Below are 42362 nucleotides of genomic sequence, written 5' to 3' on the forward strand. Positions count from 1 at the left end.
TCGACGCCTCGAAGATCATCTACGAAGCGCCGGACACCAACCGCGACGTGATCGTGCGCTACGTCGTCAGCGAGGGCACGATCAACCCTTCGGCGGACGACAACTGGTCGTTCGCGCCGCTGCCCGGCGCCAGCGTCGTCTTCGAGACCGGACCGGGCGCCAAGGATTTCATCGCCGACGTGAAATCCTTGAAGATAGAGCCTGCCGGCGATGGCGAGGCGGGCTTTGCCAGATATCGCATCACGCTTTGACGTCGTGCCGCGTCGACGCGGCTGCCTAGGCGGCCGCCCGCGCCGCCGCTGACGGGAAAGCTCAGGCAAAAAGCAGTGAACTGCCAAAATCGCTGCCCCGGCCGCTCTGGTTCCGGCTGTCCGCATGGGATAGTTTTAGCCATGCGTTATGTGATCGTCATCGCCGCCGTCACCTTCTTCCTGTTCTGGGACGGCCTCTACAATCGCGGCCACTACCTCGACGCGACCGTACGGGAAGTGTCACGCATCGTGCGCTACGTCACCGGGTAAGGTCTCGCCGCTTTCGCATCGCGGCGCGACATCGTTGCCGGTTGACGCCCGGGCGTTGCTCCCACAGAAACACCGCTGAACCGAAGACCAGGGAGGCTGGCTTGATCCGGCACATCGTTTTCTTCAGCGTGCGGCGCAGGGAAGATGTCGAGGCTGTGCGCTCGGGCCTGCTGGCGCTCGGCAAGATTCCGCACTCGAAGCATTTCGAGGTGACGCTCAACACCAAGGTCGATCTGTTTTCCAACGCGATCGATGTCGTCGTCTATGCCGAATTCGAGGACGAGGCGGCCCTTGCCGCCTACAAGGCGGATCCGATCTATGCGGACACGACCAGCAAGGTGAAGCCGCTGCGAGAACTGCGCTATTCGGCGGATGTCGTGGCCGCAGCCTGAAGCGGCAGAGCACGGTCCGTCGGGGCCGCCGCTCTTGAACAGCCGGCCGGAATGGGGCACACCGCGCCGGCATGATCAAAAGTTCCGCCCATCCGCTCGACCACCTCGTGCTGCCTACCGGAAGCCTCGATGCCGCGCGGTCGCGTCTGGCCTCACTCGGCTTTGTCGTCGCGCCCACGGGCATCCACCCATTCGGCACGCAGAATGCCTGCGTCTTTTTCGCCGACGGCACCTATCTCGAGCCGCTGGCGGTGGGAAATGAACAGGCAGCAGGACAAGCGATCGCGGCCGGCAATGTCTTCATAGCGCGCGACCGCCTTTATCGCGAGCGGCTGGGCGAGGAGGGTTTTTCGGCCGTCGTGCTTGGAGCCGGCAATGCCGACGCCGACCATACGCGCTTTGTCGAAGCCGGCCTGTCGGCCGGCGACATGCTTAGTTTCTCACGCGTGTTCACCGACGCGAACGGAAAGAGCGATACGGCGTCTTTCAAGCTGGCCTTCGCGGCCGCCAAGGAGGCGCCGGAAGCCTTTCTCTTCGCCTGCGAGCGCGTCAACGCGCCAAAGATCGATCGCACGGCGCTTCAGGCGCATGCCAATGGCGTGACCGGCATCGTCGAAGTGGTTGCGGTCAGCGACGCGCCTTCCGCGCAGATCGGGCTGATCTCTATCGCCGTCGGCGCGAGTGCCGACGACCTTGGGGCGGGCGACGCGGTGCGGCTGCCGAACGCAATCCTGAGCGTCGTCACGCCTGAAACCTACGCGCGGCGCTTCGGCCTGGCGGCCAAGCCGTCGTCGCATTTCCGGTTTGAGGCGATTGTTTTCTCGATCCGCGACAAAGCTTCAGTTGCGCACGTGCTTGCGGCCGGCGCCGTCGATCACAACATGAGCGGCAATGATGTCGTCGTTCCACCGGCGCCCGGGCAGGGCGCCGCCTTCATCTTCCGGGAGATCCCATGAGCAAGCCCCTGGCGCCCAATTCATCGGTAACCGTCGGCAAGGTCGTCTTCGCCAACAATGCGCCGCTGTCGCTGATCGCCGGCCCGTGCCAGCTTGAATCGCGCCAGCATGCTTTCGACATGGCGGGCGCGCTCAAGGAACTGACGGAACGTCTGGGCATCGGCCTCGTCTACAAGACCAGCTACGACAAGGCCAACCGCACCTCGCTGTCGGCGACGCGCGGCGCCGGGCTCGATGCGGCGATGCCGATCTTCGACGATCTGCGCAAGGAGTTTGGCCTTCCTGTGCTGACTGACGTCCACAACGAGGAGCAATGCGCGATCGTAGCGCCGCATGTCGATGTCCTGCAGATCCCGGCCTTTCTCTCGCGCCAGACCGACATGCTGGTCGCCGCCGCCAGGACCGGCAAAGTCATCAATGTGAAGAAGGGCCAGTTCCTCGCGCCCTGGGACATGAAGAACGTCGTCGCCAAGATCACCGGTTCCGGCAATCCGAACGTGCTGACCACCGAGCGCGGTGTCTCGTTCGGCTACAACACGCTGGTCTCGGACATGCGTGCGCTGCCGGTCATGGCCGAGATTGGCGCCCCGGTTATCTTCGACGCCACCCATTCCGTGCAGCAGCCGGGCGGGCAAGGCGGCTCCTCCGGCGGCGAACGGCGCTTTGTCGCGACGCTCGCGCGCGCGGCCGTTGCCGTCGGCGTCGCCGGCGTCTTCATCGAAACCCATCAGGACCCGGACAATTCGACGTCTTCGGATGGCCCCAACATGGTGCCTCTCAAGGACATGCCGGCGCTGCTGGAAAAGCTGATGGCCTTCGACCGGATCGCCAAGGGCCATTGATCCGACCCGATCCTGCGCCGGCTTGTGGTTGCATTGGGCCGGCGCTACGCTCGTTTTCGTAACTGAGCGTTTTGGCAGGAGGAAGCCATGTCCGTTGCCCGCGTCACCGAAATCACGTCGTCGTCCACGAAGAGCTTTCAGGATGCCATCGAGCAGGGCATCGCGCGCGCCGCAAAAACCTTGAAGAACGTCGAGGGCGCCTGGATCCAGGACCAGAAGATCGTCGTCGAAGACGGCAAGATCGCTGCTTACCGCGTCAATATGAAGGTCACCTTCATCCTCACCGACAGCTGAGCAGGTCGTCGGGAACCTTAGTGCGCTCCTCTCATTGTCAATGCATGCATTCAACGAGAGGAGAACCATCATGACCACCCCGTCCGGGCATACCGAAGCCATCGCCGCCTCACGCGTCATCGGCACGTCTGTCTACAACACCGAAGGCAAGAGCATCGGCAGCATCGAGGACGTGATGCTCGACAAGATGTCGAATGGCATCATGTTCGCTGTCATCGGTTTCGGCGGCTTCCTTGGCATGGGCGAGAAGTACCACGCCGTTCCGTGGGCGACGCTCGATTATGACGAGGATCAAGGCGGCTATGTCGTGCCGTTCACCAAGGAGCAGCTCCAGGCGGCGCCTGCATATTCGATCGACGAGCTGACCGGCGCCGACGGCGAAGCCGCCCGCGATGCTTCATTCCAGTATTACCATGTGAAGCCCTATTGGCATTGATCGCTTGATCGGCGCCCCGAAAGCCAAAGGCCCCCGGGCAAAACCCGAGGGCCTTTGGCGTTTTGAACTACTGCGCCGCTTGGAGGGTCGATAGCTCTACCGAGCTCTGCTGGGATTTCCGGTCGTCGCATGACGTCAGGAACGCCGCCGCGATCAGGAACAAACTCACGATACCGCTCAACTGGGACATGGCGAAACTCCTCCTGTTTCGCCCCGCGCGAATGCGACCATAGATGAGAAGGCCGTGCAACGCGCATGACTTATGATGACAGAAATTTGCGCTTCGTGAATCACACCCGCGGCAATAATTGCGGCCCCGCCGATTGCCTTTTGCGCCGCTTTGGCTAAGAGGGGCGCGACGCTTCAATCGATCAATCGGGGACATCGCAAATGACCGCCATCATCGACATTGTCGGGCGTGAAATCCTGGACAGCCGTGGCAATCCGACCGTCGAGGTCGACGTGGTGCTGGAAGACGGCTCGATGGGCCGCGCCGCTGTGCCGTCGGGCGCATCGACCGGCGCGCATGAGGCGGTTGAGGTGCGGGACGGCGGGCCGCGCTATCTCGGCAAGGGCGTTCAGCGCGCCGTCGAAGCGGTGAACGGCGAGCTGTTCGAGGCGATCGGCGGCATGGAAGCCGAGAACCAGATCCATATCGACCAGACGATGATCGAGCTCGACGGGACGCCGAACAAGAGCCGCCTCGGCGCCAATGCCATCCTCGGCGTGTCGCTGGCGGTCGCCAAGGCCGCAGCGGAAGCCGCGGGCCTGCCGCTCTACCGTTATGTGGGCGGCACCAAGGCGCACATCCTGCCGGTGCCGATGATGAACATCATCAATGGCGGCGCGCATGCCGACAATCCGATCGATTTCCAGGAATTCATGATCCTGCCGATTGGCGCGCCGACGCTGCGCGACGGCGTGCGCTGGGGCTCGGAGATTTTCCACACGCTGCGCAAGAAGCTCAAGGATGCCGGCCACAACACCAATGTCGGCGACGAGGGCGGCTTCGCTCCCAACCTGAAGAGCGCGCCTTCGGCGCTCGATTTCATCATGGAATCGATCGAGAAGGCCGGCTTCAAGCCTGGTGAGGACGTGGCCCTCGGTCTCGATTGCGCGGCGACCGAGTTCTTCAAGGACGGCAACTACGTCTATGAGGGCGAGAAGAAGACCCGCGATCCGAAGGCGCAGGCCAAGTACCTTGCCAAGCTCGCGGCCGACTATCCGATCATCACCATCGAGGACGGCCTTGCCGAGGACGATTGGGAAGGCTGGAAGATCCTGACCGACCTGATCGGCAAGAAGACCCAGCTCGTCGGCGACGATCTCTTTGTCACCAACACCGCGCGGCTTCGCGACGGCATCCGCATGGGCGTCGCCAATTCGATCCTGGTCAAGGTCAACCAGATCGGCTCGCTGACAGAGACGCTCGATGCCGTCGAGACCGCGCACAAGGCCGGCTACACCGCCGTCATGTCGCATCGCTCGGGCGAGACCGAGGATTCGACCATCGCCGACCTCGCGGTCGCCACCAATTGCGGGCAGATCAAGACCGGCTCCTTGTCGCGTTCGGACCGCACCGCCAAATACAACCAGCTCATCCGCATCGAGGAAGAGCTCGGCAAGCAGGCGCGCTATGCCGGCAAGTCGGTGGTCAAGGGCTGATCCAACCCGTTCGAATAGTCTGAAAAGGGCGGGTCATTCCCGCCCTTTTTCGTTCCGGCGATCCTCGATAAGGCCGCCCGTAACCGTCCATTAAGCACAATCGGGCGAAATACGATTCATGGCCGCTTGCGTTCGCGGCCGCGAGGGTTCGGGTCATGTGGACACGTCAGCACAAGCAGAGAAACACCGGCAGGCTGATCATCCCCTCGCTTTGCGTGCTCTTCCTGGCCTATTTCGGCTTCCATGCCTATCACGGCGAATTCGGCATCTATTCCAAATATCGGCTGCAGGCCCGGGCGGTTGAATTGCGGGCCCAGCTCGATGCCGTGAAGGCGCGCCGGATTGATTTCGAGCGTCGTGTCCAGTTGATGCATGAAGGCACGCTGGAGAAGGATATGCTTGACGAGCAGGCCCGAAAGGCGCTCAATCTGTCCCATCCCGACGAAATCACCATCATGCTGCCCGTCCCGATGAAATAACCGAATTTCGGTTAATCGTCTTTATTTTCAATGATTCTAATCGCTTAGATGCATGCCAGCCATGCATTTTTCAGCATGGCGCAATGCATTCTTGCGTGTTAGCTTCTCGCAAATCGGTGGGGAGACGATCGATCTCCCTGAATGTCCGCGAAGAGACGCCAACAGGGAGTGACGCATGGCCACCGCCGCCAAAAAAGCGCCCGCCAAATCCAGATCCGACAAACAGCCCAATCTGTCAGCGCCCAAGCCGGCCGATTTCACCAAGGAAGAAGAGCTTTCCGCCTACCGGCACATGCTTTTGATCCGCCGCTTCGAGGAGAAGGCCGGCCAGCTTTACGGCATGGGCTTCATCGGCGGCTTCTGCCACCTCTATATCGGCCAGGAGGCCGTCGTCACCGGCATGAAGATGGCGCTCGTCGAAGGCGATCAGATGATCACCGCCTATCGCGATCATGGCCACATGCTGGCGATGGAGCTGTCGCCGCGCGGCGTCATGGCCGAGCTCACCGGGCGCCGCGGCGGCCTGTCGAAGGGCAAGGGCGGCTCCATGCATATGTTCTCCAAGGAGAAGCATTTCTATGGCGGCCATGGCATCGTCGGCGCGCAGGTGTCGCTCGGCACCGGTCTCGCCTTCGCCAACCGCTACCGCGAAAACAAGAACGTTTCGCTGACCTATTTCGGCGACGGCGCCGCCAACCAGGGCCAGGTCTATGAAAGCTTCAACATGGCCTCGCTGTGGAAGCTGCCGGTGATCTACATCATCGAGAACAACCGCTACGCCATGGGCACGTCCGTGTCGCGCTCGTCGGCCGAGACCGACTTCTCGCATCGCGGCGCTTCCTTCAAGATCCCGGGCATCCAGGTCGACGGCATGGACGTCCGCGCCGTGAAATCGGCGGCCGATCTGGCTACCGAATGGTGCCGGTCCGGCAACGGTCCGCTTATTCTCGAGATGCAGACCTACCGCTATCGCGGCCATTCGATGTCCGACCCGGCAAAATACCGCTCCAAGGAGGAAGTGCAGAAGATGCGCTCCGAGCATGACCCGATCGAGCAGGTCCGGGTGCGGCTGCTCGACAAGAAGTGGGCAAGCGAGGACGAGCTCAAGACCATCGACAAGGAAGTCCGCGACATCGTCGCCGACGCCGCCGAATTCGCCCAGAACGACGCCGAGCCGGATCCGTCCGAGCTCTGGACCGACATCGTACTCTAAGGAGAGGGCAAGGACATGCCGATCGAAATTCTCATGCCCGCGCTGTCGCCGACGATGGAAGAGGGCAATCTTTCCAAATGGCTGAAGAACGAAGGCGACAAGATCGTCGCCGGTGACGTCATCGCCGAGATCGAGACCGACAAGGCGACGATGGAAGTCGAAGCCGTCGACGAAGGCACGCTCGCCAAGATCGTGGTTCCCGCCGGTAGCGAAGGCGTCAAGGTCAACGCGGTCATCGCCGTGCTTGCCGTCGACGGCGAGGATGTCGACAAGGCCGGTGAAGGCATCGGTGAAGAAGAGCCCGCCAAGGCCGAAAAAGCCGCATCGGCGCCGACGCCCGCCGCGGCCAAGAGCGAGGCTCCAGCGCCTGTCGCCGCCGCGCCGAAGGCGGAGATCGCCGCCGATCCGGATATTCCCGCCGGCACCGAGATGGTTTCCACCACGGTGCGCGAAGCGCTCCGTGACGCGATGGCCGAGGAAATGCGCCGCGACGGCGATGTCTTCGTCATGGGCGAGGAGGTCGCCGAATACCAAGGCGCCTACAAGATCACGCAAGGCTTGCTGCAGGAGTTCGGGCCGCGGCGCGTCGTCGACACGCCCATCACCGAGCATGGCTTTGCCGGCGTCGGCGTCGGCGCCGCGATGGCCGGGTTGAAGCCGATCGTCGAATTCATGACCTTCAACTTCGCCATGCAGGCGATCGACCAGATCATCAACTCGGCCGCCAAGACGCTCTATATGTCCGGCGGCCAGATGGGCGCGCCGATCGTGTTCCGTGGTCCTAACGGCGCGGCCGCCCGCGTCGCCGCGCAGCATTCGCAGTGCTATGCCGCCTGGTACAGCCATATCCCCGGCCTGAAAGTGGTGATGCCCTACACGGCCGCCGACGCCAAGGGCCTGCTCAAGGCGGCGATCCGTGATCCGAACCCGGTCATCTTTCTGGAGAACGAGATCCTCTACGGCCATTCCTTCGATGTGCCGAAGCTTGATGACTTCGTGCTGCCGATCGGCAAGGCGCGTGTCCACAAGCAAGGCAAGGACGTCACGCTCGTCTCCTTCGGCATCGGCATGACCTATGCGGTCAAGGCGGAGGCCGAGTTGCGCGGCATGGGCATCGATGCCGAGATCATCGATCTCAGGACCATTCGGCCGCTCGACTTCGACACGATCATCGCTTCGGTGAAGAAGACCAACCGTCTCGTGGTGGTGGAAGAAGGTTATCCGCAGAACTCGGTCGGCGACCACATCGCCAGCCAGGTCTCGCAGCGCGCCTTCGACTTCCTCGATGCGCCGGTGATCACCATTGCCGGCAAGGACGTGCCGATGCCTTATGCGGCGAACCTCGAGAAGCTGGCATTGCCAAACGTCGGCGAAGTCGTCGAGGCTGTCAAAGCCGTCACTTATCGCTGAGCCGGTCGGGAGGACATCATGCCAATCAACATCACCATGCCGGCGCTCTCGCCCACGATGGAAGAGGGCAATCTTTCCAAGTGGCTGGTCAAGGAAGGCGATAAGGTTTCGCCGGGCGACGTGATCGCCGAGATCGAAACCGACAAGGCGACGATGGAAGTCGAGGCCGTCGACGAAGGCACCGTCGCCAAGCTGGTGGTTCCGGCCGGTACCGAAGGCGTCAAGGTCAACGCATTGATCGCCATCTTGGCTGGTGAAGGCGAGGATGCCGCGGCCGCTGCCAAGAGCGGCGGCAGCGCCGCGCCAAAGGCCGAAGCGCCGAAGGCGGACGCCCCGAAAGCCGAAACGCCCAAGGAAGCACCCAAGCCAGCAGCGGCGGCGGCGGCGCCCGCGCCGGCGAAGGCCGAGCCGGCTCCCGTCGCCAACAGCCACGCCGCCGGTGATCGCGTCTTCGCATCGCCGCTGGCTCGCCGCATCGCCAAGGATGCCGGCGTCGATGTGTCCGCTGTGACAGGCACCGGCCCGCATGGCCGCGTGGTGAAGGTCGACGTCGAGGCGGCGATCACCTCCGGCGGCGCCAAGGCCGCTCCGGCGGCGAAGGCGCCCGCCGGCACCCCGTCCGCTCCAGCTCCTGCACCCAAGCCGATGTCGGATGACCAGGTGCTGAAGCTGTTCGCCGAAGGCTCCTACGAGCTTGTGCCGCACGACAACATGCGCAAGACCATTGCGCGCCGCCTGGTCGAGGCGAAGTCCACCATCCCGCATTTCTACCTGACGCTCGACTGCGAGCTCGATGCGCTCTTGGCGCTGCGCACGCAGTTGAATGCCGCGGCGCCAATGAGGAAGACCGACAAGGGCGAAGCCCCGGCCTACAAGCTCTCCGTCAACGACATGGTCATCAAGGCGATGGCGATGGCGCTGATGGCGGTGCCGGACGCCAATGCCTCCTGGACCGACAGCGCCATGGTCAAGCACAAGCACGCCGATGTCGGCGTCGCCGTGTCGATCCCCGGCGGCCTGATCACGCCGATCATCCGGCATGCGGATGAAAAGACGCTGTCGGTGATCTCCAACGAGATGAAGGACCTGGCGAGCCGCGCCAGGAGCCGCAAGTTGAAGCCGGAAGAGTATCAGGGCGGCACCACCGCTGTGTCCAATCTGGGCATGTTCGGCATCAAGGACTTTGCCGCGGTCATCAACCCGCCGCATGCGACGATTTTGGCGGTCGGCGCCGGCGAGGAGCGTGCGGTGGTGAAGAAGGGCGAGATCAGAATAGCCACCGTGATGTCGGTGACGCTGTCGACCGATCACCGCGCGGTCGACGGCGCGCTCGGCGCGGAACTGCTCGGCGCCTTCAAGCGCTTGATCGAAAACCCGATGGGCATGCTGGTGTAAGAAGGGAAAAGGCGGTGCGGAAATTCTTCACCAGCCTTTTCGCCTTCGTCCTTTCCGGCTTCGCCGGCGGGCTGGTGGCTCAGGAACTCGCCGTCGCCACCGGTGCCGAGGAAGAATACATCGTCGTTTTCATGGTCTCGGTGTTGGTGACCGCTGTCGCCACTGTCGTCTTCTTCATGGCGCAGTTCATGGTCGATCCGGTCATGGCCGTCGCCAAGGCGGGAAAGTGGTCGCTGATCGTGTTCGCCGTGTTGCTCATCCTGCTGGTCGGCCTGGTGCTTCATACGGATGCCAGCAAGGACGTGATGAAGCGCGACGGGCCGATGGTGGCCGGGCTGATATTGCCAGGCATCGTCACGATCATCGTGCAGTGGCTCTTCGTGCGCTGGCGGGTGGGGCATGTCCAGACAGGTTTTGGTAGAGGCGGGGCGAAGGCGTGAAGACAATTCTGTGCTACGGCGACTCCCTGACCTGGGGCTATGATGCCGCCAGCCTCGGCCGCCATGCGCTGGCAGACCGCTGGCCGAGCGTGCTTGGCGCTGAGCTCGGCGACGACGTCGAGGTCATCGCCGAAGGCCTCAACGGCCGCACCACGGCCTTCGACGACCATCTGGCCGGCGCCGACCGCAATGGCGCCCGCGTCCTCCCGACGGTCCTGACCAGCCATGCGCCGCTCGATCTCGTCATCATCATGCTCGGCTCCAACGACATGAAGCCGTGGATCCACGGCAATCCGGTCGCCGCCAAGCAGGGCATGCAGCGCCTGATCGATATCGTGCGCGGCCACGACTATCCGTTCGACTGGGATACGCCGCAGATCCTGATCGTCGCTCCGCCAGCGGTAACGCGCACCGACAATGCGGAATTCAAGGAAATGTTCGCCGGCGGCGACGACGCCTCCAAGCGGCTGGCGCCGCAATATTCCGCGCTGGCCGACGAGGCCGGCTGCGGCTTCTTCGACGCCGGCACCGTCGCTGCCACCACGCCGCTCGACGGCGTCCATCTCGATGCGGAAAACACGCGGCGGATCGGCCGGGCTCTGGCGCCGCTCGTGCGCATTATGCTCTCACTCTAACCCTTAGAAAGAAAACCCGTGGCTGAATCCTACGACGTCATCATCATCGGCTCAGGTCCCGGCGGCTATGTCACGGCGGTGCGTTCCGCCCAGCTCGGCTTCAAGACGGCGATCGTCGAGCGTGAGCATCTTGGCGGCATCTGCCTGAACTGGGGCTGCATCCCGACCAAGGCGCTGCTGCGCTCGGCCGAGATCATGCATTATTCCGACCACCTCAAGGACTACGGCCTGAAGCTCGAAGGCGGCAAGGTCAGCCCTGACACATCAGCCGTGGTCGACCGTTCGCGAAAAGTGTCGCTCAGGCTGAACACCGGCGTCGGCTTCCTGATGAAGAAGAACAAGGTCGACGTGATCTGGGGCGAGGCGAAGCTTTCGAAGGCTCCTGCCGGTGACAAACCGGGCGAGGTCGTCGTTTCGAAGACCGCGAAGAAGGCGATGGAGCCGCAGCCGCCGGTGCCAAAAGGCGTCAAGGGCGAGGGCACCTACACTGCCAAGCACATTATTCTCGCGACCGGCGCAAGGCCGCGCGCGCTGCCCGGCATCGAGCCGGACGGCAAGCTGATCTGGACCTATTTCGAGGCGATGGTGCCGAAGGAAATGCCGAAATCGCTACTGGTGATGGGTTCGGGCGCCATCGGCATCGAATTCGCTTCCTTCTACCGCACCATGGGCGCCGATGTGACGGTGGTCGAGCTGCTGCCCGCGGTGATGCCGGTCGAGGACGCCGAGGTCTCGAAATTCGCGCAGAAGCAGTTCGAGAAGCAGGGGATGAAGATACTGCTCGAGGCCAAGGTAACCAAGGTCGAAAAGGGCGCCAATTCGGTCACCGCGCATGTCGAGATGAAGGACGGCAAGGTCGAGAAGATCACCGCCGACCGGATGATCTCTGCCGTTGGCGTGCAGGGCAACATCGAAAATCTTGGCCTGGAAGCGCTCGGCGTGAAGACGGACCGCGGCTGCGTCGCCGTCGATGGCTACGGCAAGACCAATGTGCCCGGCGTCTACGCCATCGGCGACGTCGCCGGACCGCCGATGCTTGCCCACAAGGCCGAGCATGAAGGCGTCGTCTGCATCGAGAAAATAGCCAATTTCCCGGGCGTACACGCCATTGACAAGCTGAAGATCCCCGGCTGCACCTATTGCAGCCCGCAGGTTGCGTCCGTTGGCTTGACGGAAGCCAGGGCCAAGGCTGAAGGCAAGGATATCCGCGTCGGCCGCTTCCCCTTCAGCGCCAACGGCAAGGCCATCGCGCTCGGCGAGGACCAGGGCTTCGTCAAGACCATCTTCGACAAGAAGACGGGCCAGCTTCTCGGCGCGCATATGGTCGGCGCCGAGGTGACCGAGCTCATCCAGGGTTTTGTCGTGGCGATGAACCTGGAGACCACCGAGGAAGAGCTGATGCACACGATCTTCCCGCATCCGACGTTGTCGGAAATGATGAAGGAGAGCGTGCTCGACGCCTATGGCCGCGCTTTGAACGCATGACAAGTCACCAACCGGTGACAGATCACCAATCGGTGATAGACGGTCAATCCATGCTAAATTGGTTGGGCGAGACTCACTCGCGGCAGCCGGAGAAAGCTGACGGCAAGGCAGTTCGTATCCGGATGCATTTTCACCTGATCGAGGAGGAATTGGCATATGCATATGAATGGCGTCGGCTGGATCACAGCCATCATCGTCGGCGGTCTGGCGGGCTGGTTCGCCGAGATGGTCATGAAGAGCAACACCGGCATCGTCATGAACATCATCATGGGCATTGTCGGCGCCGTGGTGCTGAACGCGATCCTGCAGGCCCTCAATATCGGGGCCTTCGGTGCCGGCTGGGTGGCCTATCTGATCACCGGCTTCATAGGTGCCTGCCTGCTGATCTTCGTCGGACGGCTCGTTCGCCGCTGAACCGCTATGCGAAAAGGCTGTGGCGGCATGCGCTGCCACGGCCTTTTTCTTTGCCTCGAAAAGTCCTAGATGACGAAAGACAGGTGGCTGGCGAAATCGCGGCCGCGAAGGGTTTGAGATGGTCACAGTCGTAGACACGATCGCCAACCGGCCGCGCCCGCGGCATCCCGAGAAGGCGCACCGGCCCGACCAGGAGGTGCTGCGCAAGCCCGACTGGATCCGCGTCAAGGCGCCGGTTTCCAAGGGCTATGCCGAAACGCGCGAGATCGTGAAGTCGCACAAGCTGGTGACGGTGTGCGAGGAGGCCGGCTGCCCGAATATCGGCGAGTGCTGGGACAAGAAGCACGCCACCTTCATGATCATGGGCGAGATCTGCACGCGCGCCTGCGCTTTCTGCAATGTCGCGACCGGTATCCCGACCGAGCTCGATGCGGATGAGCCGGCGCGCGTCGCGCACGCCGTCAAGCAGATGGGGCTGAGCCACGTCGTCATCACGTCCGTCGATCGCGATGACCTGGCCGATGGCGGCGCGCAGCATTTCGCCGACGTCATCCGCGCCATCCGCGCGGCGACGCCCTCGACGACGGTCGAGATCCTGACGCCCGACTTCCTGCGCAAGGACGGCGCGCTGGAGATCGTCGTCGCGGCCAAGCCCGACGTCTTCAACCATAATCTCGAAACCGTGCCGTCGAATTACCTGACGGTCCGTCCCGGCGCGCGTTATTTCCATTCGATCCGGCTTTTGCAGCGGGTCAAGGAACTCGACCCGTCGATCTTCACCAAATCCGGCATCATGGTCGGCCTCGGCGAGGAGCGGAACGAGGTGCTGCAATTGATGGACGATCTGCGTTCGGCCAATGTCGACTTCATGACCATCGGCCAGTACCTGCAGCCCTCGAAGAAGCATCATCCGGTGATCCGCTTCATCCCGCCGGACGAGTTCAAGTCCTATGAGACGATAGGCAAGACCAAGGGCTTCCTTCTGATGGCTTCGAGCCCGCTTACCCGCTCCTCGCATCACGCCGGCGAGGATTTCGCCAGGTTGCGCGCGGCGCGCGAGGCGCAGCTCGCGAAGGCCAGCTGACCTTCAATGCCGAAATTCGAGGCGACACGCCGCGTCGCGCATACACCGCAAGAGATGTTCGCGCTGGTTGCGGACATCGAAGCCTATCCGCAATTCCTGCCGCTCTGTGAGTCGCTCACCGTGCGCTCTCGCAAGGAGCGCGACGGCCGCACCATCCTGGTTGCCGACATGAGCATCGGCTACAAGGCGATCCGCGAGACCTTTACCACGCAGGTGCTGCTCAATCCGGCCGAGCATGCCATCGATGTCAAATACATCGACGGTCCGTTCAAATATCTCAGCAATATTTGGCGCTTCGATCCCGCTGGCGGCGGCTGCGAGGTGCATTTCTTCATCGACTACGAATTCAAGAGCCGCATCCTGGGCGCGGTGATGGGCACGATGTTCGATCGCGCCTTCCGCATGTTCTCGGAAGCCTTCGAGAAACGGGCAGACGTCATCTATGGGGTGAAGCAAGCCTAACGCTCACCGAGCGCGCGCAGCCCAAGCTGCAGCGCGTGCCGCACCGTCTCGTGCCGGATGAATTCGCGGCCCTTGTGACCGAACAGCTGCCGCTCGGCGATAACCGGCTGTCCGGCAAGCGCTATCCCGAACCAGACAAGACCGACCGGCTTGTCGGCCGAGCCGCCGCTGGGGCCGGCAATGCCGGTGACGGCGAGCGACAGGCTTGCCTGCGAATGCGCCAGCGCGCCCGCCGCCATTTCCAGAACCGTCTCGCGCGAGACCGCGCCATGCGCATCGAGCGTGGCGGCGGAGACGCCGAGCATCTCCATCTTGGCTTCGTTGGAATAGGTGATGAAGCCGCGATCGACCACTGCGGAGGACCCGGCGATGTCGGTCAGCGCCGCGATGATCAGGCCGCCGGTGCAGCTTTCGGCCGTCGCCAGCATGATGCCGCGCTGCTGACAGGCCTGGAGCAAAGCGATAGCGAGTTCGGCGTTGCTCATGCCGGCACCTCTCCCGGGTAGACGACGCTGGCGGTGGCGATCGCGGCGATGCCTTCGCCACGCCCGACAAAGCCCAGCTTCTCGTTGGTTGTCGCCTTGATCGAAATGCGCTCGCGCGCGATACCAAGCATGGCCGAAAGCGCCTCCGTCATCGCCGCGCGATGCGGCCCGACGCGCGGCGCCTCGCAGATCAACGTGATGTCGGCATTGGCGATGCGGCCGCCACGCTCGCGCACCAGCTTTGCCGCATGCTCGACGAAGATCTTCGAGGCCGCTCCCTTCCATTGCGGGTCGGACGGCGGGAAATGCGTGCCTATGTCGCCGGCGCCGCAGGTGGCAAGCAACGCGTCGGTCAGCGCATGCAGCCCGACATCGGCGTCCGAATGGCCGGACAGTTTTCGCTCGTAGGGAATGGCGACGCCACAGAGCGTTACATGGTCGCCGGGCTCGAAGGCATGCACGTCGTAGCCATTGCCGGTGCGAATATCAGGGAAGCGATGCTGCGCGCTCAAGAGCCGCTGGTCGGCCAATGCAATATCCCTTGCCCAGGTGAGTTTGACGTTGTCCGGCGATCCCGGAACGATCTTGACCGGTATCTGCGCCCATTCGGCGATCGCCGCGTCGTCGGTGAATTCCGTTTTCCCCAGATGATGCGCCTTTTCGTGCGCGGCGAGCAACGGCCAGAACGGAAAGCCCTGCGGCGTCTGCGCCGCATGAAGGCCGGCTCTCGACACCGTCTCGTCGATCATGCCGGCAGCCGATTCCCGCTTCAGCGTATCGGCGACGGGCAGTGCCGGCAGCGCGCCCTGGCGCTCGCCGATCGCCTCGATGGTGCGGTCGATCAGCCCGGCGTCGACGAACGGGCGTACGGCATCGTGCACCAGCACTTTTGCGGGTGCCTGGTCCCTCAGCGCCATGAGGCCGAGCCGGACGGAAGCCTGGCGCGAAGGGCCGCCGATCACGGCGACAAGACGATCGCCATGCGCCTCGGCCGCGCGTTGGAAGAGTTCGGCATCGTCGGCATGGATCGCCACGACCACCGGGCCGATCATTGGATGCGAGAGGAAGATATCCAATGTATGCGCGATGACGGCACGGCCGCCGATGCGCTGATATTGCTTCGGACCGTCGGCCTGTCCGGCGCGCGCGCCGCGTCCGGCGGCGACAATCACCACCCCGATCCCACCGCTTGGGCCGGCCGCTTGTTTTTCGCTTGCCTCGCTCATTCCGATCGGTCCTAGTCGGCGTGATGGCCGAAGGCCAGCATTTTCCAAAATGCGCCTTAATGTGACATCATTGCGCGTTGCACAATGCCACACTTCTGGCTAGAGAATGTGCAACGATTGAACATGCTTGGTTTTTGTGCATGGTTGAACTGACCACTTTGGCATCGCCACTTGATGTCGGCGGCGTGAGAATCCGCAATCGCGTTTTCCTGGCGCCGATGTCGGGCATCACCGACGAGCCGTTCCGGCAGCGCGCCCACGCGCATGGCGCGGGGCTGGTCGTGTCGGAAATGGTGGCAAGCGGCGAACTGGCCAAGGGCAGGGCCGGCTGCGACCTGCGCATCCGCCATTCCGGCCTGCCGGTGCATATGGTTCAGTTGGCCGGCCGCGAGGTTATCCATATGGGCGAGGGCGCGCGCATAGCGGCGGGCGAGGGCGCCGATATCATCGACATCAACATGGGCTGCCCTGCGAAGAAGGTGACCGGCGGCTATGCCGGTTCGGCGCTGATGCGCGACCTCGACCATGCGCTGTCGCTGATCGAGGCAGTGGTCGGCGCCGTTTCGGTGCCGGTGACGGTCAAGATGCGGCTCGGCTGGGACGAAAGCGCGCTCAACGCGCCGATGCTGGCCCGCCGCGCCGAACAGGCCGGCGTCAAGATGGTGACAGTGCATGGCCGCACGCGCTGCCAGTTCTACCAGGGCAAGGCCGATTGGCGCGCCATCGCGCGTGTCAAGGAAGCTGTATCGATACCCGTGGTGGCCAATGGCGATGTCGGCTCGCCGGAAGAGGCGGCGACAATCCTCGAACAGTCCGGAGCAGACGCGGTGATGATCGGCCGCGCGCACTATGGCGCACCATGGATCGCCGGCGACATTGCCACAACCGCCGCCGGTGCAAGCGCGCAAGCAATTCCGCGCATGCCGCGGGCGCTCGCCGACTACGTCGTGTCCCACTACGAGGACATGCTCTCGCTCTACGGTATCGAAAGCGGCCTGCGCCAGGCGCGCAAGCATCTCGGCTGGTATCTTGACCGCCATACGGCCGATGTTTCAGCCGAGCAGCGCAAACGCATTCTGACTTCCTTCGACCCGCGGGAAATCGTCGCCGAGCTGCGCCGCGCGTTCACTGACAGCTTGTCCTCGATCAGCCTGCGGAGCGCGGCATGAAGGCCAACGTTCCCCAGCCGGCCGATATGGCGGATGCCGCGAATATCGTGCTCAACACCATCCGCCGCCCGGTCATCATGGTCGACCCCGACGGCTTTATCACTTTTGCCAATGCCGATGCCGAAGACTTCTTCCGCTCCAGCGCGACCATGCTTGCCCGCAACACGCTGTCCAAGCTGGTGCCGTTCGGCAGCCCCCTGCTGACGCTGGTCGACCAGGTGCGCGAACGCCGCGCGCCGGTCAACGAATACCGCGTCGACGTCTCGTCGCCGCGCCTCGGCATCGAGAAGATGGTCGACCTCTATGTCGCGCCGGTGACGGAGTTTCCCGGCTCGATCGTGGTCATGTTCCAGGAACGGTCGATGGCCGACAAGATCGATCGCCAGATGACGCATCGCGGTGCCGCGCGCTCCGTCACCGGCCTGGCCGCCATGCTGGCGCATGAGATCAAGAACCCGCTCTCCGGCATCCGCGGCGCCGCCCAGCTACTCGAGCTTTCCGCTTCCGACGAGGACCGCGCGCTGACCCGCCTGATCACCGACGAGACTGACCGCATCGTCTCGTTGGTCGACCGCATGGAGGTGTTTTCCGACGAGCGGCCGATCGAGCGCTATCCGGTCAACATCCACGTCGTGCTCGATCATGTGAAGGCGATTGCCAAGAATGGTTTTGCAAGGCGGATCAAGATCTTGGAGGAATATGATCCATCATTGCCTCCGGTCTTCGCCAATCGCGACCAACTGATCCAGGTCTTCCTCAATCTGGTGAAGAACGCCGCCGAGGCGATCGGCGCCGACCCGCAGGGCGAGATCATGCTCTCGACGGCTTTCCGCCCTGGCATCCGCGTTTCCGTGCCCGGCACGCAGGACCGCGTTTCGTTGCCGCTGGAGTTCTGCGTGCATGACAACGGGCCCGGCGTCTCCGAGGACATCCTGCCGATCCTGTTCGATCCGTTCATCACCACCAAGCCCAATGGCTCAGGACTTGGGCTGGCGCTGGTAGCCAAGATCGTCGGCGAGCATGGCGGCATCATCGAATGCGATTCGACGCCGCGCGGGACGACATTCCGCATCCTGCTTCCGGCCTGGAAGGAGACCGCGCCCGGCGCAGGCGAGGAAGCTGAAGGAGACCGCACATGACCGCTCGCGGCAATATTCTCGTCGCCGACGACGATGCGGCCATCCGCACCGTGCTCAACCAGGCGCTGTCGCGGGTCGGCCACGAGGTGCGCGTCACCTCCAACGCCTCGACGCTGTGGCGCTGGGTCGCGGCGGGCGAGGGCGATCTCGTCATCACCGATGTGGTGATGCCGGACGAAAACGCCTTCGACATGCTGCCGCGTATCAAGAAGGCGCGGCCCGAGCTGCCGGTCATCGTCATGAGCGCGCAAAACACGTTCATGACCGCCATCCGCGCCTCCGAGACCGGCGCCTACGAATATCTGCCGAAGCCGTTCGACCTGACGGAGCTGCTCAACATCGTCAACCGGGCGCTGGCCGAGCCGAAGCGGCCGAAGCTCGATGCCCGCGCGGAAGACCAGCCGGAGACGATGCCGCTGGTCGGTCGATCCGCCGCCATGCAGGATATCTACCGCATGCTGGCGCGCATGATGCAGACCGACCTCACGGTCATGATCAGCGGCGAGTCAGGCACCGGCAAGGAGCTGGTGGCGCGCGCGCTGCATGAATATGGCCGCCGCCGCGGCGGCCCGTTCGTGGCCATCAACATGGCGGCGATTCCGCGCGACCTGATCGAATCGGAACTGTTCGGCCACGAGAAGGGCGCCTTCACCGGGGCGCAGAACCGCTCCAGCGGCCGTTTTGAACAGGCCGAGGGCGGCACGCTGTTCCTCGATGAGATTGGCGACATGCCGATGGAAGCGCAGACCCGGCTGCTGCGCGTGCTGCAGCAGGGCGAATACACTACGGTCGGCGGCCGCACGCCGATCAAGACCGACGTGCGTATCGTCGCGGCTACAAACAAGGATCTGCGCACGCTCATCAACCAGGGCCTCTTCCGCGAGGACCTGTTCTATCGCCTCAATGTCGTACCGCTGAGGCTGCCGGCGCTGCGCGAGCGTTCCGAGGACATCCCCGATCTGGTGCGGCACTTCTTCAAGCAGGGCGCCAGCGAGGGCTTGCAGACCAAACGCATTTCGTCCGGCGGCATCGAGCTCATGAAGCGCTACCCCTGGCCGGGCAACGTGCGCGAGCTGGAAAACCTGGTGCGCCGGCTGGCCGCCCTCTACTCGCAGGACGAAATTTCGTCGGAAATCATTGAATCCGAGCTGAAAACGGGCGAAAGGCCGGTCGTGCCCGACGGCGGCGCGCTCATCCCCGACGATCTGTCGATCGGCCAGGCAGTCGAGCACTTCCTGCAGCGATATTTCGCCTCTTTCGCCGGCGAATTGCCGCCGGCCGGGCTCTACCAGCGCATCCTTGCCGAGGTCGAGTATCCGCTGGTGCTGGCTTCGATGACGGCGACGCGCGGCAACCAGATCAAGGCGGCGGAACTTTTGGGGCTCAACCGCAACACGCTGCGCAAGAAGATCCGCGAACTCGGCGTCAACGTCTACAAATCGGCCAGGCAGCCGTAGCGTCACCTCGTCACCTCGGTGAATTTTGTCTGGGAAAGATTATCTTCCCGGCCACACTTGTTGCATAATCGCCACAATGCGTTGCATACATCCGACGCGATGATCGACTCTGTACCGCGACATGGCAGCTGAGGCTCCGACTCTGAACCAACCGCTTTTCAACCAGACCGGCGCGCGCGACGGGCGACGGTTGCTGGCGTTGCCCGGCGTCGTCGCGATTGCCGGCGCGATGATCACGGCGGCGATCTCGTTCGCGATCCTGGTCGGCGCAACGCCGATCGCGCCGACGGCCCACGCGACCTGGGCCTTGATCGCGGCCAATGCCGTCTTTGTCCTGTTCCTCATCGCCTTGATCGCCCGCGAGGTGCGCCGCATCGTCCTCGCGCGGCGCCATGGCAGGGCCGCCTCGCGGCTGCATGTGCGCATCGTCGCCATGTTCGCGCTGGTTGCCGCCATTCCGGCCATCATGGTGGCGATCATCGCCTCGATCACGCTCGACATCGGCCTCGACCGCTGGTTCGAAATCCGCACCAAGACGATCGTCAACTCGTCGCTGTCGATTGCCGACGCCTATGTGCAGGAGAACGCGCGCAACCTGCAGGGCACGACATTGTCCATGGCGTACGATCTCGATGCCTCGCGCACGCTCTACGGCCTCGACCGGGGCGGTTTCCTCGACCTGTTGAACAAGGAAGCCGTCGGGCGCGGACTGGCGCATGCGGCCCTGATCAAGCCGGATGGCTCGTTCGTCATGAACGCCAAGACCGATGCCGATTTCCCCATGCCAGAGCCGCCCTCGGGCGCTGTCGACACCGCGTCCGACGGCAAGCCGGTGCTGATCGAGCCGCGCACCCGCAACATCATGGGCGCCATCATCAAGCTGCGGGAGATCGAAGGGCTTTACCTGTATACGATCCGGCTCGTCGATCCCGACGTGATCAAGGCGCGCCAGATCGTCAGGTCCAACACCGACGAATACCGCAATCTCGAGGACAACCGCCGGACCTCGCAGGTCGCCTTCGCGCTGCCCTATCTGTCGCTCACGCTGATCATCACGCTCTCGGCTATCTGGACCGGCATCGCGGTCGCCGACCGGATCGTGCGGCCGATCCGCCAGCTGATCGGCGCCGCCGATGAGGTGGCGACCGGCAATCTCGACGCTGCCGTTCCGGTGCGCCAGTCCGATGGCGACGTCGCCTCGCTCGGCGAGACCTTCAACAACATGATCCTGGAGCTCAAATCGCAGCGCAACGAACTGCTCTCGGCCAAGGATCTGATCGACGAGCGGCGGCGCTTCTCCGAGGCCGTGCTGGCCGGTGTCACCGCCGGCGTCATCGGCGTCGACCCTTACGGCATCATCACCATCGTCAATCGCTCGGCCGAAACCATGCTGGCGATTTCGGCAAATGCGACGCTCGGCCAGAACCTTTCAGCGGTCCTGCCGCTTGTCGGCCGCGTCTTCGAGATCGGGCGGCAGTCCGGCAAGCCGGTCTATCGCGAGCAGGTAACCTTCTTCCGCAGCGGTCTGGAGCGCACCTTCAATGTCCAGGTCACCGTCGAAGCCGCTGACGACGGCGAGGAAGAGAAATCCTACGTGGTCACGGTCGACGACATCACCGATCTCGTCCAGGCGCAGCGCTCGTCGGCCTGGGCCGACGTCGCGCGGCGCATCGCGCATGAGATCAAGAACCCGCTGACGCCGATCCAGCTTTCGGCCGAGCGCATCAAGCGCCGCTACGGCAAGGTCATTACCGAGGACCGGGAGGTCTTCGACCAGTGCACCGATACCATCATCCGCCAGGTCGAGGACATCGGCCGCATGGTCGACGAGTTCTCGGCCTTTGCCCGCATGCCGAAGCCCGAGATGAAGGCTATCGACCTGCGTGAATCGCTGCGCGAGGCGTCCTTCCTGGTCGAGGTCAGCCGCTCCGACATCGCCTTCGAACGTGATTTCGGCAGCGAGCCGTTGAAAGGCACTTTCGACAGCCGCCTGATGGCGCAGGCCTTCGGCAACGTCATCAAGAACGCGGCCGAGGCGATCGACGGACTTGATGCGCAAGACCGTTCGGACGGCACAATCCGGATTCAGGCCGGGCGCCAAGATGGCGCCATACGAATCGACGTTATCGATAACGGCAAGGGGCTGCCGCGCGAGAATCGCCAAAGGCTTCTCGAGCCCTATATGACGACACGCGAGAAGGGCACCGGGCTTGGTCTCGCTATCGTCAAGAAGATCGTGGAAGACCATGGCGGCCGTCTCGAATTGCACGACGCGCCAGCGGATTTCCATGGCGGCCGGGGCGCGATGATCTCGATCATCCTGCCCCCGGCGATGATCGTAGCCGCGCCGCCACGCGGTGAAGGTCGAAGCGAACACGAAAGAGAAACTGAAAAGGTCGGTAATGGCGTCTGACATTCTCATCGTCGATGACGAGGAAGACATCCGCGAACTTGTCGCCGGTATCCTGAGCGACGAGGGTCATGAAACACGCACGGCGCATGATGCCGACAGCGCGCTCGCGGCAATCGCCGATCGCGCGCCGCGGCTGATTTTCCTCGACATCTGGCTGCAGGGCTCGCGCCTCGACGGCCTGGCGTTGCTCGACGAGATCAAGACCATGCACCCGAACATGCCGGTGGTGATGATTTCCGGCCACGGCAACATCGAGACGGCGGTGTCGGCCATCCGGCGCGGCGCGTACGACTTCATCGAGAAGCCGTTCAAGGCCGATCGCCTCATCCTGGTCGCAGAGCGCGCGCTGGAGACGTCCAAGCTGCGGCGTGAGGTTTCCGACCTCAAGCAGCGCAGCGGCGAGACCTTCGACCTGATCGGCATGTCGTCGGCGATGAGCCAGCTGCGGCAGACCATCGAGCGCGTCGCGCCCACCAACAGCCGCGTCATGATCGTCGGTCCCTCAGGCTCCGGCAAGGAACTGACGGCGCGCGCCATCCACACGCTTTCGTCGCGCAAGACCGGTCCGTTCGTGACGCTGAGCGCGGCCACCATCACGCCCGAACGCATGGAGATCGAGCTGTTCGGTACAGAATCGAACGGCACCGAGCGCAAGGTCGGCGCGCTGGAAGAGGCGCATCGCGGCATTCTCTACATCGACGAAGTCGCCGATATGCCGCGCGAAACGCAAAACAAGATCCTGCGCGTGCTGGTCGAGCAGCAATTCGAACGGGTAGGCGGCACCAAGCGCGTCAAGGTCGATGTCCGCATCATCTCTTCGACCTCGCAGAATCTCGAAGCGATGATCGCCGACGGCCGCTTCCGCGAGGACCTTTACCATCGCCTGGCGGTGGTTCCGGTCATCGTGCCGGGGCTCGCCGAGCGGCGCGAGGACATTCCCTATCTCGTCGATAATTTCATGAAGCAGATCGCGCGCCAGGCAGGCATCAAGCCGCGCCGCATCGGCGACGATGCGCTGGCCGTGCTGCAGGCGCATAACTGGCCGGGCAACGTTCGCCAACTGCGCAACAATGTCGAGCGATTGATGATTCTGGCGCGCGGCGAAGAGGCCGATGCGCCGATCACCGCGGATCTTCTGCCCTCCGAGATCGGCGACGTGATGCCACGCACGCCCAACCAGTCGGACCAGCACATCATGGCGCTGCCGTTGCGCGAGGCCCGCGAGCAATTCGAGAAGGACTATCTGATCGCCCAGATCAACCGCTTCGGCGGCAACATCTCGAAGACGGCCGAGTTCATCGGCATGGAACGCTCGGCGCTCCACCGCAAGCTGAAGTCGCTGGGTGTGTAAAGCAATTCCAGGAAAGGTGCGCAGCGGTTAGGCTCGGCGGTTTCGCCGTAGCTGTCCGTCCGGAATTGCGTAAGACTCCCCAGGGCCGGCTTGGCCCACGCGATTGTTCATTACGGCGGGGGCGGAATCGCCTAAGAAAGCCCGATATTTCCCTGAGGATGCCCATGCCGCGCATTGCCTATGTGAACGGGCGCTATGTCGTCCATGCCCAAGCCAGCGTCCATATTGAGGACCGTGGCTACCAGTTCGCGGACGGCGTCTATGAGGTCTGCGAAGTGGCGCGCGGCCATATCGTCGACATGCCGCGCCATCTTGCCCGGCTTAGCCGCTCGCTGAAGGAACTGTCGATCGCCTGGCCGGTGTCGGAAGGCGTTTTGCCGATGCTGCTGCGCGAGGTGGTCAATCGCAACGGCGTGGTCGACGGCCTTGTTTATCTGCAGGTCACACGTGGTGTCGCCAGCCGTGAGTTCGTGTTTCCGCTGGCAGGCACGAGGCCTTCCCTGGTCATAACCGCCAGAAAGGCCGATCCGGCCGCGGCGGCGAAGCGGGTGGAAGCCGGCATCAAGGTCATCACGGTGCCTGAGAATCGCTGGGACCGCGTCGACATCAAGAGCACGGGCCTCTTGCCCAATGTGCTCGCCAAGCAGAAGGCCAAGGAAGCGGGCGCCCAGGAAGCCTGGTTCGTCGACACCGACGGCAACGTTAAGGAAGGCGGCTCGTCCAACGCCTGGATCGTCACCCGGGACGGCGTCCTGGTGACCCGGCCGGCCGAGCACGGCATCCTGCGCGGCATCACCCGCACGACGCTTTTCGATGTCGCCGCAAAGCTCGGCCTCAAGATCGAAGAACGTGGTTTTTCGGTCACCGAGGCCAAGGCGGCCAGGGAAGCGTTCATCAGTTCGGCGACGACAATCGCCATGCCGGTGGTCGAAATTGACGGCGCGCCGATCGCAAATGGACATCCTGGTTCCATGACACTTTCGTTGCGGCAGGCCTTTTTTGACGTTGCGGAAAAAAGTCCAGCCTGATAACCGCACAACTGGAATTAACCTCAACTATCTCATTCTGCTTGCCATTGTGTCGGCAAGAGGGGGTTTGCTCGCTTGACAGGCGCCGCGTAATTTGGCGCATTGGCCCGCAAACCGAAGGGGATCGGCGAAAGACAAGAAAAATGGCGGAACGATCGCAAAACCTTCAGGACCTGTTCCTGAATTCAGTTCGCAAGAGCAAAAATCCACTTACCATCTTCCTCATCAACGGCGTGAAGCTGACCGGTGTCGTCACTTCGTTCGACAATTTTTGTGTGTTGTTGCGGCGTGACGGGCACTCCCAGCTCGTCTACAAGCACGCCATTTCCACGATCATGCCGAGCCAGCCGGTTCAGATGTTCGATGGCGAGGAAAGCCAGGGCGCCTGATTGGCACGTGATAAGGACGCGGACCGCAGCGTTCGCGGGAAACAAGGACATCAACTCGGGCCGGAATCCAAGGATCCGACCCGGGCCGTTGTCATTGTGCCGGTGCTTACCCGCCAGCCGCGCGGCGACGATGAGACGAGTCGCCCGCGTCTGAGCCGTTCGGCGGATGCACGCCACGACGAAGCGGTCGGCCTTGCCAGCGCCATCGATCTCAACCCGGTTCACACCGCGGTGGTGACGGTTGCCGATCCGCGGCCGGCCACGCTGCTCGGCAGCGGCAAGGTGGCCGAGTTCGCGGATATCGTGAAGGAACGCAAGGCGGAACTGGTCATTGTCGACCATCCGCTGACCCCGGTGCAGCAGCGCAATCTCGAAAAGGAACTGAACGCCAAGGTGCTCGATCGCACCGGGCTCATCCTCGAGATCTTCGGCGAGCGGGCGCGCACCAAGGAAGGCACGCTGCAGGTCGAGCTCGCCCATCTCAACTACCAGAAGGGCCGCCTGGTGCGGAGCTGGACCCACCTCGAGCGGCAGCGCGGCGGCGCCGGCTTCCTCGGCGGTCCCGGCGAAACCCAGATCGAATCCGACCGTCGCATCCTGCAGGACAAGATCACCAAGCTGAAGCACGAGTTGGAAACGGTGCGGCGCACACGCGACCTGCACCGCGCCAAGCGCAAGAAGGTGCCTTTCCCGGTGGTGGCGATCGTCGGCTACACCAATGCCGGCAAGTCGACGCTGTTCAACCGGTTGACCGGGGCAGGGGTGCTGGCCGAGGACATGCTGTTCGCAACGCTTGATCCGACGTTGCGGCGCGTGCGGCTGCCGCACGGCACGCCGGTCATCCTGTCGGACACGGTGGGCTTCATCTCCGATTTGCCGACGCATCTGGTGGCAGCCTTCCGGGCGACGTTGGAAGAAGTCGTCGAGGCGGATCTGGTGCTTCATCTGCGTGACATCTCCGATCCGGACACGGCCGCCCAGGCCGAGGACGTCGAACGCATCCTCGGCGATCTTGGTGTCGACGCCGCCGACGCGAACCGCGTGATCGAGGTCTGGAACAAGATCGATCTGCTCGACGAAGGCAATCGCGAGCGGCTGCTTGACGAAGGGGCAAGCGGCAAGTCTCCGCCGATAGCCATTTCAGCGGTGACCGGCGAAGGACTGGACACGCTGAAAGCGCTCATCGAAACGCGGGTGTCGGGCGAATTGGAAACGATGACCGTGACGTTGAGCCCGGCTCAACTCGGCCAGGTCGACTGGCTCTACCGCAACGGCGACGTCGTTTCGCGCACCGACAATGAGGACGGCAGCGTCACCCTCTCGCTCACTGCCACGCATAGCGCCAGGCGGGAGATCGAGAGCCGCCTGCATCGCAAGGGCAGCTAATCGGCTGATTCCTTGGCGCTTTTGGCCTGCTGCCAGAGCGCTTCCATTTCGTCGAGCGTTGCCTTCTCCAGTGAACCGCCCGAAGCCTCCAAAGCTTGCTCGAGATAGTGAAAGCGCGAGCGGAACTTGTCGTTGGTGCCGCTGAGCGCCGCTTCCGAATCGAGCTTGAGGTGGCGGCCGAGATTGACGACGGCAAACAGCATGTCGCCGAACTCGTCCTTGATCGGTGCCGCGTCACCGGTGGCGAGCGCCTCGCGCAATTCGCCGATCTCTTCCTCTATTTTGTCGAGGATCGGGGCTGCCTCGCTCCAGTCGAAGCCGACGCGCGCTGCCTTCTCCTGCAGCTTCAGGGCGCGCGTCAGGGCAGGGAGCGCGACCGGCACGCTGTCGAGATAGCCTTTGCCGTGATCTTCCGGATCGAGCCCGCGCGCGAGCCGGGCGTCGCGCTTCTCGGCTTTTTCAACCGCCTTGATCTTCTCCCACATGCCCTTGGCCATGCCGGCGCTGCGCGCCTTCTCGTCGCCGAAGACGTGCGGATGGCGGCGGATCATCTTGGTGGTGATGGCCTCGACGACATCGCCGAAAGCGAACTCGCCGATCTCCTCGGCCATCTGCGCATGGTAGACGACCTGCAGCAGCAGATCGCCCAATTCCTCACGCAGATCGTCGAAATCGCCGCGCGCGATCGCGTCGGCCACTTCATAGGCCTCCTCGATCGTGTAGGGCGCGATGGTCGTAAAATTCTGCTCGATATCCCAGGGGCAGCCGGTCTTCGGCGCTCGCAGCGCCGCCATGATCTCGATCAGCCGGGAAATGTCTTTGGAGGGCTTCATGAATTGAGCCTATCCTGCGGTCAGCGTCCGACCAATCCTGGCCGGACACCGAAACGAGTTGTCCACAGCCTCAGTCAAGCACCGAAACGATCGCCTTGGCGAGGTCGTCCATGCCGTCCTCCGGCAGGCCGGCCACGTTGATGCGGCTGTCGCCGACCATATAGACGGCGTGCTCGGTGCGCAGGCGTTCGACTTGCGCCTCGGTCAAGCCGAGTCGCGAAAACATGCCGCGATGGCTGGCGACGAAATCGAAGCGATCGGAGTTGGACTGACGCCTGAGGGCTTCGGCGAAGGCGACGCGCAGCCTGAGCATGCGCAGCCGCATCTCCTCGAGCTCCGTCTCCCAATCCTTTCTCAGGCTGGCGTCCTCCAGCACCATGCGCACGGCCGCCGCGCCATGGTCCGGCGGCATCGAATAGAGCGCGCGCGCCGCCGCCAGCATCTGGCTCATCGCCACGTCGGCTTGGGCGCCGTCCTTGGCCATGATCATCGCGGCGCCGACGCGGTCGCGATAGACGGCGAAATTCTTCGAGCAGCTCGAGGCGACGACCATTTCCGGCACCTTGCCGGCCAAGAGCCGCAGACCGGCGGCGTCTGCGTCGAGGCCCTCGCCAAAACCCTGGTAGGCAATGTCGACGAAGGGCAACAGGCCGCGCTCCAGCAGCACATCGGCGACCTTGGCCCACTGCGCGGCATTGAGATTGGCGCCGGTCGGGTTGTGGCAGCAGCCATGCAGCAGCACGACATCGCCACTGTTGGCCGTCTTGAGCGTCGCCAGCATCTCGTCGAAGCGGACGGCGCCGGAAACGGCATCGAAATAGGGATGGTTATGAACCTGGAGGCCGGCGGCGCGCATCACCGGCAGATGGTTCGGCCAGGTCGGGTCGGACAGCCAGACCGTCGCGCCGGGACGCGTGCGCTGCAGAAGCTCCGCCACGAGCCTGAGCGCGCCGGATCCGCCCGGCGCCTGTGCCGCGCGGATGCCCGAATGGTCGGCCTTCTCGCCGAAGGCGAGCTTGATCATGGCGGCGTTGAAGCCGGTGTCGCCGGCAAGGCCGAGATAGGTCTTGGTGTCCTGGCTGGCCAGCAGCCGCTTCTCGGCCTCGCGCACGGCGCGAATCACCGGCGTCCTGCCGTCGATGTCCTTGTAGACGCCGACACCGAGGTCGACTTTGCCGGGCCGCGGGTCGTTGCGATAGAGGCCGATCAGGGCAAGGATCTTGTCGGCGGGCGCGGGCTGCAGGGTCTCGAACATCGATAGGACTCCAATGGCGGCGGATTGATACGCAAATCGACCCCGCCGCGCCAGCGGTTTCCTCAGACACGGGCGGCACGAAAAGAAATGCCGGGGAGGGGATTAAAATCCCTACATGCTCCGTAAACAGGGCATGAAACGGTCGATGGCACGCTTCGATATCGTCGGGCAGTTGGGGTCGCTGCGACGCTATGCGCGCTCGCTGACGCGCGACAGCGCCGACGCCGAGGATCTCGTCCATGACGCGCTGGTGCGCGCCTATGAGCGACGCGCGACCTTTCGCTCGGGCGGCAATTTGCGTGCCTGGCTTCTGGCGATCGTGCACAACATCTTCATCGACCGCATGCGCTCGCGCCGCTCCGAGGCGGCGCGCATCGAACAGGCCGGCTTCGTTGCCGACCAAAGCATGCCGGCAGCACAGGACCATTCGGTGCGCCTGTCGCAAGTCCGGGAAGCGTTTCTTTCGCTGCCGGAGGAGCAGCGCTCAGCGCTCCATCTCGTTGCTATCGAGGGGCTTTCCTATCAGCAGGCCGCCGAAGTCATCGGCGTGCCGCTCGGAACCCTGATGTCGCGCATCGGCCGCGCGCGTGCCGCGCTGCGCGAGATGGAAGAAGGCGCGACGCCGAAGGCCAAGCCTCATCTCAGGATCGTGGGAGACGATCAATGACCGCCATTGTCGACCCCGTAACCGATGCCGACCTCGACGCCTATGTCGACGACCAACTGGATGTCGCCCGCCGCATCGAGGTCGAGGCGTTCCTCGCCGCGCGCCCGGAAGCGGCGGCGCGCGTGATGTCCGATTTGAGGACGCGCGACGAACTGCGAGGCGCGCTTGCGGGCCCCATCGGCATGGCGCGTCCGGCCACGACAGAAGCGGCGCGGCGGCTGGAAAGGGCACTTGCCAGGGGACGTATCCTTGCCGTGCTGCAGCGGGCCGCGGCCGCGGCCGTGCTGGTCGCGGCGGGCTGGCTGGCCAACGGCATTTTCGGGCCGATCGCGGTGACCAAGGTGGTCGCCTCGACGCAGCCGCCGGCCTATGTCGAGGATGCGGTCAGGGCGCACCGCACGACTTTGGTGCGCGAGACGATGCCGTCGCAGCAGGAGGCGCCGGGCTACGATGCCGACGAGATCCGCGCCGCCACCGCGATCGTCATGCCGTCGCTGCCCGACGACTGGAAGATCCGCGACGTCCAGGTCTACCCCTCGCAATTCGGGCCGAGCGTCGAGGTGGCGGTCGAGACCAAGGATCTCGGTCTCGTCTCGCTGTTCGCCATCAGACCCGGCACGTTCGACGTCGTGAAGCCCACGGTCGCGCCCTCCAATGACATTTCGACTGCGTATTTCCAGATCGGCGAGGTCGCCTATGCCGTGGTCGGACGCAGCGACGCCGGCAATCTCGACCATGCCGCCGAGAAACTCGCCAGAACGCTCTACTGAAAACAGACCTCTACCAAGAACCAAGGAGAACCAAATGAACAGCCCCAATCTGGGATACCGAACGGGCGCCGGCGTGCAGGCCGGAGCCGTCTATGACCAGGGCCTGCGCAAGCACATGCTGCGCGTCTACAACTATATGGGCCTCGGCCTCGTCGTCACCGGCCTCGTCGCCTTCTTCGTGGCCTCGACACCCGCGCTCTATGTGCCGATCTTCTCCAGCCCACTGAAATGGGTGGTGATGCTGGCGCCGCTCGCCTTCGTCATGCTCTTCTCGTTCAGGATGCAGACCATGTCGGCCGCGAGCGCGCAGGCGATGTTCTGGGCCTTCTGCGCCGTCATGGGCCTGTCGCTTGCCTCGGTGTTCCTGGTCTTCACCTCGACCAGCATCGCGCGCACCTTCTTCATCGCCGCCACGATGTTCGGCGCCACCAGCCTCTACGGCTACACGACCAGGCGCGACCTGACGCAGTTCTCGTCCTTTCTGATCATGGGCCTGATCGGCGTGGTCATCGCCAGCCTGGTCAACCTGTTCCTCGGCTCGACCGCACTGCAGTTCGCCATCTCGGTGATCGGTATTGCTGTCTTCGTCGGCCTGACCGCCTGGGACACGCAGACGATCAAGGAGCAGTATGCGGAGAATTTCGACGCGGAATCGCAGCAGAAGCTCGCTGTGTTCGGCGCCTTCTCGCTCTATCTGAACTTCATCAACATCTTCCAGCTGCTCTTGAATTTCACCGGCGAGCGCGAATAGGCCGGACCGTAGCAGGCAACGCTGCTCAACTCGGCATGGCCGGAGGGAAACCTCCGGCCATTTTTTCGACTCTGCATCGAGGCGTCCACGGCCAAGGTGAGGCGCGGTATGTCCGCCGCGCTTGAGTTCACGCGCGGCCTTTTGCTAGCCTGCCGGCCAGACCAGCCAGCCGCGAGGACGCAATGGAACAACTGACGCTTCACGCTGACGGCATTTCGGCGACCGTCGTCGGGCAGGGGGCCGAGCTGGTCTCGCTGCGCGATGGCGACGGCACCGAGCTTCTGTGGCAGGCAGGCCCCGTCTGGCGCCGTCATTCGCCGGTCCTGTTCCCGATCGTCGGCCGGCTCAAAGGCGACCAACTGCGGCATCGCGGCCAAACCTATCCGATGACGCAGCACGGCTTTGCCCGCGACCGGCGCTTTGCCTGGGCGGAGCAGGGGCCGACCTCCTGCACATTGGTGCTGACGGATGATGCCGAGACGCGAACGCACTATCCCTTCGCCTTTCGCCTGGCCATCGGCTACGAGCTGAAACCCCGGCAGCTCGGCGTGACCTTCGAGGTCACCAACATGGGCGACGAGCCGTTGCCCGCCTCGATCGGCGCGCATCCGGCGTTCAATTGGCCGCTGCTGCCGGAACTGCCCAAGGAGGCCTACCGGCTGACCTTCGCCGACAACGAGCCGGCGCCGGTCCGCCGCCTGAAGGACGGCCTGCTGCGGCCGGACCCGCAACCGACACCGATCGAGGGAAAGACGCTGCCGCTTTCCGAAAAACTGTTCGACGATGACGCCGTCATCCTCGACAGGCCGGCCAGCACCAGCGTGCGCTATGCCGTCGGCCGCGGGCCGGCGATCGAGGTGTCCTGGCAGGGTTTCAACGAGCTGGGCATCTGGTCCAAGCCCGGCGGCGCGCCCTTCCTGTGCATCGAGCCCTGGCACGGCATCGCCAGTCCCGTCGATTTCGACGGCGAATTCGCCGACAAGCCGGGCGTCATGCTGATCGAGCCGGCCGGCCGGCGCGTGCTGAGTTACCGGATAGGCCTCAGCCGGGAACCGTAGGGCATGGCATACGCCATCAAGACCGAAATCGAGGACCCGGCGGCGGAGACGTTCGTGTTCGCCGCCCAGAAAACCATGTATGGCGGCAAGCGCATTGCCGAAGGCGACGTCATCTTCCTGTTCGCCAGCGAGAACGAAGGCGGGCAGGGGCTTGTCGCCCGCGGCGTCGTGACATCCTCCGAGGCCACTCCCAGACGTCCGGATATCGAACGGCAGACGCCGCGCGTCAGCGTTGCCGTCCACCGCACCGCCATGGCAACGAGACGCTTGGGTCGCGATGAGCTCAAGCGCTTCAAGGATTGGAAGGACGGCCGGCCCGAAACCGAGCTCCACTTCAAATTCTACCGCCAGGCGACCAACAAGATCGTTGGTGTTTCAGACGAGGCATCGGCATTTCTGAACAGCTTTTTCTAGACCATCCGATCGGATCTCAGCCGGTCTGCCGGACAATGGCGCCGATCACGTTGACAAGAAGACGGGCGGCCGTGAGCGCCGACACGCCGTCAATATCGGCGGGAGGATAAAGCTCGACAAGGTCGAATCCAGCAATCCTCGCCCGCTTGCCGAGGCCTGCGATCAGATCGATCGCTTGCGTGTAGGTGAGGCCGCCAGGCGTGCGCGCGGCCACTCCCGGCATGATCGATGGATCAAGGCTGTCGGAGTCGAAAGTGACGACGACACGCGCGCCTTCCGGAATGTGCCGCAAAGCGGCTTCGACGCCCTGGGCGTGAACCTCGCGGGGCGTGACGAAGCGGCTGCCGTAGCGCCAGGCAAGCGAGACGGTGCCGAGCGGAAATGGCCGACAGGCAGGGGCCAGAACATTGATGCCGGACAATGTAGCCCAGGCGTCGGCCGCGTTCGGGCCGGCCAGACCTCAAGGACTGTTCTATTGCCGTTCCAGGAAGTCGACCATCAACGACGCAGCTTGGTTGGCATGCGTTTCCAGCAGGAAATGAGGCCCGTCGAGAATGTGTGCTTCCATCCTCGGCAGGGCCTGCATCCATGATAGCGTCTCTGCCAGGTCAAAGAACGTGTCATGCCGACCCCACAGCATCAGGGCGCGAGGCTGCCGGCGCTGCAGATAGTCGGCAATCGCGTCGAAACCAGCGACGTAGTTGCCATAGTCCGCAATAAGCGCGCGCTGCGTCTCGATGCCTCCGGGGCGCTGCATCACGCGCCAGTCTTCCTCCCAGTTCTCCTGCGGAATTTGTGCGGCCACATCGTCGGGAACACCTGCCACATACTGATCGCGCGTGCCCTCGAAGGTCAGATGCGCGGTGGCTTTCGCTTCATTGTCGCGGTTCGGATTGGCCCAAAAGTCCTGCGTCGCCTTCCATGGTGGCCCCATTCCGCTCCGATGCGCGTTGGCGTTCTGGATGATCAAGCCCAACACCGCATCGGGAGCCTGCATGGCTATCCGCAGGCCGACCGGCGCGCCAAAGTCATGCAGGTAGATGTAGCGCGAGCCGACCGAGAGGTGGCCGAGCAACTCCGAGATCGCATCGGCAAAACCATCAAAAGCCGGCTCGGGCAGAGCATCGGACATGCCGAACCCAGGCATGTCGGGAGCAACCACATAAGCCACCTTCGACAATGCGGGAATAACGTGGCGAAAGGTCCTGGAGGAACTCGGAAAACCGTGAAGAAGCAGAAGAGCCGGTTTGGAGGGCTCTCCAGCCGTGAGGAAAGACAATTCCGTGCCGCTCGCCAACTCAAGCCGTGAACGCATGCAAAGGTCCTCAAACCGCTCACCAGGCCAACGCGAGGTTCGGCGGTTGAGTTCCGAGCACTTGCTGCCGCAATGAGGGACGACTCCTGTTCGTACCCGTTAATGCGCAACAGCTCCGTGCGGCTGGCGAGCAGGGCTGTATGACGCAGCGCTTTCGACATCTCTGTGGCCACACCGGAAAGTCGCATAAGATATATTATGGAACTAACAGGTCGGGCGCATACCCAGGAATTGCTGCGGCTTTCGCTACTGGCGACGAACTCCGCGGATTACTCCCTGCAACGCTTCACGACTTCGAGATCTCGACCGAATGTTCGACAGACGAACTGCAACACAAACTGAGCAGCTGACGCTATCGTTCTGACTCGTAAGGAATTTCGATCACCATGCCGTCATATGCCGGCACCACGTGATCCGGCGTTTCGGCCATCACGGCGGCGTAGTCGAGCGGCACATGCATATGGGTCAGCACGGCGTTCTTCGGCGCCAGCTTCTCGATCCACTCCAGCGCCTGGCCGAGCGACAGATGGCTGGGATGGGTGTTGTACTGCAGCGCGTCGATCACCAGCATGTCGAGGCCGCGCAAACGCTCGATGGTGGCGTCCGGGAAGCCGCTGATATCGGGGCAATAGGCAAGCCCGCCGATGCGGAAGCCGAGCGAGATGATATCGCCATGAAACTGCGGCAGCGGCTCTAAGGTGAGGGCGCCGCCCTCGCCTTCGATCACGACCGGCCTCGCGTGATCGATGATGTGAGCCTCGACGATCGGCGGATAAGAGCTGCCGGATGGCGTCTCGAAGCAATAGCGGAATGCCTGGCGCAGCCGCAGCATGGTCGGCTCGTCGGCATGGATGTCGATGCGATGGCGTTGCTCGAGCACATAGCCGCGCAGATCGTCGATGCCGTGGATGTGGTCGGCATGCGGATGCGTGTAGACGACCGCGTCGATGCGCTTGACCGAGGCCAGCAGCATCTGCTCGCGGAAATCCGGCCCGGTGTCGATGACGACCGTGGTGCGCGCGCCATTGGCGGCAATCCGCTCGACCAGCGCGGCCGTGCGCATGCGCCGGTTCTTCGGGTTCTTGGGGTCGCAATTGCCCCAATCGCCGGTGATGCGCGGCGTGCCGGGCGATGAGCCGCAGCCAAGAATGGTAAAGCGCAGCCGGTCGCTCATGCCTCAGCCCGCAGCCGTTTCGGGACGCGGCATCTTGGTGAACAGCCTGAAGAAGTTCCCGGTGGTGATATCGGCGATCTCGGCCTCGCTGACGCCGATGGTCTCGGCGAGCACCTTGGCCGTGTTCGCCACATAGGCCGGCTCGTTGCGTTTGCCGCGATGCGGGACCGGCGCAAGGTAGGGTGCGTCGGTTTCGACCAGCAGCCGGTCGCGCGGGACGTCGGCGGCGATGGCGCGCAATTCGGTGGAATTCTTGAAGGTCAGGATGCCGGAAAAGGAGACATAGCCGCCCAGCGCCACGCCGACTTCGGCCAGCCTGCGTCCGGACGAAAAACAGTGCAGAATGAAGGGGAAAGCGCCCTTCCCTGTTTCGTCCTCGAGGATCGCCGCCATGTCGTCGTCGGCATCGCGCGAATGGATGACCAGCGGCAGGCCGGTCCGGCGCGCGGCCGCGATATGGGTGCGAAAGCCTTGCGCCTGCGCATCGCGCGGCGCATTGTCATAATAGTAGTCGAGCCCGGCTTCGCCGATCGCCACCACTTTGGGATGGTCGGAAAGCCGCACCAGCTCGTCGGCGGTGACGTCCAGCTCTTCCGCGGCATTGTGCGGATGAGTGCCGACCGAGCAATAGACCTCATTGAAAGTTTCAGCGATTTCAAGGATTTGCTGAAAGCGCCTCACGCGCGTCGAGATCGTCACCATGCGACCGATGCCGGCGGCGAGGGCGCGGGCGACGATAGCCGCCCGCTCCTCGGCGAAGTCCGGAAAGTCGAGATGGCAATGGCTGTCGACCAGCATCAGTTGTTGCCGTCCTGCTCGACATAGCGCGGAAACACGCCCTCCGGCGCCGGCAATGCCGCGCCGGGCACCAGCGCGTGGTCGGCGTGGACATGCTCGAAAGCGCGTTTGTCCGCGGGCACGGCCAACAGGTCGAGCAGTTTCGCGGCCGATCCGGGAACGAAGGGCTGGCAAAGCAGTGCCACACGCCGCACCAGTTCGGCCGTTGCCCACAAGACGGTTTCCATGCGCTCCGGGTCGGTCTTCTTGAGCGCCCAGGGCTCCTGCGAAGCGAAATAGCGATCGGCTTCGGCAACAACGCCGAAGATCGCCGCCAGCGCCAGGTGGATGCCCTGCTCCGCCATCGCCCGACGCGAAACCGCCAACGCTTCGATCGCCTGGTCGAGGATCGCCGTGTCGGCCTCGGTAAGGTCGCCGCGCGCCGGCACCTTGCCGCCACAGTTCTTGGCGATCATCGACAGCGACCGCTGCGCCAGATTGCCGAGGCCGTTGGCGAGATCGGCATTGGTGCGGTTGACGATCGCTTCATGGCTGTAACTGCCGTCCTGGCCGAACGGCACCTCGCGCAGGAAGAAGTAGCGCACGCGGTCGAGACCGTAATGTTCGACCATGGCGAACGGGTCGACGACATTGCCGACCGACTTCGACATCTTCTCGCCGCGGTTGAACAGGAAACCGTGGGCAAAGACCCGTTTCGGCAGCTCGATCCCCGCCGACATCAGGAAAGCCGGCCAGTAAACGGCATGGAAGCGCACGATATCCTTGCCGATGACATGCGTGGCCGGCCAAAAGCTCCATTTCTGGGACTTGGTATCGGGATAGCCGGCGGCGGTGATGTAGTTGGTCAATGCATCGACCCACACATACATCACATGCTTGTCGTCGCCGGGCACCGGAACGCCCCACTTGAAGGTGGTTCGTGAGATCGACAGATCCTTCAGGCCGGATTTGACGAAGCTCATCACCTCGTTGCGGCGCTCCGCCGGACCGACGAAGTCCGGCTGACTTTCATACAGCGCCAGCAACTTGTCCTGATAGGCGGCCAGCCGGAAGAAATAGCTTTCCTCCTCGTTCCATTCGACTGGCGACCCAAGCGGTTCGCGGCGCACGCCATCCTCGCCGAGCGTGGTTTCGCTCTCGTCGAAATAGGCCTCCTGCCGCACCGAATACCAGCCGCTGTAGCGGTCCAGATAGATGTCGCCATTCGCGGCCATCGCCTTCCAGATCGCCTGGCAGGATGCGTAATGGCGTGGTTCGGTCGTGCGGATGAATTCGTCATTTGAGGCGCCGAGGGTCTCGGTCATCGAGCGGAAGATTGCTGAATTGCGGTCGGCAAGCTCTAAGGGCGTGATGCCTTCCTTCTCGGCCGTCTGCTGCATCTTGAGACCATGCTCGTCAGTGCCCGTGAGAAAGAACACGTCCTTGCCGTCCAGCCGCTGGAAGCGGGCCAGCGCATCGCTGGCAATGACCGTATAGGCATGGCCGATATGCGGCTTGCCATTCGGATAAAAGATCGGGGTGGTCAGATAGAATTTTTCGCGTGCCATGGATGAAATCGCCATGAATGTCTGAATGGGAAGTGTGGCGGTGGATATCTCATCGAGACGGCGATTGCCATCCCGAGGACAAGGCGCATTCACATTCGCATCGCAGAATTCAGGCGGTCGATCATGGCCAGGGCGTGCTGCTTCTTGTCGAGGTTGTAGGTCTCGGCCTCAGATATCGTGTTCAGCGCTTCGTGCCAAGCCTCGGACAGCGATTTGGCACTGTCGAGGTCGCCGGCCAGCGCCGCTTCGCTGGCAGCGGCCGAAAGCAGGTCGAGCGCGCGGCGGTTGAAGATGTCGAACTGGATCGCCTGATCGCGTCCCGCCACGGCCTCGGCAAGGCGGTGGGCGCCGGCAATGTCGGGCTTCCTGGCCGCCACCAGTGCGTCGAGCGCGCCGGCGATTTCCAGCCCGCCATATTGGGTGAGCAGGATCGCGTTGCGGGCGCTGCCCCCTGCCCGCTCGGCAAGTGCTGCGCGCGCGGCCGGATCGTCCGGCGGCGGCGGCTCGACATTTTCCAGCACCGCCATCAGCTCGTTGGCGGCCAGAGGCGCGAGCCGCACCATCTGGCAGCGCGAGCGGATCGTCGGCAACAGGCTGCCCGGTGCGTGCACCACCAGAATGAACAGGGTGCGAGCCGGCGGCTCTTCGAGATTCTTGAGCAAGGCATTGGCGGCGTTGATGTTCATGTCGTCGGCCGGATCGACGATGACGACGCGGTAGCTGCCGTCATGCGAGGTCATCGACAGGAAGCGGCTGACCTTGCGGATCTCGTCGACGGTCAGCACCGTCTTGAAGCTCTTGGTCTTGTCATTGGCCGGACGGGTGAGATGCAGCACCGAAGGATGCGCGCCGGTGGCAATCTGGCGAAACAGCGAGGAGGCCGGATCGGGAACGGCGAGCGCGTCGGGCGCCGTCTTGAAATCCGGATATCTCAGAAGATGGTGCGCCATGTGGAACGCCAGCGTCGCCTTGCCGATGCCTTGCGGCCCGGCGAAAATCAGCGCATGCGGCAGCTTGCCGGCGCGGTAGGCGCCGGCAAGCATCCCTGCCGCCGTCGCGTGGCCGATCAGCCGCGGCGTTTCAGCCGGCTCAGGCACGCCGTCCAGCGTGTCATGCTGCTCGGGGGCGATGCGTTCGAAGATCATGCAGGCGCCGTCTCAATCCTTTGCGCCGGCATCCGTTCTTCCAGCGCCGCGAAGACGGCGGCGGTGACGACATCCTCCACCGTATCGGGATCGGCGGAAGCGTCGACGACGATGCAGCGCTCCGGCTCCGCCGCGGCGATGGCAAGGAAAGCCTCGCGCCGTCGCCGGTGGATGGCCAAGGTCTCCTTCTCGAAGCGGTCGGCGGCGTCCCCGGCGCCGCGCCGCGCGGCGGCCCGCTTCAGGCCTTCAGCGGGATCGATGTCGAAGATCAGCGTCATGTCCGGCATCATGCCGTTGATGGCCACTGCCTCCAGCGCCTTCATGAAATCGGCATCGAGGCCGCCCGTGACGCCCTGGTAGACGCGCGAGGAATCGATGAAACGGTCGCACAGCACGATCGAGCCGCGCTCGACCGCCGGCCGGATGACCTGCTCGACATGGTCGGAGCGCGCGGCGGCGAACAGGATTGCCTCCATCTTCGGGCCGAACGGCTCGGCCGCCCCGGACAGGAGCACATGCCTTACGGCCTCGGCGCCGGGCGATCCACCCGGTTCGCGGCTGACCAGCACCTCGTATTTCTTGGCGCGCATGCGCCGCGCCAGCCGCTCGATCTGCGTCGACTTGCCTGCTCCTTCGCCGCCCTCGAAGGTGATGAAAAATCCGCTCGCCAATCGAGACTGCCTTTGCCCGTGCTGGCCGCTGTCATAGCTCTCGTCCGACAAAAGGTCCACGAACTTGCCCGATCACAAATGTTTCTGACGCAGCCAGCCGACAGCGAGTTCCTTGGCCGCGTCAAGCGCGCGCTGCGGCAGCGTACCCACCTTCACCGACTCGGCGGCATAAAGCGGCGTCTGCTGGCTCAGCGTGTCGCCTATCCAAACGCGCAGTTCCCCGACCGGTTGCCCTTCCTCGATCGGCGCCGACACCGGACCCTGGTAGACGATCCTGGCGGTCAGCTTGTCGCGGTTGGCTATCGGCAGAAAGATGTCTACCGGACCTTTCGCTTTCAAGGCGAGGCCAGACTTGGTACCGCCGAAAACCTCTGCTTCGCCGACCACCTCGTCCTTGGCGAAGATCTCGGTCTTCTGGAATGACCGCGAGCCCCAGTCGAGCAGCTTGCGCGCCTCTTCGGAGCGTTCCCGGTCATTTGCCAGTCCGCTGAGAGCGGCGATCACGCGCGTGCCGTTGTGGCTGACGGTGCCGACCAGGCCGAAGCCCGCCTGCTCGCTGGCGCCGGCCACGAAGCCATCGGCTTCGATGCCCATGGCGATCAGCGGATTGCGGTTCCTCTGCGATATCTTGTTCCAGGTGAAGTCCGGCTGGCCGTAATAGTGGAAGAATTCCGGATAGTCGCGCCACAGATGCAGCGCCAGCATCGTCAGTTCCCGCACCGTCGTCTGCTGGCCGTCCGCCGGCAGCCCGGTCGAATTGACGAAGGTGGATTTCGAGAGGCCGAGCTGACGGGCGCGATCGGTCATCTGGGCGGCGAAATTCGCTTCCGAGCCCGCCATGCCCTCGGCGAGCACGATACAGCCGTCATTGGCCGCCTGCACGGTGACGCCCTGGATCAAATCCTCGACGCGGACCGCGGATTTGAGCTTGGCGAACATGGTCGAGGTCCCGGATGGCGCGCCGCCGGTGCGCCAGGCGTTTTCGCTGACGACGAAAGTGTCGTCGAGCGTGATCCGCTTCGACTTGATGGCGTTGAAGACCATTTCCATCGTCATCAGCTTGGCCATCGAGGCCGGCGGGATCGGCTTGTCGGGGTCCTTGGCGAAGAGCACGGTGCCGGTGTCGGCATCGATCATGAACGCTTGCGTCGCCTTGGTCTCGAAAAGCTGCGCGCTGGCCGGGGCGGAGCAAAGCAGCGCCAGCACCAATCCCAGAAGGCTGGCGAAAGGTGGAAAAAGGCACAATTGCATGAAATGTCGACCCAATCTGGGCAATACCGGAAAGCGTGGAGCCACCCGGAATTGCGCAAAACTACCCCGCGGCCAAGCTATCAGGATTGTTTCGACCGGATCAACGGGCCGCGCGAATTTGATCAGTTACGCACAGCCAGCGCATCCGGCGCGCCATGCGACCAGGCTGCCTGAAGCAGGTCGTCGATGCTGCCATGGCCGTCCGGGTAGACGTTGACCGCATACCAGTCATTGCCGTCGAGTTCGGTGCGCTGGATCTCGGCCCGGCCGAACGGCTCGAGCGCCGCGGCCACGCGCTTTGCCTCCGCGGCCCCGTCGAAGGAGCCGGCGGCGACGTAGTCGGATGCGGGCGTCTGTTCCTGACGGATCGATTTCCGCCACGACTGCAGGACATCGGCCGGCGACATGCCGCCGGCATCGAGCGCCGCAAAGACATCGGCGCGCTTTACCCGTTCGTCCGCGTAAGACAGCGAAGCCATGGCGAAGGGCGAGTTTGACGGGAGCGTAAGATCCGGCCGTTCCGGTACGATCGGCCCGAAATCCGGCAGCACGACATCGCTGGCGCCCTGCACCGAGAATGCAGCCGGCTGCACGGCCGGCTGCTCCGACAGGCCCGGTTGCGCGGCAAAGGCCTCGCCCGAATTGGTCAATTGGCCAGGGAACGGCACGGCGGCCGGCGGCGCGCCCACCGGCAGGCTCGGCGATGGGCCGTTCATGGCCACCATCACGCCGGTCGGCAGGCCGTCCGAAGGATCCGGCCGGTTGTTGCCGGGGTGGTAGGAAGCCACCAGATACCGGTCGTCGTCGCCGTCGAGCGGCGCACGGCCGACATATTCGACTTTGACCCTGGCCGTGCCGACCTTGGCATAGTCGAGCATCTGCGCCGCGCGTTCGGAGACGTCGATGATGCGGCCTTCGTGATAGGGGCCGCGATCGTTGACGCGCACGATCACCGAGCTGCCGGTCTCCAGATTGGTGACGCGGGCATAGCTCGGCAGCGGCATCGTCGGATGCGCCGCCGTCAGATGCGTCATGTCATAGATTTCGCCATTGGCGGTCAGACGGCCGTGGAACGCATCGCCATACCAGGAAGCAAGCCCGACCTTGGCGTAACCCTTGTCTTCCTTGGGATAGTACCACTTGCCGCGCACCTGGTAGGGCTTGCCGAGCTGGTCGCGGCCGCCGCCGCGCCGCATGAACTGGACACGCGGGCTCGCTTTCACGCCATATTCGGATTCGGCGAAATATTCCTTGGAGCGGGCCTTCTTGTAGACCATCCCTTTGGGTTCGGGCTGCGAGGCGCAGGCAGCCAAAAGCAGGCCCGAAAGGGCGCACAGGGCGAAAGCAGAAGCGCGACGAAGACGCGGGCGCGCCGAAATCTGCATGTTTTCGATTGTCCCCTACCGTGCTGCCAACCGTCGGGGCCAGAAGTCGCCCGCCAGGCCAACACCTTGATCCCCAATCCCTTTTGCACAGGAATTGCTTATCACGATGTTAATCGATTATGGCCGCAACAGGGCGAGATTATGGCGCGAGGCGATACCACCACGCTCGGAAAATCCGCACTCTTCGAGAATGCCCTGCTGCCAACAACGTGGGCCCACAAGATCGACGGCTTCAAATCCAAATAAGAGTAAAGGTTGTCCGCTAATCCGCCCGCGCATCGGACGGCACCTGCTGGGCCGTCGCACGAGACAGCATGCCACGCTTGTCAGCACGGGTTTCTCGTAGGTTTTCTTCATGGATTGCCCCCTGTTTGAAATATTAACAGATTGAGATTGACAGGCTCTTGACGGCACTGTCAATGCAACGAACCGGCTGTCCCCGGCTCCGCAAAACAATGGATTGAGCCGTTCCTGCGATTGACAGGTCTTTGCGCGTCGCACTAGAGCATGGGCGCTCTCGATCCTGTCGGCACGGCCTTTGGCACCAACAGGACGAAGCGCCTCGTGAAGATCACGATGGAGGGATGGCCGAGCGGTTTAAGGCACCGGTCTTGAAAACCGGCGTGGGCGCAAGTTCACCGTGGGTTCGAATCCCACTCCCTCCGCCACCCTTGCTTCGCGGTTCGAGCTTCGCAGGATCGGGGCGCGATCCTCGGTCGAGGTTGGTCGCCAGTCCCTCTACCAGTTCACCTTGAGACCGACATCGCCGCCATAGCTCTGCAAGCCGTCACCGAACTTGCCGTCGGAGGCGGCGAACATCGAGGTGTTTGAGCTCCAGTCCATCTTCAGCCCGGCATTGACCACAACCGTGTCCTCGGCGGCCGAGGCGCCCTCGATGACGAAGGAGGTGCCCGGAGCCGCCTGGAAGCTTGGCTTCACCGAGCGGTCCGGCTCGAACTCATGCACCCAGGCCGCGCGGCCCCAGGCCTGCAGCGACTGGCCGTCGCCGACGCCGATCGTGGTACCGAGCTGCAGGCCCAGCGAGACCGGCAGCGAGGTGACGACGCAGTGATCGAAGCTCAGCCCTAGGAAGTGTGGACAGTTATCTGAGCCATAATATGGTTGCGGCTAGGGTTACGATTGCAAGGTAGTGTCTTGCAGT

The 42362-nt window shown here is 63.6% G+C and carries 44 protein-coding genes, 1 tRNA gene and 1 pseudogene (1 of these 46 cut by a window edge); 32 read left to right on the forward strand and 14 right to left on the reverse strand.

Going from position 1 to position 42362, the window contains the following annotated elements:
- The 18 genes from FJ417_RS22950 to FJ417_RS23030 form a co-directional block, all read left to right on the forward strand.
- Positions 1-251, forward strand: the 3' portion of a protein-coding gene (locus tag FJ417_RS22950) for a bifunctional 2',3'-cyclic-nucleotide 2'-phosphodiesterase/3'-nucleotidase (protein ID WP_140785008.1). Its footprint begins 1738 nt before the window's first position; the window shows 251 of its 1989 coding nt (coding positions 1739-1989); its start codon lies beyond the left edge, outside the window; the stop codon is at positions 249-251.
- 141 nt (positions 252-392) lie between these two features.
- On the forward strand, positions 393-521 hold the full coding sequence (locus FJ417_RS33840) for a hypothetical protein (RefSeq protein WP_281405928.1): 129 nt from the start codon (positions 393-395) through the stop codon (positions 519-521).
- Between the two features lie 101 nt (positions 522-622).
- Positions 623-913, forward strand: coding sequence for a Dabb family protein (locus tag FJ417_RS22955; protein ID WP_140646248.1), 291 nt, complete (start codon positions 623-625; stop codon positions 911-913).
- A gap of 71 nt (positions 914-984) precedes the next feature.
- Positions 985-1869, forward strand: a complete 885-nt coding sequence (locus FJ417_RS22960) for a VOC family protein (protein ID WP_140785009.1) — start codon at positions 985-987, stop codon at positions 1867-1869.
- Positions 1866-2711, forward strand: a complete 846-nt coding sequence (kdsA, locus tag FJ417_RS22965) for a 3-deoxy-8-phosphooctulonate synthase (RefSeq protein ID WP_140785010.1) — start codon at positions 1866-1868, stop codon at positions 2709-2711. The genes FJ417_RS22960 and kdsA overlap by 4 nt, the downstream gene beginning before the upstream one ends.
- 87 nt (positions 2712-2798) lie before the next feature.
- Positions 2799-3005, forward strand: a complete 207-nt coding sequence (locus tag FJ417_RS22970) for a dodecin family protein (RefSeq protein WP_140657211.1) — start codon at positions 2799-2801, stop codon at positions 3003-3005.
- Between the two features lie 70 nt (positions 3006-3075).
- Entirely contained in the window at positions 3076-3441 is a 366-nt protein-coding gene (locus FJ417_RS22975) for a PRC-barrel domain-containing protein (protein ID WP_095818099.1), read from the forward strand.
- Positions 3442-3831: 390 nt separating this feature from the next.
- Positions 3832-5106 (forward strand): phosphopyruvate hydratase, encoded by a 1275-nt coding sequence (gene eno, locus FJ417_RS22980; protein WP_140646244.1) that lies wholly within the window; start codon positions 3832-3834, stop codon positions 5104-5106.
- A 155-nt stretch (positions 5107-5261) separates the two neighbouring features.
- Positions 5262-5585, forward strand: coding sequence for a septum formation initiator family protein (locus FJ417_RS22985; RefSeq protein ID WP_140785011.1), 324 nt, complete (start codon positions 5262-5264; stop codon positions 5583-5585).
- A gap of 175 nt (positions 5586-5760) precedes the next feature.
- Positions 5761-6798: a pyruvate dehydrogenase (acetyl-transferring) E1 component subunit alpha gene (gene pdhA / locus FJ417_RS22990; RefSeq protein ID WP_140646242.1), complete on the forward strand. Its 1038-nt coding sequence runs from the start codon at positions 5761-5763 to the stop codon at positions 6796-6798.
- Between the two features lie 15 nt (positions 6799-6813).
- Positions 6814-8208: a pyruvate dehydrogenase complex E1 component subunit beta gene (locus FJ417_RS22995; RefSeq protein ID WP_140785012.1), complete on the forward strand. Its 1395-nt coding sequence runs from the start codon at positions 6814-6816 to the stop codon at positions 8206-8208.
- A gap of 18 nt (positions 8209-8226) precedes the next feature.
- Positions 8227-9603, forward strand: coding sequence for a pyruvate dehydrogenase complex dihydrolipoamide acetyltransferase (locus tag FJ417_RS23000; protein WP_140785013.1), 1377 nt, complete (start codon positions 8227-8229; stop codon positions 9601-9603).
- Positions 9604-9617: 14 nt separating this feature from the next.
- Entirely contained in the window at positions 9618-10043 is a 426-nt protein-coding gene (locus FJ417_RS23005; protein ID WP_140785014.1) for a hypothetical protein, read from the forward strand.
- Complete coding sequence (locus tag FJ417_RS23010) at positions 10040-10678, forward strand: SGNH/GDSL hydrolase family protein (protein WP_140646238.1); 639 nt, start codon at positions 10040-10042, stop codon at positions 10676-10678. The genes FJ417_RS23005 and FJ417_RS23010 overlap by 4 nt, the downstream gene beginning before the upstream one ends.
- An 18-nt stretch (positions 10679-10696) precedes the next feature.
- Positions 10697-12163, forward strand: a complete 1467-nt coding sequence (lpdA, locus tag FJ417_RS23015) for a dihydrolipoyl dehydrogenase (protein WP_140785015.1) — start codon at positions 10697-10699, stop codon at positions 12161-12163.
- Between the two features lie 156 nt (positions 12164-12319).
- Positions 12320-12577 (forward strand): GlsB/YeaQ/YmgE family stress response membrane protein, encoded by a 258-nt coding sequence (locus tag FJ417_RS23020; protein WP_140646236.1) that lies wholly within the window; start codon positions 12320-12322, stop codon positions 12575-12577.
- A 118-nt stretch (positions 12578-12695) separates the two neighbouring features.
- Positions 12696-13661, forward strand: a complete 966-nt coding sequence (lipA, locus tag FJ417_RS23025) for a lipoyl synthase (RefSeq protein WP_140657228.1) — start codon at positions 12696-12698, stop codon at positions 13659-13661.
- A gap of 6 nt (positions 13662-13667) precedes the next feature.
- Positions 13668-14123 carry a type II toxin-antitoxin system RatA family toxin gene (locus tag FJ417_RS23030; RefSeq protein ID WP_140785016.1) on the forward strand — a complete coding sequence of 152 codons (456 nt, stop codon included), beginning with the start codon at positions 13668-13670 and terminating at the stop codon, positions 14121-14123.
- On the opposite strand, the gene FJ417_RS23035 is transcribed toward FJ417_RS23030, so the two are convergent.
- Positions 14120-14608: a CinA family protein gene (locus FJ417_RS23035; RefSeq protein WP_140708894.1), complete on the reverse strand. Its 489-nt coding sequence runs from the start codon at positions 14606-14608 to the stop codon at positions 14120-14122. The two genes, FJ417_RS23030 and FJ417_RS23035, sit on opposite strands and share 4 nt — an antisense overlap.
- On the reverse strand, positions 14605-15834 hold the full coding sequence (locus FJ417_RS23040) for a bifunctional 2-C-methyl-D-erythritol 4-phosphate cytidylyltransferase/2-C-methyl-D-erythritol 2,4-cyclodiphosphate synthase (protein ID WP_140646232.1): 1230 nt from the start codon (positions 15832-15834) through the stop codon (positions 14605-14607). The genes FJ417_RS23035 and FJ417_RS23040 overlap by 4 nt, the downstream gene beginning before the upstream one ends.
- 140 nt (positions 15835-15974) lie before the next feature.
- Here FJ417_RS23040 and dusB point away from each other — a divergent pair, with 140 nt between their 5' ends.
- From dusB to hflX, 8 genes are all read left to right on the forward strand, one after another.
- Positions 15975-17003 carry a tRNA dihydrouridine synthase DusB gene (gene dusB / locus FJ417_RS23045; RefSeq protein WP_140785017.1) on the forward strand — a complete coding sequence of 343 codons (1029 nt, stop codon included), beginning with the start codon at positions 15975-15977 and terminating at the stop codon, positions 17001-17003.
- The gene (locus FJ417_RS23050; protein WP_140657237.1) at positions 17000-18142 is read left to right on the forward strand and encodes a nitrogen regulation protein NR(II); all 1143 of its coding nucleotides are present in this window, start codon (positions 17000-17002) and stop codon (positions 18140-18142) included. Before dusB ends, FJ417_RS23050 begins: the two co-directional genes overlap by 4 nt.
- Positions 18139-19599, forward strand: coding sequence for a nitrogen regulation protein NR(I) (ntrC, locus tag FJ417_RS23055; protein ID WP_140657239.1), 1461 nt, complete (start codon positions 18139-18141; stop codon positions 19597-19599). Before FJ417_RS23050 ends, ntrC begins: the two co-directional genes overlap by 4 nt.
- 121 nt (positions 19600-19720) lie before the next feature.
- Positions 19721-22012 (forward strand): PAS domain-containing sensor histidine kinase, encoded by a 2292-nt coding sequence (locus tag FJ417_RS23060; protein ID WP_140785018.1) that lies wholly within the window; start codon positions 19721-19723, stop codon positions 22010-22012.
- A complete protein-coding gene (locus FJ417_RS23065; protein ID WP_140646227.1) occupies positions 22002-23363 on the forward strand; it encodes a sigma-54 dependent transcriptional regulator in 1362 nt (453 codons plus the stop codon). The genes FJ417_RS23060 and FJ417_RS23065 overlap by 11 nt, the downstream gene beginning before the upstream one ends.
- Positions 23364-23527: 164 nt before the next feature.
- Positions 23528-24391: a D-amino-acid transaminase gene (locus FJ417_RS23070; protein WP_140785019.1), complete on the forward strand. Its 864-nt coding sequence runs from the start codon at positions 23528-23530 to the stop codon at positions 24389-24391.
- 143 nt (positions 24392-24534) lie between these two features.
- The gene (gene hfq, locus FJ417_RS23075) at positions 24535-24780 is read left to right on the forward strand and encodes an RNA chaperone Hfq (RefSeq protein ID WP_006202172.1); all 246 of its coding nucleotides are present in this window, start codon (positions 24535-24537) and stop codon (positions 24778-24780) included.
- Positions 24781-26166, forward strand: coding sequence for a GTPase HflX (gene hflX / locus FJ417_RS23080; RefSeq protein ID WP_140785020.1), 1386 nt, complete (start codon positions 24781-24783; stop codon positions 26164-26166).
- On the opposite strand, the gene mazG is transcribed toward hflX, so the two are convergent.
- A complete protein-coding gene (gene mazG / locus FJ417_RS23085; RefSeq protein WP_140785021.1) occupies positions 26163-26999 on the reverse strand; it encodes a nucleoside triphosphate pyrophosphohydrolase in 837 nt (278 codons plus the stop codon). The two genes, hflX and mazG, sit on opposite strands and share 4 nt — an antisense overlap.
- 70 nt (positions 27000-27069) lie before the next feature.
- Positions 27070-28254, reverse strand: a complete 1185-nt coding sequence (locus FJ417_RS23090) for an amino acid aminotransferase (RefSeq protein ID WP_140785022.1) — start codon at positions 28252-28254, stop codon at positions 27070-27072.
- A 145-nt stretch (positions 28255-28399) separates the two neighbouring features.
- Between FJ417_RS23090 and FJ417_RS23095 the strand changes: the two genes are divergently transcribed.
- The 5 genes from FJ417_RS23095 to FJ417_RS23115 all read left to right on the forward strand — a co-directional run bounded on the left by FJ417_RS23095 (position 28400) and on the right by FJ417_RS23115 (position 31914).
- The gene (locus tag FJ417_RS23095) at positions 28400-28921 is read left to right on the forward strand and encodes a sigma-70 family RNA polymerase sigma factor (protein WP_246687520.1); all 522 of its coding nucleotides are present in this window, start codon (positions 28400-28402) and stop codon (positions 28919-28921) included.
- A complete protein-coding gene (locus FJ417_RS23100; protein ID WP_140785024.1) occupies positions 28918-29691 on the forward strand; it encodes an anti-sigma factor in 774 nt (257 codons plus the stop codon). Before FJ417_RS23095 ends, FJ417_RS23100 begins: the two co-directional genes overlap by 4 nt.
- A gap of 34 nt (positions 29692-29725) precedes the next feature.
- The gene (locus tag FJ417_RS23105) at positions 29726-30442 is read left to right on the forward strand and encodes a Bax inhibitor-1/YccA family protein (protein WP_140657257.1); all 717 of its coding nucleotides are present in this window, start codon (positions 29726-29728) and stop codon (positions 30440-30442) included.
- 182 nt (positions 30443-30624) lie between these two features.
- A complete protein-coding gene (locus FJ417_RS23110; protein ID WP_140708916.1) occupies positions 30625-31500 on the forward strand; it encodes an aldose 1-epimerase family protein in 876 nt (291 codons plus the stop codon).
- A gap of 3 nt (positions 31501-31503) precedes the next feature.
- A complete protein-coding gene (locus FJ417_RS23115; protein WP_140785025.1) occupies positions 31504-31914 on the forward strand; it encodes a hypothetical protein in 411 nt (136 codons plus the stop codon).
- 16 nt (positions 31915-31930) lie between these two features.
- On the opposite strand, the pseudogene FJ417_RS23120 reads toward FJ417_RS23115, so the two are convergent.
- The 9 genes and pseudogenes from FJ417_RS23120 to FJ417_RS23160 all read right to left on the reverse strand — a co-directional run.
- A pseudogene (locus FJ417_RS23120) lies at positions 31931-32266 on the reverse strand (arginase family protein); the annotation flags it as partial.
- Positions 32267-32386: 120 nt separating this feature from the next.
- A complete protein-coding gene (locus tag FJ417_RS23125) occupies positions 32387-33229 on the reverse strand; it encodes an alpha/beta hydrolase (protein ID WP_140785026.1) in 843 nt (280 codons plus the stop codon).
- Positions 33230-33581: 352 nt separating this feature from the next.
- On the reverse strand, positions 33582-34403 hold the full coding sequence (locus FJ417_RS23130) for an MBL fold metallo-hydrolase (protein WP_140708921.1): 822 nt from the start codon (positions 34401-34403) through the stop codon (positions 33582-33584).
- 3 nt (positions 34404-34406) lie between these two features.
- Entirely contained in the window at positions 34407-35201 is a 795-nt protein-coding gene (locus FJ417_RS23135) for a TatD family hydrolase (RefSeq protein ID WP_140785027.1), read from the reverse strand.
- Positions 35201-36748, reverse strand: coding sequence for a methionine--tRNA ligase (metG, locus tag FJ417_RS23140; RefSeq protein ID WP_140785028.1), 1548 nt, complete (start codon positions 36746-36748; stop codon positions 35201-35203). Before metG ends, FJ417_RS23135 begins: the two co-directional genes overlap by 1 nt.
- An 89-nt stretch (positions 36749-36837) precedes the next feature.
- Positions 36838-37893: a DNA polymerase III subunit delta' gene (locus FJ417_RS23145; protein ID WP_140785029.1), complete on the reverse strand. Its 1056-nt coding sequence runs from the start codon at positions 37891-37893 to the stop codon at positions 36838-36840.
- On the reverse strand, positions 37890-38564 hold the full coding sequence (tmk, locus tag FJ417_RS23150) for a dTMP kinase (protein WP_140785036.1): 675 nt from the start codon (positions 38562-38564) through the stop codon (positions 37890-37892). Before tmk ends, FJ417_RS23145 begins: the two co-directional genes overlap by 4 nt.
- A 72-nt stretch (positions 38565-38636) precedes the next feature.
- Entirely contained in the window at positions 38637-39815 is a 1179-nt protein-coding gene (locus FJ417_RS23155) for a D-alanyl-D-alanine carboxypeptidase family protein (protein ID WP_140785030.1), read from the reverse strand.
- A gap of 122 nt (positions 39816-39937) precedes the next feature.
- On the reverse strand, positions 39938-41200 hold the full coding sequence (locus tag FJ417_RS23160) for a septal ring lytic transglycosylase RlpA family protein (protein WP_140785031.1): 1263 nt from the start codon (positions 41198-41200) through the stop codon (positions 39938-39940).
- A 578-nt stretch (positions 41201-41778) separates the two neighbouring features.
- On the opposite strand from FJ417_RS23160, the gene FJ417_RS23165 reads away from it, so the two are divergent.
- A tRNA-Ser gene (locus tag FJ417_RS23165) sits at positions 41779-41868 on the forward strand.
- A gap of 70 nt (positions 41869-41938) precedes the next feature.
- Here the strand turns inward: FJ417_RS23165 and FJ417_RS23170 are convergent.
- Positions 41939-42283: an autotransporter domain-containing protein gene (locus FJ417_RS23170; protein WP_281405929.1), complete on the reverse strand. Its 345-nt coding sequence runs from the start codon at positions 42281-42283 to the stop codon at positions 41939-41941.
- Between the last annotated feature and the right edge of the window lie 79 nt (positions 42284-42362).

Source organism: Mesorhizobium sp. B3-1-7, assembly GCF_006439385.1.
Taxonomy (GTDB): domain Bacteria; phylum Pseudomonadota; class Alphaproteobacteria; order Rhizobiales; family Rhizobiaceae; genus Mesorhizobium.

What these genes read in the sequence shown, in the direction of transcription:
- FJ417_RS33840 (WP_281405928.1), top strand. Translation starts at nt 393, where the DNA reads ATGCGTTATGTGATCGTCATCGCCGCCGTCACCTTCTTCCTGTTCTGG.
- FJ417_RS22960 (WP_140785009.1), top strand. Translation starts at nt 985, where the DNA reads ATGATCAAAAGTTCCGCCCATCCGCTCGACCACCTCGTGCTGCCTACC.
- kdsA (WP_140785010.1), top strand. Translation starts at nt 1,866, where the DNA reads ATGAGCAAGCCCCTGGCGCCCAATTCATCGGTAACCGTCGGCAAGGTC.
- FJ417_RS22970 (WP_140657211.1), top strand. Translation starts at nt 2,799, where the DNA reads ATGTCCGTTGCCCGCGTCACCGAAATCACGTCGTCGTCCACGAAGAGC.
- FJ417_RS22975 (WP_095818099.1), top strand. Translation starts at nt 3,076, where the DNA reads ATGACCACCCCGTCCGGGCATACCGAAGCCATCGCCGCCTCACGCGTC.
- eno (WP_140646244.1), top strand. Translation starts at nt 3,832, where the DNA reads ATGACCGCCATCATCGACATTGTCGGGCGTGAAATCCTGGACAGCCGT.
- FJ417_RS22985 (WP_140785011.1), top strand. Translation starts at nt 5,262, where the DNA reads ATGTGGACACGTCAGCACAAGCAGAGAAACACCGGCAGGCTGATCATC.
- pdhA (WP_140646242.1), top strand. Translation starts at nt 5,761, where the DNA reads ATGGCCACCGCCGCCAAAAAAGCGCCCGCCAAATCCAGATCCGACAAA.
- FJ417_RS22995 (WP_140785012.1), top strand. Translation starts at nt 6,814, where the DNA reads ATGCCGATCGAAATTCTCATGCCCGCGCTGTCGCCGACGATGGAAGAG.
- FJ417_RS23000 (WP_140785013.1), top strand. Translation starts at nt 8,227, where the DNA reads ATGCCAATCAACATCACCATGCCGGCGCTCTCGCCCACGATGGAAGAG.
- FJ417_RS23020 (WP_140646236.1), top strand. Translation starts at nt 12,320, where the DNA reads ATGCATATGAATGGCGTCGGCTGGATCACAGCCATCATCGTCGGCGGT.
- lipA (WP_140657228.1), top strand. Translation starts at nt 12,696, where the DNA reads ATGGTCACAGTCGTAGACACGATCGCCAACCGGCCGCGCCCGCGGCAT.
- FJ417_RS23030 (WP_140785016.1), top strand. Translation starts at nt 13,668, where the DNA reads ATGCCGAAATTCGAGGCGACACGCCGCGTCGCGCATACACCGCAAGAG.
- FJ417_RS23035 (WP_140708894.1), bottom strand. Translation starts at nt 14,608, where the DNA reads ATGAGCAACGCCGAACTCGCTATCGCTTTGCTCCAGGCCTGTCAGCAG.
- FJ417_RS23040 (WP_140646232.1), bottom strand. Translation starts at nt 15,834, where the DNA reads ATGAGCGAGGCAAGCGAAAAACAAGCGGCCGGCCCAAGCGGTGGGATC.
- dusB (WP_140785017.1), top strand. Translation starts at nt 15,975, where the DNA reads ATGGTTGAACTGACCACTTTGGCATCGCCACTTGATGTCGGCGGCGTG.
- FJ417_RS23050 (WP_140657237.1), top strand. Translation starts at nt 17,000, where the DNA reads ATGAAGGCCAACGTTCCCCAGCCGGCCGATATGGCGGATGCCGCGAAT.
- ntrC (WP_140657239.1), top strand. Translation starts at nt 18,139, where the DNA reads ATGACCGCTCGCGGCAATATTCTCGTCGCCGACGACGATGCGGCCATC.
- FJ417_RS23060 (WP_140785018.1), top strand. Translation starts at nt 19,721, where the DNA reads ATGGCAGCTGAGGCTCCGACTCTGAACCAACCGCTTTTCAACCAGACC.
- FJ417_RS23065 (WP_140646227.1), top strand. Translation starts at nt 22,002, where the DNA reads ATGGCGTCTGACATTCTCATCGTCGATGACGAGGAAGACATCCGCGAA.
- FJ417_RS23070 (WP_140785019.1), top strand. Translation starts at nt 23,528, where the DNA reads ATGCCGCGCATTGCCTATGTGAACGGGCGCTATGTCGTCCATGCCCAA.
- hfq (WP_006202172.1), top strand. Translation starts at nt 24,535, where the DNA reads ATGGCGGAACGATCGCAAAACCTTCAGGACCTGTTCCTGAATTCAGTT.
- mazG (WP_140785021.1), bottom strand. Translation starts at nt 26,999, where the DNA reads ATGAAGCCCTCCAAAGACATTTCCCGGCTGATCGAGATCATGGCGGCG.
- FJ417_RS23090 (WP_140785022.1), bottom strand. Translation starts at nt 28,254, where the DNA reads ATGTTCGAGACCCTGCAGCCCGCGCCCGCCGACAAGATCCTTGCCCTG.
- FJ417_RS23095 (WP_246687520.1), top strand. Translation starts at nt 28,400, where the DNA reads ATGGCACGCTTCGATATCGTCGGGCAGTTGGGGTCGCTGCGACGCTAT.
- FJ417_RS23100 (WP_140785024.1), top strand. Translation starts at nt 28,918, where the DNA reads ATGACCGCCATTGTCGACCCCGTAACCGATGCCGACCTCGACGCCTAT.
- FJ417_RS23105 (WP_140657257.1), top strand. Translation starts at nt 29,726, where the DNA reads ATGAACAGCCCCAATCTGGGATACCGAACGGGCGCCGGCGTGCAGGCC.
- FJ417_RS23110 (WP_140708916.1), top strand. Translation starts at nt 30,625, where the DNA reads ATGGAACAACTGACGCTTCACGCTGACGGCATTTCGGCGACCGTCGTC.
- FJ417_RS23115 (WP_140785025.1), top strand. Translation starts at nt 31,504, where the DNA reads ATGGCATACGCCATCAAGACCGAAATCGAGGACCCGGCGGCGGAGACG.
- FJ417_RS23125 (WP_140785026.1), bottom strand. Translation starts at nt 33,229, where the DNA reads ATGCGTTCACGGCTTGAGTTGGCGAGCGGCACGGAATTGTCTTTCCTC.
- FJ417_RS23130 (WP_140708921.1), bottom strand. Translation starts at nt 34,403, where the DNA reads ATGAGCGACCGGCTGCGCTTTACCATTCTTGGCTGCGGCTCATCGCCC.
- FJ417_RS23135 (WP_140785027.1), bottom strand. Translation starts at nt 35,201, where the DNA reads ATGCTGGTCGACAGCCATTGCCATCTCGACTTTCCGGACTTCGCCGAG.
- metG (WP_140785028.1), bottom strand. Translation starts at nt 36,748, where the DNA reads ATGGCACGCGAAAAATTCTATCTGACCACCCCGATCTTTTATCCGAAT.
- FJ417_RS23145 (WP_140785029.1), bottom strand. Translation starts at nt 37,893, where the DNA reads ATGATCTTCGAACGCATCGCCCCCGAGCAGCATGACACGCTGGACGGC.
- FJ417_RS23155 (WP_140785030.1), bottom strand. Translation starts at nt 39,815, where the DNA reads ATGCAATTGTGCCTTTTTCCACCTTTCGCCAGCCTTCTGGGATTGGTG.
- FJ417_RS23160 (WP_140785031.1), bottom strand. Translation starts at nt 41,200, where the DNA reads ATGCAGATTTCGGCGCGCCCGCGTCTTCGTCGCGCTTCTGCTTTCGCC.